This is a genomic window from Flammeovirga sp. SubArs3, from assembly GCF_947387565.1.
GTDB classification, from domain to species: domain Bacteria; phylum Bacteroidota; class Bacteroidia; order Cytophagales; family Flammeovirgaceae; genus Flammeovirga; species Flammeovirga agarivorans.
The window spans coordinates 288,358-346,028 of the sequence record NZ_CANDOA010000006.1 but is presented as its reverse complement, the minus strand read 5'-3'; the positions used below and the strand labels follow the sequence as shown (position 1 = coordinate 346,028).

The 57,671-nt window shown below is 33.0% G+C and carries 41 protein-coding genes (2 of these 41 only partly in view); 17 read left to right on the top strand and 24 right to left on the bottom strand.

Translation table 11 applies throughout. The features are described 5' to 3' along the window. The 4 genes in view from QL232_RS18450 to QL232_RS18435 are tightly spaced (each overlapping or abutting the next) and all read right to left on the bottom strand, a layout consistent with a single transcriptional unit that may run on beyond the window. On the bottom strand, window positions 1–330 hold the 5' portion of the coding sequence (locus QL232_RS18450) for a glycosyltransferase (protein WP_281615287.1). The gene continues 855 nt to the left of window position 1, outside the view; only the first 330 of its 1,185 coding nucleotides appear in the window; it begins with the start codon at window positions 328–330; the stop codon falls past the left edge of the window. Continuing rightward, window positions 327–1,223 (bottom strand): glycosyltransferase family A protein, encoded by an 897-nt coding sequence (locus QL232_RS18445; protein WP_281615286.1) that lies wholly within the window; start codon window positions 1,221–1,223, stop codon window positions 327–329. Before QL232_RS18445 ends, QL232_RS18450 begins: the two co-directional genes overlap by 4 nt. Continuing rightward, window positions 1,220–2,011 (bottom strand): class I SAM-dependent methyltransferase, encoded by a 792-nt coding sequence (locus tag QL232_RS18440; protein ID WP_281615285.1) that lies wholly within the window; start codon window positions 2,009–2,011, stop codon window positions 1,220–1,222. The genes QL232_RS18445 and QL232_RS18440 overlap by 4 nt, the downstream gene beginning before the upstream one ends. Continuing rightward, window positions 2,008–3,078, bottom strand: a complete 1,071-nt coding sequence (locus tag QL232_RS18435; RefSeq protein WP_281615284.1) for a glycosyltransferase family 1 protein — start codon at window positions 3,076–3,078, stop codon at window positions 2,008–2,010. Before QL232_RS18435 ends, QL232_RS18440 begins: the two co-directional genes overlap by 4 nt. 225 nt (window positions 3,079–3,303) lie before the next feature. Between QL232_RS18435 and QL232_RS18430 the strand changes: the two genes are divergently transcribed. From QL232_RS18430 to QL232_RS18380, 11 genes are all read left to right on the top strand, one after another. Next, complete coding sequence (locus QL232_RS18430) at window positions 3,304–3,960, top strand: TolC family protein (RefSeq protein ID WP_168885294.1); 657 nt, start codon at window positions 3,304–3,306, stop codon at window positions 3,958–3,960. A gap of 12 nt (window positions 3,961–3,972) precedes the next feature. Beyond that, window positions 3,973–6,135, top strand: coding sequence for a hypothetical protein (locus QL232_RS18425; RefSeq protein WP_281615283.1), 2,163 nt, complete (start codon window positions 3,973–3,975; stop codon window positions 6,133–6,135). A 10-nt stretch (window positions 6,136–6,145) separates the two neighbouring features. Next, window positions 6,146–7,354 (top strand): glycosyltransferase, encoded by a 1,209-nt coding sequence (locus QL232_RS18420; RefSeq protein WP_281615282.1) that lies wholly within the window; start codon window positions 6,146–6,148, stop codon window positions 7,352–7,354. Next, window positions 7,351–8,892, top strand: a complete 1,542-nt coding sequence (locus tag QL232_RS18415) for an O-antigen ligase family protein (RefSeq protein ID WP_168885291.1) — start codon at window positions 7,351–7,353, stop codon at window positions 8,890–8,892. Before QL232_RS18420 ends, QL232_RS18415 begins: the two co-directional genes overlap by 4 nt. After that, window positions 8,861–9,982: a glycosyltransferase family 1 protein gene (locus QL232_RS18410; protein WP_281615281.1), complete on the top strand. Its 1,122-nt coding sequence runs from the start codon at window positions 8,861–8,863 to the stop codon at window positions 9,980–9,982. Before QL232_RS18415 ends, QL232_RS18410 begins: the two co-directional genes overlap by 32 nt. A 70-nt stretch (window positions 9,983–10,052) precedes the next feature. Beyond that, window positions 10,053–11,204 (top strand): sugar transferase, encoded by a 1,152-nt coding sequence (locus QL232_RS18405; RefSeq protein WP_281615280.1) that lies wholly within the window; start codon window positions 10,053–10,055, stop codon window positions 11,202–11,204. Window positions 11,205–11,688: 484 nt separating this feature from the next. Continuing rightward, the gene (locus tag QL232_RS18400) at window positions 11,689–12,558 is read left to right on the top strand and encodes an endonuclease/exonuclease/phosphatase family protein (RefSeq protein WP_281615279.1); all 870 of its coding nucleotides are present in this window, start codon (window positions 11,689–11,691) and stop codon (window positions 12,556–12,558) included. Between the two features lie 12 nt (window positions 12,559–12,570). After that, window positions 12,571–13,617, top strand: coding sequence for an endonuclease/exonuclease/phosphatase family protein (locus QL232_RS18395; protein WP_281615278.1), 1,047 nt, complete (start codon window positions 12,571–12,573; stop codon window positions 13,615–13,617). A gap of 28 nt (window positions 13,618–13,645) precedes the next feature. Beyond that, the gene (locus tag QL232_RS18390; RefSeq protein WP_281615277.1) at window positions 13,646–16,366 is read left to right on the top strand and encodes a TonB-dependent receptor; all 2,721 of its coding nucleotides are present in this window, start codon (window positions 13,646–13,648) and stop codon (window positions 16,364–16,366) included. Window positions 16,367–16,413: 47 nt separating this feature from the next. Then, the gene (locus QL232_RS18385) at window positions 16,414–19,356 is read left to right on the top strand and encodes a DUF5689 domain-containing protein (protein WP_281615276.1); all 2,943 of its coding nucleotides are present in this window, start codon (window positions 16,414–16,416) and stop codon (window positions 19,354–19,356) included. 118 nt (window positions 19,357–19,474) lie between these two features. Then, window positions 19,475–21,676, top strand: coding sequence for an endonuclease (locus QL232_RS18380; RefSeq protein WP_281615275.1), 2,202 nt, complete (start codon window positions 19,475–19,477; stop codon window positions 21,674–21,676). Window positions 21,677–21,829: 153 nt separating this feature from the next. Here QL232_RS18380 and QL232_RS18375 read toward each other — a convergent pair whose 3' ends face one another. From QL232_RS18375 to QL232_RS18360, 4 genes are all read right to left on the bottom strand, one after another. Next, entirely contained in the window at window positions 21,830–22,105 is a 276-nt protein-coding gene (locus QL232_RS18375) for a hypothetical protein (RefSeq protein WP_281615274.1), read from the bottom strand. A 126-nt stretch (window positions 22,106–22,231) separates the two neighbouring features. Then, the gene (locus QL232_RS18370) at window positions 22,232–22,774 is read right to left on the bottom strand and encodes a sigma-70 family RNA polymerase sigma factor (protein ID WP_168885282.1); all 543 of its coding nucleotides are present in this window, start codon (window positions 22,772–22,774) and stop codon (window positions 22,232–22,234) included. 178 nt (window positions 22,775–22,952) lie between these two features. Continuing rightward, on the bottom strand, window positions 22,953–23,960 hold the full coding sequence (locus QL232_RS18365) for an alpha/beta hydrolase (RefSeq protein WP_281615273.1): 1,008 nt from the start codon (window positions 23,958–23,960) through the stop codon (window positions 22,953–22,955). A gap of 360 nt (window positions 23,961–24,320) precedes the next feature. Further along, window positions 24,321–25,640 (bottom strand): DEAD/DEAH box helicase, encoded by a 1,320-nt coding sequence (locus QL232_RS18360; protein WP_281615272.1) that lies wholly within the window; start codon window positions 25,638–25,640, stop codon window positions 24,321–24,323. Window positions 25,641–25,810: 170 nt separating this feature from the next. On the opposite strand from QL232_RS18360, the gene QL232_RS18355 reads away from it, so the two are divergent. Further along, window positions 25,811–26,353 (top strand): DUF3944 domain-containing protein, encoded by a 543-nt coding sequence (locus QL232_RS18355; protein WP_281615271.1) that lies wholly within the window; start codon window positions 25,811–25,813, stop codon window positions 26,351–26,353. Between the two features lie 289 nt (window positions 26,354–26,642). Here the strand turns inward: QL232_RS18355 and QL232_RS18350 are convergent, their stop codons facing one another. Further along, complete coding sequence (locus QL232_RS18350) at window positions 26,643–28,130, bottom strand: glycoside hydrolase family 30 protein (protein WP_281615270.1); 1,488 nt, start codon at window positions 28,128–28,130, stop codon at window positions 26,643–26,645. A gap of 242 nt (window positions 28,131–28,372) precedes the next feature. Continuing rightward, a complete protein-coding gene (locus QL232_RS18345; protein ID WP_281615269.1) occupies window positions 28,373–30,031 on the bottom strand; it encodes a DUF6377 domain-containing protein in 1,659 nt (552 codons plus the stop codon). A 219-nt stretch (window positions 30,032–30,250) separates the two neighbouring features. Between QL232_RS18345 and QL232_RS18340 the strand changes: the two genes are divergently transcribed. From QL232_RS18340 to QL232_RS18330, 3 genes are all read left to right on the top strand, one after another. Beyond that, window positions 30,251–31,630: a cytochrome ubiquinol oxidase subunit I gene (locus QL232_RS18340; protein WP_281615268.1), complete on the top strand. Its 1,380-nt coding sequence runs from the start codon at window positions 30,251–30,253 to the stop codon at window positions 31,628–31,630. Between the two features lie 2 nt (window positions 31,631–31,632). Continuing rightward, complete coding sequence (gene cydB, locus QL232_RS18335; protein WP_168885275.1) at window positions 31,633–32,670, top strand: cytochrome d ubiquinol oxidase subunit II; 1,038 nt, start codon at window positions 31,633–31,635, stop codon at window positions 32,668–32,670. Between the two features lie 106 nt (window positions 32,671–32,776). Next, window positions 32,777–33,250 (top strand): hypothetical protein, encoded by a 474-nt coding sequence (locus QL232_RS18330; protein ID WP_281615267.1) that lies wholly within the window; start codon window positions 32,777–32,779, stop codon window positions 33,248–33,250. Window positions 33,251–33,333: 83 nt separating this feature from the next. Here QL232_RS18330 and QL232_RS18325 read toward each other — a convergent pair whose 3' ends face one another. Then, window positions 33,334–34,758 carry a sulfatase-like hydrolase/transferase gene (locus tag QL232_RS18325; protein WP_281615266.1) on the bottom strand — a complete coding sequence of 475 codons (1,425 nt, stop codon included), beginning with the start codon at window positions 34,756–34,758 and terminating at the stop codon, window positions 33,334–33,336. A 487-nt stretch (window positions 34,759–35,245) separates the two neighbouring features. Between QL232_RS18325 and QL232_RS18320 the strand changes: the two genes are divergently transcribed. Next, a complete protein-coding gene (locus tag QL232_RS18320; protein ID WP_281615265.1) occupies window positions 35,246–36,781 on the top strand; it encodes a sulfatase-like hydrolase/transferase in 1,536 nt (511 codons plus the stop codon). Between the two features lie 269 nt (window positions 36,782–37,050). Here the strand turns inward: QL232_RS18320 and QL232_RS18315 are convergent, their stop codons facing one another. From QL232_RS18315 to QL232_RS18295, 5 genes are all read right to left on the bottom strand, one after another. Then, window positions 37,051–37,539 carry a hypothetical protein gene (locus QL232_RS18315; RefSeq protein WP_281615264.1) on the bottom strand — a complete coding sequence of 163 codons (489 nt, stop codon included), beginning with the start codon at window positions 37,537–37,539 and terminating at the stop codon, window positions 37,051–37,053. Between the two features lie 380 nt (window positions 37,540–37,919). Then, window positions 37,920–40,415 (bottom strand): FAD-binding protein, encoded by a 2,496-nt coding sequence (locus QL232_RS18310; RefSeq protein WP_281615263.1) that lies wholly within the window; start codon window positions 40,413–40,415, stop codon window positions 37,920–37,922. A gap of 28 nt (window positions 40,416–40,443) precedes the next feature. Beyond that, window positions 40,444–41,385, bottom strand: coding sequence for a class I SAM-dependent methyltransferase (locus tag QL232_RS18305; protein ID WP_281615262.1), 942 nt, complete (start codon window positions 41,383–41,385; stop codon window positions 40,444–40,446). Window positions 41,386–41,819: 434 nt separating this feature from the next. Further along, entirely contained in the window at window positions 41,820–42,671 is an 852-nt protein-coding gene (locus QL232_RS18300) for a patatin family protein (protein WP_281615261.1), read from the bottom strand. Window positions 42,672–42,837: 166 nt separating this feature from the next. After that, window positions 42,838–44,241 carry a sulfatase-like hydrolase/transferase gene (locus tag QL232_RS18295; RefSeq protein ID WP_281615260.1) on the bottom strand — a complete coding sequence of 468 codons (1,404 nt, stop codon included), beginning with the start codon at window positions 44,239–44,241 and terminating at the stop codon, window positions 42,838–42,840. A gap of 163 nt (window positions 44,242–44,404) precedes the next feature. Between QL232_RS18295 and QL232_RS18290 the strand changes: the two genes are divergently transcribed. Next, window positions 44,405–45,391, top strand: coding sequence for a helix-turn-helix domain-containing protein (locus tag QL232_RS18290; RefSeq protein ID WP_281615259.1), 987 nt, complete (start codon window positions 44,405–44,407; stop codon window positions 45,389–45,391). Window positions 45,392–45,458: 67 nt separating this feature from the next. Here the strand turns inward: QL232_RS18290 and thiD are convergent, their stop codons facing one another. The 8 genes from thiD to QL232_RS18250 all read right to left on the bottom strand — a co-directional run. Then, entirely contained in the window at window positions 45,459–46,265 is an 807-nt protein-coding gene (thiD, locus tag QL232_RS18285; RefSeq protein ID WP_281615258.1) for a bifunctional hydroxymethylpyrimidine kinase/phosphomethylpyrimidine kinase, read from the bottom strand. Continuing rightward, window positions 46,253–46,906 carry a thiaminase II gene (gene tenA / locus QL232_RS18280; protein WP_281615257.1) on the bottom strand — a complete coding sequence of 218 codons (654 nt, stop codon included), beginning with the start codon at window positions 46,904–46,906 and terminating at the stop codon, window positions 46,253–46,255. Before tenA ends, thiD begins: the two co-directional genes overlap by 13 nt. A gap of 340 nt (window positions 46,907–47,246) precedes the next feature. After that, window positions 47,247–48,170: an AraC family transcriptional regulator gene (locus tag QL232_RS18275; RefSeq protein ID WP_281615256.1), complete on the bottom strand. Its 924-nt coding sequence runs from the start codon at window positions 48,168–48,170 to the stop codon at window positions 47,247–47,249. A 1-nt stretch (window position 48,171) separates the two neighbouring features. Next, the gene (locus tag QL232_RS18270) at window positions 48,172–48,681 is read right to left on the bottom strand and encodes a hypothetical protein (RefSeq protein ID WP_281615255.1); all 510 of its coding nucleotides are present in this window, start codon (window positions 48,679–48,681) and stop codon (window positions 48,172–48,174) included. A gap of 32 nt (window positions 48,682–48,713) precedes the next feature. Then, entirely contained in the window at window positions 48,714–49,658 is a 945-nt protein-coding gene (locus tag QL232_RS18265; protein ID WP_281615254.1) for an SDR family oxidoreductase, read from the bottom strand. A gap of 300 nt (window positions 49,659–49,958) precedes the next feature. Beyond that, the gene (locus tag QL232_RS18260; RefSeq protein WP_281615253.1) at window positions 49,959–52,127 is read right to left on the bottom strand and encodes a YDG domain-containing protein; all 2,169 of its coding nucleotides are present in this window, start codon (window positions 52,125–52,127) and stop codon (window positions 49,959–49,961) included. 289 nt (window positions 52,128–52,416) lie between these two features. After that, window positions 52,417–52,770 carry a hypothetical protein gene (locus QL232_RS18255; RefSeq protein ID WP_281615252.1) on the bottom strand — a complete coding sequence of 118 codons (354 nt, stop codon included), beginning with the start codon at window positions 52,768–52,770 and terminating at the stop codon, window positions 52,417–52,419. A gap of 321 nt (window positions 52,771–53,091) precedes the next feature. Beyond that, window positions 53,092–57,671, bottom strand: partial view of a hypothetical protein gene (locus tag QL232_RS18250; protein WP_281615251.1) — the 3' portion only. The gene runs 2,524 nt beyond the window's last position; 4,580 of the gene's 7,104 nt are visible here — the last part of the coding sequence; its start codon lies off the right edge, out of view — the gene reads right to left on this strand; its stop codon occupies window positions 53,092–53,094.

The window sequence follows — 57,671 nt, the reverse complement described above, 5'->3', positions numbered from 1 at the left end:
CTGTTTTAGATTCTTCTGCTTTAAGAATTTATAAAGAGAACCATCAGAAAGAAAATTAATTGGGTATACAATGTTAGGAGTTATGTTGATAAACTGAGGTAAGTCAGTATAAGGTTGCAAAAACAAGTTCCTACCTTCAAGAATTGATGACCTAACTTTTAACGAGTGCTTTAGATGACTGGATAATTTATCTTTGTAGGTAAAAGGATGATCAATATAAAATACCATACGATCCTTAGCCCATTCTTTTGCTAAAAATAAGGAAGTTGCTCCGTATTTCTCGTCAAAACGGGTGAGGCCTTGCATCACTATGGGTGTTTTATTGCTCATGAAGAAAACTGCTTTTTATATTTTTGATCCATTCTTAAGAATGAAGGAAATAGTACGATTAAATTTACCCACCAAGAAACTACTAAAGAGAGTCCTTTACTTAGGGTTTTTGGTCGTCTGAAAAAACCTAAAACATGTTTTAGAAACATCAATTGGTGATAGAGAAACACTTCAATATAAATAGTTCTCCAAGGGTTGGTATTTCTATACTTTTTATACAGAAATGGGTTTTTATAATAAAGTGGAAATTCACTCTCTAATATTTTCATTCTCCCTTTTAGTTTTGATAGACTTTCCATTCGTGGAGGATGATAAATTTTCATGCTGTCTAAAAAGATCACCTTTCCTTTTTCTTTCAGTCGCCATGCAAAATCGGCATCTTCATTATGAGCATAAGGGAAAGATTCATCAAAGCCTTGTAACTCTTCAAACGTACTTTTTAAATAAGCTGCATTACAAGTAGGTAGTGCTGGATTGCCATTTAAATTCTCAATTTGATGTGTGAGAGGTGTTACATTTTTATTATCCGTAAATGTTAACCCTTCGATACCTATCAGGTTTTTATCACTATCAAAAGCTTCTGAAATAGCTTTTAACCAATTGGGGTCTGCAATACAATCATCATCAGTGAATGCTAATATTTTACCATTGGCTAATTGAGCACCTGTATTTCTAGCTTTTGCCGGACCAGATTGATTGATTGATAAAATGGTCCAATTATTAAGTTGACCGTAATTTTCATCTAATAAAGCTACAGTATTATCAATACAGCCATCACAGACAATGAAAACCTCATAATCCTCTTTAGGGTAATTTTGTTCAGCAAGTGATTTCGCTAAATATAAGACCAATTCTTCCCTATTATGTGTAGGAACAATGACACTGATTTTCATGATTTCACTTTTTGAGTGTTCAACCCTATACTATTGTCTAACTTTCTTAATCGTTGTCCTGTAATTATTTTCGAGAACATGGCTCTGGTGAGATGCATAAATGCATTAAAGAAAACAGATAGTTCTTGTTTTAATGTCCTTTTTGGGAACTGATTAAGAATTTGTTCTTTGGTCCAAGCACCATGGAAATAATCTCTTACCTTTTCATCGGTTGGATTCATTTCTATAGCAAGAGAATCTTCCCATTCGTATCTAACAGTTAAGATATTTGGGTAAGTCTCAATTAATAATTTAAAAGCAATCGACTCTCTTTGGAGATAGTAAAGGAAGAAATCTCCAAAATCTAAATCTTCTCCAATTGGCCCAACAGAATTCTTTTTTAGACCGACAACAGTATCATCAATATCCATAAATACCCATTCATGTGATCCTTTTGGCACTAGGTATTCTCCCATTAAAGATGGCATTTCTAGGTAGCCTCTTTTTCCAACTCTCGTCATTTCCTTTACAAATTGAGTGGGATTCTCAACATGTTCGATGACATGACAGCAAATGACATAATCGAACTCGTCATCTTCAAATGGTAGATTTTCACCATCTGCTAAAATAAACTCTTGTCCTTTACGAACAACAATATCTCCTGCTCTATGCCCATTATTTGTGTTATCATATTTATCAACAACAACGTTAGCTCTTGGGTGAGGATTATGCCCTCCTCCTATTTCTAATACCCTCCAAGATGGATCGATGGATAAAGAAAATCTGTCTTTAGGTGTATTTATTTTCATAATATAGAATCGTAGTTCTCTCTAAGTGTTTTGACTGAATTTTCCCAAGTAAAATGAGATGCTCTTTCTATTCCTTTTTCGACTAATTCTTTTTGTAAATCTTTCGATTCTATTAGTCTGATTATATTATTGGCTAAATCTACTGGTGAGGCAGAAGTAAGCAAGGCGGCATCATGTAATACTTCATTAAGTGATGCTGCATTTGAAGAAACAACAGGTGTACCACAAGCCATAGCTTCTAAAGGTGGAAATCCGAACCCTTCGTATAAAGAAGTAAATAGAAAACAATCGGCCTGTCCTAAGAAGCTAGCTTTGTCCTCATCCTTCACATAGCCAACAAACTCAATATTCTTTAAGTTATATTTTTCCACTAATGAAGGTAATGGTGTTAAAGCCGCATTTCCACTTCCAATTTGCATGAGAAAGTCAATATTTTTCTCTTCTAAAATTTTAGCAACTTCTATTAGAGCTGTTGCATTTTTATGTACAGCACCTAAGCCTCCAATATACCTTATGGTGAACCGTTCATTTTCTTTTTTATTCTTTACCGGTTTTAATTGATCGTGATTAATTCCGTTGTAAATCACTTTTACTTTTTTCTCATTTACACCTGTTTTAGCTATTAGATCATTTTTGGAATAATGAGAAACGGTAAATATTTGGTCACTATGCAGGATGCTATTTTTTAACTGATAATTATAATATCTCCGTTGCCATTGATTTTTCTGAGGATAAATTAATGGGATAACATCGTGTATAGTTACACATTTTATCTTGGTTTTCTTCTGAGACCAATGTATCGCAGTAAAAGCGTCAATATTATCTGCATGTAATATGGTGTCCTCACTATCAATTTTTTTTAGTTGTTTATATAAATAATAAGGTGCGATATAATCTTTTAATCCTCTCAGGGATCGATGAGGGTAATCAATAGCATACGTACTTGGAGTACCTTTACGGTACAAGGTAGACGTCTGGTTTTGATGTAGTAGTTCAACGACCATTTGATCGGAATACTCTCCTATTCCGCATCCTTTTTCTACGCAAGATAGCCACTTAATATTCATCTTATCATTAGGTTTATATTGAAATTAACCATAGATTTTTTAAAATAATAGTGTCTTTTAGAATAGTCCAATAGATAATTGAAATGATCACAAACGGCATTGTACGTCTTAGAATAGTCCATTTTGTACTATTAGAATATTCTTATATAAATATTTATCTAAATGAAACTTTAGGCGTAAGACTCTTCAAAAGATTATCTATCTTAAGATAAACTATTGTTTCGTATGAATCTAAAAACAATTTCATTCACATTAGTATTACTTTATTTATCAAATTTTTACGCGCAAGCACAAAATTCACCACTATATGTAGAAAGCCAGATTGATTCATTATCAGCAATTGGCCTAGAAAATAATTACTTAATAAAAGCTAAGGATATAGAAGTTCAGATCTCGAAAGAGCAATTAGCAGCCGAAAGAAAAAGTTGGTTGTCTTCTTTTAGTTTTCAAGTGAACACATTTAGGTATACAAATTCCGCAAGTATTGCTCAAATCAGTGCATTTAGTGATATCGGAGTGGGTTTATCTATTGATCTATTTACTATTACTTCACTAAATAACCGAGTGAGAAAATCTCAGTTAGAAGTCGTTAAAAATGAGATGTTGTACAAAAATCAAATCAAGCTTGTTCAAAGAGAATACATTCAAATCTATACCAATTATTTAAGGGCTACTGAACAGCTTAAAATCCTTACAGAGCAAGAAATAAGTCAGAAAGAACTTCTACAGTTAGTAAAGGATAAATTGCTGAGAGGCGAAGCAAAAATTGATGAATATATAAGATTAGAACAAAGATTACACGAAACCCAAGTTGCTAAAGTAGAAGCTGAAGTTGGAGCTGCGTTGGCTCAACACGAGATGGAATTACTGATTAGCGAGTAAGAAAGATTATCAATGCAAAACCTAATTTACATTTTAAAAAGTATTGTAAAGAAGATATACCTCTGGTTAGGTATACCTATAGTTTTGTGTGTCGTTTTGTATACTCAACTTTCAGACTTCAAAACCTATCAATCAAAAGCAAAACTTCAATTTGAACTAAATACTGACGGTAGCCTATCTGTAACTTCTAAGTCCTTACAGCTTTTCGAAATTGGTTTGATGTTTACAGACCTTTTAGAAATAGCAAGGATCAAAAGAGTAATACAACATGTTCAATTAATGATTCTCATTGAGAGTCTACAAACCGATAACTTATATGATATTAAAATTAAGACAGATTTATATTCGGAGAAGGAAATCATAAAAAGAGCACAGTTTTTATTAGACAACTTTATTGAATTTGATTTACAACGACCTGTTGATGTAATTATTAATAACATCTTAGTTTTTAATGGTCTTAGTGTAGAAGACCTGAACAAAAGGATAAAAATTAATAGAATTGGTAGTAGTAAATACATTGAAGTAAGTGTTGAGGATAAGAGCCCTTACAACGCAAAATTTATAGTAGATGCCTTAACAGATGCTTGGATTCGAGAATACCGTTTTGAGCTTCAAAGTCGATACCATGAAAAATCTGAAAGTATCAATAAATCTTGTATCAATGCTAAACAAGATTTAGTAGAATTGATGGATTCCCTTAAGCGATACAAGAGAAGAAATAATGTCATTGATATTAAGGCGACTAAAAAATTTATTATTGAGCGTTCTGCTGAAATAAAGAAAGAGATTTCTTTAGTGAAAAAAGACATGCGTTCTGTTGAAAACACAATTGATTACTTAGAAAGAACATTACAAAATAAAAGTGATTTTGGTTTTCAAGGAAACTCACAAGAGTTGAATACCGAGATCATGATGCTAAAAGATTCTCTAAGAAAACTTCAAAGAGACAAAGAATATAATGCATACAATCTTGAGAAATTACCTAGTGATTACCCTTATAAAATCAATGAGAAAATCAACCTACTTGAAACTAAAATCAATAAGAAATTAAGCAATTCGGTGACAAACACTACTTATGATCCGAGTTTAGCCAAGCAGGCAATGGTGAGTGACTACTTAAAGAAACAAATTGAATACGTAAAATTAGATGCACAGCTAAAATCCCTTCAAACGGAAATGGGTAAGCTTAATTCTACATCTAGAAAGTTTATCGATATCATTTCTGATATCACTAAACTTGAACATCAGATTGAAACGGATAACCAACACTATTTGATACTTCTTGAGAAAAAATATTTTGCAGAATTATTAGAAAGAGACGCTGGGCACAACTTCTTTATTATTGAAAAGGCGAGCTTCCCTATTAAAGCGATTAGTTCCAAGAAAGGGTTAATCATAGTAGGTGCTTTTGTGGGTGCAACTATTTTACTATTAGTTACTGTTGCTTTACTAATCATATTTGATCCGAATCATCACCTTCCGGCTCAAATAGAAAAACATGCAAAAATCCCAATTATTACCAGTCTATATATCATTCCAATACGGGAATTCACCTCGAGATTTACACCTAAATTCTATAAGTATATTCAGACTAAACGGGATAATATCAAACGAAGAAATGTAGCAGATCAAAATGCTGATAGTAAGAAGTATATAAGGAGATTAATTGTAGACCTTCCCAAATCCAATAAGAATATTATTTCTTTTATGGGGGCAAGAACCAATTCGATCACTTTTGATACGGCTATAGAAATTCAGCAAATGTTAGCGAAATCTTCTTTGAAATCAATCATTATTTATAATGATTGGTTTTCGCCTTTATCAGAGAAAGAGGTAAAGGTCCCTATTGTAAGTATAGATACTTTTGAGGCAAGTAGAGAAAATTGTATTCTAAATCTATCGGAACAAAGTTGTTCTCCTTATGATTTTAAACTACCACAAGAGTGGTTTTATACCTTATCCCATTTGCGTACTGTCTTCGATTATGTAATCATTATTCCACCTCCTACCCATAAAGCTACTATTTGGATGGAGTGGTTAAATTTATCTTCTGATATCTTTTATGTATATGAGTTACATAGAAGATTTGAAAGAGACGACATCAAGAATCAAACCTATATGTTAGAACAGCATGCCAATGTTATTGGAGGAATTTTAACATCAACAACATTATAACATTAACCCTATGAGTATTTTATTAATACTATATATTATTTTCGGAATCTATCTCATTTTCTATTGTTCTTATCTCTCTTTTACATTGATAGTGGGGACTTTCTATAAGAAAAAAGTCGACGATTCTTACAATACACCCAATGATGACCGATGGCTTATATTCATTCCAGCATATAAAGCCGATCATGTTCTTATCAAAAGCTTAGAAGCGATTAACACTTATGCTCCATTAGTTAAATTTAAAATAGTAGTTCTTTTCCAAGAGACATCTGAAGATATCATTAAGGAGGCCAATAATTATGAGATTACAATGCTCAATCAATCCTTCTCATCAGAAAAAGGAAATACTTATATACAAGCTCTAAAGTACTTTAATGAATGGCTAAAAAAAGATGAAATGATCAAAGAGTTTTCGCCTACTTATCTCGTTTTATTGGATAAAGATAATTGTGTAGGTGAACATTTTTTTAGTGAATTGCTAAAATTCAGAAATGTAGGTTATGAATATATTCAAGGAAGAAGATCAGCATTAAACCTTGGAGAATCAGTGGGGCATTATGATGAAATATCAGAACGGTTAAACGATGTTTCATTACGTAATTATAAATGTGCTTTGGGTTGGAATCCTGAGCTTACAGGAAGTGGCTTTATCATCTCAATGGACTTCTTTATTAATGGAATAGACCATTTATCGTTAAATAATCCAGGTATGGATAAAAACTTATTTCTAGAGTGGATTTTAGGAGATAAGAAACCGAAAGGTATCTATGCTAGAGAAGCTATATTATATGAAGAAAAGACGGCAGACATTGAAGTATTAAAACAACAAAGAAGTCGATGGTTTGCTGAACAATATATGACAGCATTCCAATTTCTTCCTAGATTACTAAAACAGATTTTCCTTAAGTTAGACATTGAAGCTTTAGATTATCTCATTAGTATTTTTAGACCTCCTAGAAGTATTTTAATGCTTATCACTCCCTTATTATCACTATTAGAACTGTTATTTTTTAGAACGTATTACCTATTAACAATTAGCTTTTTAGTACTATTAATTGGTGGTATTGTTTTTATTTTAGGGAATGGTCTTTCTCATTCATTTTCCAATCTTATAATTCGTTTACCTCATATAATAATGAGTAATTTATATTCATTGCTAAGTATATTTTCTGGAAAAGCAAAAGGTAATTTTATTCATACTGAACGAAACAAAGAATGATATCACCGGTCCCAAATAATAACTCAATAAACACGGTTGCAACGATTGTAATAGCCTCTTTATTAGCTGCAGGCGTTGCATATTTAGCCATTAAACACCATTGGGGTTTAGGGATAGGCATCGCTGTGATGAGTATTACGGTACCACTTCTACTATCATTATTCTTTTATATCAAGTTTTCAATATACCTGTATATCTTCCTTAGTATTTTTATTGGTATTCCTTTAAAGATGAATTTACCTGTCCCTATTGGTTTAGGGGTAGATTTTGCTATTCTTTTTACCATTCTCGGACATTTGTATAAATGCAGTGAGATGAAGGATTATAAGAGTACTTTCATCGTTCCCATGATGATTCCTATTGCCCTTTGGATTGGTTGGAACGTATTTCAGGTGGTCAATCCTATTGCCGGTTCTAGAGTCGCATGGTTTTTTGTGATGAGACCTTATGTACTCTATCCCATTTTATACTTTATAGCTTACTATTACTTTAGAAGTATTGAAGACATTAAACACCTCTTCTTTTTCCTTTTATTATGTAGTTATATTAGTTCTGTTTGGGGGGTGATTCAAAATATTAATGGCTACTTCCCTTTTGAAATGGACTGGGTATATGCTAACGATGCAAAACACCTAGTATATATATCTGGACGTTGGAGAATATTTGGCACACTAGCTTCTCCGGCCCATTTTGGTATGTTGATGGCAATTATTATTGTAGCAGGAGCTGTTGTAGCATACTTGTATAAATGGCCTTCTATAATAGTGATCGCATTTGGGACGATCATTTCATTGCCAGCTTTAGTTTGGTCAGGAACAAGGACAGGTATCGCATTAGTGGTCGTAATTACTGCAATTATTGTAGGTCTTTGGGGTAACTTTAAAATTTATATTGCTGGAGGAATCTTCGCTTTCTTCTTTATTATATTGATCATTACCCCTTCTAATAATTACCATATACAGAGAATTCAATCTACTTTTGCTGGTTCTGAAGATACTTCTTACAAAGAACGGGAGGAAAACAGAAACGCCATGTATCCCTGGATTATGAAACACCCCATGGGTGGAGGCTTGGGTAGTACAGGTGTTTGGGGCGTACGTTTCTCGCCGGGAACTATGCTGGCAAACTTTGCACCTGATTCAGGCCACATTAGAGTTATGGTAGAAACAGGGTGGATAGGTTATATTATATATATGGGTATTTATTTCACCTTTATATGGTATTCGCTCCGGCATACAAAAATTTGGAAAATTAAAGACACAAAACTTAAGGTCTTACTATTAGTATTATTTGCAGTCCTCTGTTCATTTATAATCGTTGAACAGGCACAGGATGTTAATGGTATTTTACCTTTCAGTATTATGTTATGGATTTTTATTGCACTATTGATGCGGGTAATAGACCATATACATGATCATTTTCAAGAAATGGAATTAGAAGAACATAACCTAAAACTTGAACATGAAGCTAAAATCAAAGAAATGAGAATTAGAAAAACCAAAGAATATGAAGCAAAATTTAATCAACCCAGACACTAAAATAACCCTTGTTTCCTGTCAGCACTTTAATTCAGGGATTGGCCGATATAGCTATCAATTAGGCGAAGGCTTAAGAAAGTTATCTTTTGATACAGAATTATATAAGGTATATAAAAGAGATCATACAGACCGAAAATACCATAGGTATAGTTGGATTAATAAAATACATTACAAATCTTTTCGATCATTACATCCTTATATCTTACCCTATTTTATTCATCGAAGAATAAAGAATACACCTTCAACTAACTTAATACATGGACACTGGTTTATTTCCGGTTATGCTTGCTCATTATTAAAAAATCCATCCGTTGTTACTATGCATGATGTATCGTTACTTCATGTCACTGAAGCAAGTAAATGGTTTACAGGTTACTATAAATGGGTCATTCAACAACTGAAGAAAAAGAATACACCTATTCTAGTTGTTTCTGATACTGCAAAATTAGATTGCATGAAATATGCGGATTACCCAGAAGACCTTATTTATGTTAGTAAAAATTTCATCAATTTCAATCAATTTTTCCCTATTGAAAATATTGCTCAAATAGAAAGAAAAGATACATTCAATATTATTTATACAGGTGGTTTGGGGCAAAGAAAAAATGTAGGGATGCTTCTCAAAGCAATGAAAATTATTGAGAAAAAATTCCCTTATGCTAAGCTGAAGATTGCAGGGGCATTTCCAGAATATACACCATATCCCAAAATGGCAGAGGAGTTTCAATTGCGTAATGTGGAATTTGTTGGTTATATCCCTGATAATAAATTGAATGAATTTTATAACAAAGCAGACCTTTTTGTGTTTACTTCTTTATACGAAGGGTTTGGATATACTCCCCTAGAGGCCATGTCTACCAAAACACCAGTAATTAGTACTAAAGGAGGAGCCCTTCATGAAATTGTAGGCAAAGGAGGCGATTTAGTTGAATATAATGTAGATGAATTAGTAGAAAAAATATCATTTTATTTATTACGTCCCAGTAAATTAGAAGCACTTGGTAATCAAGGTTTTGAGTGGGTAAAAAGATATACAGAAGATGCATCTATAAAAAATACACTAAAAGCTTATAAAAAAGCACTCGCATAATGAACGATTATTATGTGATGTATGTTTAAAGGTTATAAAATATTAATCAAAATCATCCCATACTTCAATCATGTCGAAAAACATAGTTATTTTAGATGATGATCAATTTATGCTAGATTTTGTCAGTAATCTACTTACTGAGGACTATATTATTCATAAGTGCTCTACTATAGATGCGGCAAAAGAGCATCTCTCTCATCAAAAAGTTCATCTTCTAATCATGGATTTAAACCTAAAGGATGAACATGGAATATCTCTTATCAAATTTTTGAAGTCTGAAAAAGAATTCCAAAATCTACCAATCATTACTTTAAGTAGTGAAGATTGCTCTACGACCAAAATTGAAACCTTAGAACAAGGTGTCAATGATTTTATTGTTAAACCATTTTTACCAAAAGAATTAACCTTAAAAGTAAAGAATTTACTAGTTGATAAGTACCCTGATCAAAATCAAAACAATAAAGGTAAATTATTAAAGATCAATAAGGTATCCTTACCAACCAAGAAGCAATTTTATTTTGCAGCCAAAAGAGGTTTCGATATTGTTGCTTCCTCCACTCTGCTTATTTTACTTAGCCCAATTTTCTTATTGACTGCGATTGCTATCCGTTTAGAATCTCCTGGACCCATTTTCTACACATCTAAAAGAATCGGAAAAAATTATTCTGAAATTCCTTTTTTCAAGTTTAGATCCATGTTAGTAAATGCTGATCATTTAGTTGAGAAACTTAAAGATCAGAATGCTTATGGAGAAACAAAAGAAGAAGTAAATAAGAATGAAATTCCGAAAGGAAGCGATTTAATTGGTGACAATGGTTACAAAATTGGAGAAAACCATTTAAAGATCGAAAAGCAAGGTGCTACTTTCTTTAAATTAGAAAATGACCCAAGGGTAACTAAAGTTGGAGCAATTATCAGAAGAACAAGTATCGATGAATTGCCACAATTGTTTAATGTCTTCTTAGGACATATGTCTTTGGTAGGGAACAGACCTTTACCAGTATATGAAGCAGAACAGTTAACGCAAGATTTTGCAGTTGGCCGTTTTTCAAACTCCGCAGGAATTACTGGATTATGGCAAGTGAAAAAAGCTTCGGATCCTTTTATGACAACAGAAAAAAGAATAGAGTTAGATGTAAATTATGCGAATAAGTATAGTTTAAGAAGAGATTTAAGGCTACTTTATCAGACACCATTTGCAATGCTTCAAAAAGAAGAGTAAATATAAAATGTAGGTCAACTCAAATTGGGTTGGCCTTTTTTATTGTTTAAAAATATTACTTCCAATTTTTTATATCGAAAATAAAGATATTCGCATCATCTTAACATTCATTAAATCAAGCATATAAGATAAGTTGTATGCTTTTTTTATGATAAATTTGATTAGTGAATTAATATTCAGTTAATATTAACATTCATTGACGTTTTTAACACAACGAAAAAAATGTATAGTTTTTCTCTATATCATAGATTATTCTTTCAAGAATATGGACAATAGATAAATATAACAATAAATGTATATTGTGTTATAAAATTATATTTGGGTTGTACATTGTTATCGAAAAATGAAGAAAAGAAAATTTGTTAGAATTTCTGAAATCTAGTTTGTTCATTTGCACCCGTACTCTTTCAATTTATAAACTTTCAATCTTTTCTATTTTATCATTAAATTAACAACATATCATCTTCTTGCTATAATAGCTTGTGTGTCTACTATTGGGTGTTCTTCCGATGTTGACAATCCTAGTGTTTCACTTCCAGAAACAGATAATGCTTTAGTTCCTTGTCTTTCTTATTCAGAAAACGAGAACACTCTTGAGGTGTTAACATGGAATATTGAACATTTTCCAAAGCATACAGAAACTACTGAATTCGTTAATGCCACGATTACTGAAAGTGGTTATGATGTTTGGGGATTACAGGAAATTGAACAAACAGGAAAGCTGGATCAGATAAAACAGTTAGATGAACGATATGATGTAATTGTTGATGAAGATATTGCTTTTGGCGTTAATGACGATTACCATTTGGCCTTCGTTTATAGAGCAGATCATCTAGAAGTTTTATCAAAAGAGATTCTAGCATCAGGTGATTTTGAAAGCTATTTTTTTCCTAGGAAACCTTTATTAGTGACTTTTAAAGATAAGACCTCTGGTCAGGAATTTACAGTGATCAACCTACATATGAAATGTTGTAGTGGAGAAACAAATAATTATCGAAGATCAGAAGGGGCAAAAAGGTTAAAAGATTATTTGGATTCCAATTATGCCAACGAAAAGGTGATCGTTTTAGGAGATTTCAATCATACTATCATTCCTTCAAATACCTCAGACTATAAAGTCTTTATTGATGATCGTACAAATTATCAGTTTTCTGATGAAGCGTTAGCAAGATCTGATGATCCTTTGAATTGGTCATACCCTGGTTGGCCAAGCCATATTGATCACATATTAATGACTGATGAATTTTTTGATGGGTTTGTTGATGCTTATACATTGACACTAGATGAGTGTTCTGGTTACTATGATCCAAAAGTAAGTGATCATCGACCTGTTTTGAGTGTATTCTCAAACTAATTACTGATTTTTATGAAAAAACTACTTTACTTTTTCTTCATTCTATGTTACTCTTTAACCTCAAAAGCTCAAGAAGCAGAGTATAAAGTGTATACAGTTGGTTTTTATAACCTCGAGAACTTATTTGATACTCTTCATACAGAAGACAAAAACGACTACGAATTTCTTCCTAATGGTAAAAACAAATGGACTGGTAAGCGTTACTTAGAAAAGCAGGAACGTATGTCTAAGATCATTGCCAAACTTGGTTCAGATATTTCAAAAGATGTTCCTACTATTGTTGGCGTTTCAGAAATAGAAACTAAAGGTGTAGTTGAGGATTTGGTGAATCAACCTGCCCTATTGAAATATAATTATGGTGTTGCACAAATTGAAGGCCCAGATAAAAGAGGTGTTGATGTTGCCTTAATCTATAGAAAGGATATTTTTCATGTTACAAAAGTTTCAGCAAGAGATTTAAGAATAAAAGAAACGTATGCTGGTGATAACTGGGAATTCAAATCAAGAAACCAACTTATCGTCGAAGGTCAATTAGGTGGAGAAAATTTAGCTGTTATTGTAAACCACTGGCCTTCAAGAAGAGCAGAATCTAGATACAGAGAAGAAGCAGGGAAACTTAATCGACAAATTATCGATTCTTTAAGAACTGTTCATCCTAACATGAATTGTATAACCATGGGTGACTTGAATGATGATCCTACAAATAAAAGCGTATACAAATCGTTAGGAGCAATTGGAGACGCTAAAAAACTTAATGAAAAGAACTTTTTATACAACCCTTATTACAAGATGTATAAGAACGGATTAGGTTCTCTAGCCTATAGAGATCGATGGAATCTTTTTGATCAAATTATCATCACAAAAGAATTAAAAGAGGATAAAGATGGCTTATTTTTTTACAAAGCTAGCATCTGTAATTATGATGAATTAAAGAACTCATCAGGCAAATACAAAGGATATCCTTATAGAACATATGCAGGAGGAAATTATGCTGGAGGTTACTCAGATCACTTTCCTGTTGTTATATATCTTTTAAAGAAAGTAGATACAACTAAATAATAGCAACCTTTTCAATTTCGTTTTTATAATGAAAAGATTATTTACAATTTTAATTACCCTTATACATCTCTCAGTATTTGGGCAGGAAGCTGACATCCAAGGTAAAGTTATTATCACAGGAACTGAAGCTCCAATGATTGCTGTACAAGTTATAGTAAACGGGAATACATACCTTACAAATGAGGACGGTGTGTTTAAAGTACCGAGTGTGGGATTACCTGAAAATGCAATGGTTCATATTTCATTGGATGACTTTAATCCGGTAGACCTTCCCCTATCCAACGGAATGATTATTAAGATGATTCCTGAGTTAGATGAAGCAAGTACAATTGCACTTTCATTAACAGACTTAGATGCTGGTGATGGTGATACTCAATCAACTCCAGGTTTACTTTTCTCATCAGGAGATGCCTATAGCTCTATTGCTGGATATGCATGGGGACCTTATTGGTTTAGACAAAGAGGTTATCAATCTAATTACTTAAATGTATTTATTGATGGTGTGAATATGGCCAATCCTGAAAGAGGTTATGCTTCTTGGTCTTTATGGGGAGGTTTAAATGATGTGACTAGAAATAAAGAAACAACATACAATATGTCACCTGTTGATTTCTCTTTTTCTAATATCGGTGGATCAACTAATATCCTTACTGATCCAGCACAGCTACGACCAGGTTTTAAGGGTAGTTATTCATTCAGTAATTCAAGTTATCAAAATAGAGTAATGCTAACTTATTCAACAGGATTGTTAGATAATGGTTGGGCATTTACAGTTTCAGGTTCAAGAAGATGGGCACAAGAAGGTTATGTAGAAGGAACTACTTATGATGCTTGGGCGGGTTTCTTTGCGGTTGAAAAGCAATTCAGCAAAAAACACAAACTTGTATTTACTTCTTTTGTTGCGCCTTCTACTAGAGGTCAACAAGGAGCAACAGTTCAGGAAGTTTATGATTTAAAAGGAACTAACTTTTACAACCCTTATTGGGGTTATCAGGAAGGTGAGAAAAGAAATTCAAGAGAAAAAACAACGATCTCACCATCGTTTATCCTAAAGGATGATTGGAAAATCAATGATAAATTAAGATTAAATACTAGTGTTGGATATACTTTAGGTAAAGGAAAGAAAACGGCAATGAACTGGTATGATGCTCCTGACCCTAGACCTGATTATTACCGTAATTTACCTTCTTATCAATATGATCAAGGCAATGATGTTGCTGGTGATATGCTTACTGAGCTTTGGAAATCAGATGAGTTTGGTCAAGTAGATTGGAAGTTTATGTACGATATGAACCGTAGTAACTTCCAAACTGTTCCAACAGACTGGTTAGATCCTGACAGTGAAACGGTTTCAGGAAATAGATCTCATTATATTATCGAAGAACGTCACTTAGATTCTCATAAGTTAGACATCAACCCTACGCTTACTTGGGACATTAACCCTACTTGGAAAGTACACACAGGTTTACAATATCAACTGTACCAAAGTAATAACTACAATACTATTGGCGATCTTCTTGGTGGTGACTATTGGGTGGATATTGATAATTTTGCTGATAGAGATTTTATCGATCCAGTGGCTGCAGTTAATGACCTCAATGATGACAATATTGTAAAAGGAGAAGGTGATAGAATTGGTCATGATTATGATGCCAATATCCAAACTGCAAATTGGTGGGGTCAAGTAAAAAAATCATTCGCTAAAGGTTCGGTATACTTGGGAGGTAACGTTACAAATACTTCGATGTACCGTTTTGGTAACCGATTAAAAGGATTATTCCCAGAAGATTCTTATGGTAAATCCGATGTATTAAGTTTCTTAGACTATGGTGTAAAAGCAGGTGGTGAATATTTTATCAACGGTAGAAATGTTATTACGGCCAATGCTGCTTTCTTTACTAAAGCTCCTTATTTCCAAGATAGTTTCACATCATTAAGAACTAGAAATGAAACAGTTGAAGATCTAGTGTCTTCAAAAGTAACTTCATATGATTTAAACTATTACTACAGAGGTCAACGCTTAAAGTTTAGAGCATCTGCTTTCTATACGCAAATTGCTGACTTAACAGATGTAATTTCATATTATGATGATGCATATCAAAACTTTGTCAACTATGTATTAACGGGTGTTGGTCAAGAAAATGTAGGTGTTGAGGTTGGTTTACAATACAATATCACAGAAGCTTTAAGACTTAAAGGAGCCTATACAAAAGCAACATATACTTATAATGCGAATCCGTATGCTACAACTACTGTAGACAACAGTTCTGAGAAATTAAGTGATAATGAGACAGTCTTTTATAATGGTAGACATGTAGGAGGATCTCCTGAAGAAGCAGGTTCACTTGGTTTAGAATATTGGTCTAAAAAATATTGGTTTATTGGTGTTCAAGTCAATTATTTAGGTGACCGTTTTGTTACATTAAACCCTGCTAGATATACAGATAGAGCCATCAACGAACCAGGTATTGAATATGGTTCTGATGAGTACTACGCAATCTTACACCAAGAGAAAATGAATAATACTTTTACAGTAGATGTTTCCGCGGGAAAAAGTTGGAAGATTAAAGATTACTTATTCAGAGTAAACCTTAATGTCAATAATATTCTCAACAATAGTGATATACAAACTACTGGATTCCAACAATACAGATTCGATTTTGTAGATGGTAATCCTAATAAGTTCGCTAACAAATATTTCTACGCACAAGGCATCAGAGCTTTTGTTAATCTGAGCCTAAGTTTCTAATAAAAATAAATCAATTCTAATTTTTTCTGTTCACTAAATCTGTAATGATGAAAAAGAACAATATACTACAACTCTTTCGAAGCTTATTGGTAAGCTTTTTAGTAGCATCTTTATTCATTGGATGTGCTAAAGATGAAAAAGAACTAGACGGCCCAGGCCAACCCGAAGATGAAACAGGCACTGTCGACATTGAAATTTCTCATTCTATTGAAGAAGTTATCGATTTATACGATGAGTCTGACATGATGGAAATTATTGATGATGTCGTTTTTAAAGGAACAGTCATTTCGTCAGACTCTGCGGGTAATGTATACAAGTACATTACTTTACAAGGAGAAAACGGATACGGTATTCAAGTGAAATTGAATAAATCAGGCTTATATGCTGATTATGCTTTAGGACAAACTGTATTTGTTAAAGGTAAAGGATTATACTTAGGTAACTATGGTGGTACTTTACAAATTGGTGGTGTTTACGAAGGTAGCCTTGGTAACATCGAAGAAGATGTAATAGATGACTATATCGTTGCTGGTGAGCAAGGAACTGTACCAACAGCTACAGTATTGGACATCGATAATCTACCTGAGGATATTGAAAAATTATACAATACTTGGGTATCTGTTGCAAATGTTCAGTTTGATAACTCTGAAATGGGAAATACATATGCTGAAGATGAGTTTAGTGCTTATAACAGAACATTAACAACTGCAGAAGGAAATACAATTATCGTTCGTACATCTCAATATGCAGATTTTGCAAATGAGGAATTACCAGAACAAAGTGGTACAATCAGTGCAATTTTAACGGTATATAATGGTACGCTTCAACTGACTTTAAATACATCTGATGATGTGGTTTTTGAAAGTGATCGTTTTGAGGAAGTTCCTGATGCTGGTGATCTTGAAACAACGCATTCAATTCAAGAAGTATTAGATATGTATGATGGTTCTGATTTGATGGAAATGACAGCAGATGTTGTTTTCAAAGGAACAGTGATTTCATCAGATTCAACAGGTAATGTATACAAATACATTACAATTCAAGATAACGGTTACGGTATCCAAATCAAGTTAAATAAAACAAGCTTATATACTGATTACGCTTTAGGACAAACAGTATTTATCAAAGCAAAAGGCTTGTATATGGGTAACTATGGAGGTTCTATTCAAATGGGTGGAATCTACGAAGAGAAATTTGGTAACATTGAGGAAAGCGAGATCAATAACCACTTATTTGCTGGTGTTGAAGGTAATGTTCCTAGTGCAGTAGCTTTAGATCTGTCAGCATTACCTGATAACATCGAAGATTTATCAAATACTTGGGTAAGCTTAAGTAATGTTCAGTTTGCAGATTCTGAATTAGGTAAAAAATATGCTGACGATGAATTCAGTGCTTACAACAGAACTTTAGTAGATGCAAATGGTAATACAATTGTAGTTCGTACTTCTAAATATTCTGATTTTGCTGGTGAAACTTTACCAGAGAAAAACGGTACAATTCAAGCTATTCTTACCATTTTCAATGGTACTCCTCAGTTAACATTAAATGCTCCAGATGATATTGATTTCACAAATGAGCGTTTCACTACTACCCCTCCAGTAGATGCAGAAGGTACAGGTATCTTAACGGATGCTTATAATATTGCTGCTGCGGTACAAAATGTTGATGCAACAGGTGTTTGGGTTAAAGGATACATCATTGGTTCAGTTAATGGTAGTTCTTTAGCTAGTAACTTTGAAGCAGGAGCAACTGATAATTCGTCTTACTCTAATATTGTTATCGCTGCATCAGCAGATGAAACGGATGCAACGAAGGGTATGCCAATTCAATTATTATCAGGTTCATTTATCAGATCGAGCTTAAACTTGAAAGATAATCCTGAAATGGCCGGAAAAGAAGTATGGGTTAAAGGTGATATTTTAACATATTTCGGAGTTCCTGGTATCAAGAGTGCATCAGACTTTTCATTTGATGGAGCTACTGTTGAAGAAGAAGAAGTATTACCTCCTTCAGGTACAATTGGTGCTGGAGATGATATTTTAGGTAGCAGCCTAACAAATACATCTATCGATTTTATGACATATAATGTGCTGCAAAACGAAGAAATTTGGGCAGCAGCAAACGGTGAGGCTTCTATCAATGGCTATAATAATGGCGAGGTAGAATCATGGATGATTTCTAAATCAACTGTAGATTTCTCATCATTCACAAAACCAGGTTTATTAGTTACTGAGAACTTAAACTACTTCAAAGGTTTTGAAAAAGTACAAGTAATGGTTTCTTCTGATTATGCAGGAAGTGGTGATCCATCACAAGCTTCTTGGACAGTATTATCTACAGAAACTGATAGAGCACAGTTCGGTGAATCTTTATCGCAATTTGTGGTAACAAGTGGTTCTTATTATATCGCTTTTAAATATTTAGCTTCTTCTAATACGGATGCCTCATCTTGGACTATCAAAACTGTTGTAGCAGGTGAAATTGAGGAAGAAGATGATGAGACTCCTGTCGATCCAGCACCAGCTCCTGGTGAGAACTTAATCTTAAATGGTGGTTTCGAAAATTGGACAGATGATAAACCTGATAGCTGGACAAAAGCTGAAAATGTTTCTCAGGAATCAACAGTTGTAAACGAAGGGTCATCAGCTGTTAAACATACAGCAGGTGGTACTAAAGATATATCTCAGACTATTTCTATTCAAGCAGGTAAAACTTATATCGTAAGCTTCGACTACAATGTTGAGTCTGGTGACGGTACTGACGGTAGATTATGGTCATTCTTTAAAAACGCTGCTAACTCATCAATTGGTGATATCAAGGATCCAAACGACTATTTAGAAAATAGTGCTGGTAATGGTTCTTGGAATACATACACTGCTGAGTATACTGCTCCAGCAGATGCAGTTTCTATCTACTTTGAGATTAGAACTTATGGTAGTGCAGTGGTTGTTTACGACAATGTATCTATAAAAGAAAAGGTTGTTGAATAAGACCTTAACACTCCTCCCCACAAAAGCTCGCAACTTTTGTGGGGAACTAATTAGGGTTCAATATCAAGCGTAAAAACGATAAAGACTCTTAACCGCTTATAATTTAATACTTTGATAAATGAAACAGGTTTTTACAAATAGACTAATTGTTTTCCTTTTGGGATTGTTTCTAGTAAGCTGTGTAGATACAGAATATGACAACCCCGAAACGGCTACGAATGCAGCTCTTCCTGATGATACAGCAACAATGACTATTGCTGATTTAAAGAGTTTGCACACTACAGCTGGTCATGGTGATAATGATACCACTGCAATTCCTGAAAACACTACAATTGTAGGGCAAGTTATCTCTTCAGATGAAGAAGGAAATGTTTATAAAGAGCTCTACATCCAAGATACAACGGGTGGTATTTTGATCAGAATTGACAGCTCTCCCCTATACACTCAATTTAAATTAGGTCAAGAAGTAGCTGTTATTTGCGACGAGCTAGTCTTAGGTTCTTATGGAAGTAATATCCAATTAGGTGTACCTAGTTTATATGAAGGGTCGCCTGCAGCAGGAAGAATTCCTAGCCCGATTATGAAACGCTATTTCTTTACGGGTGCTGAAGAAGAATTGGTAACCTATACTGCAACAGTTAATGAAATTCAAGAAGACTTAGACTACTATGTAGGTAGAAGAGTGATGATTGAAAATATTACTGTAGCGAATAGTGATAAGGGTAAAACTTTCGCAGATGCTGAAAATGAGTCAACACAAAATAGATATTTAAACGATGGTTCTACTGATAACGATATTATTTTAAGAACTAGTGGGTATTCTGATTTTGCTGGTGATACACTACCAGAAGGTACGGGTACTTTATACGGTTTAGTTTCTCGATTTAGAGATGATGCTCAAATTTATATCAATACTCCTTCTGCAGATTTAGTAGATTTCACATTATCAAGTAATAATGACGAGGATGATGAAGACGAAGACAATGATAACGATGAAGAAGAACCTACTCCTTCTGAGACTGTTCGTCAAATAAAAGAAGCATTCGAGGGAACAAAATATGATGATATTGCTATCGAAGGTTGGAATAATATCGTAGAAGAGGGAACACAAGGCTGGTTCTATAATGAATACCAAAGCAATGGTTACGCAAATATGACAGTTTTTGAACAATCAGAAAAGAGAAAGGTTTGGTTAATCTCCCCTATTCTGGATGTTACAAACGCAGAATTCAAAATAGTATCATTTGATACAAGAAGAGAATTTGTTGATGGGGCTACATTAAAAGTTATGGTTTCAAGTGATTTTAATGGAACAGATGCTCCCTCAAATGCTAGTTGGACTGAATTAAATGTTCCATTTTCTAGTGATGGAACTGATTTCTACGGTACATGGACAAATAGTGGTAATATTGATTTATCTTCTTATGGAAATGTTGTTGTAGCATTCTTATATGAAGGTGAAGATGGTGTAAATGATGGTGGTTATTCTATTGATAACTTTAAGTTTAACGCTGAAGAGATTATCTCGGTAGACCCTAGTAGTTATTATGCATTAGCTGATGGATTATCAGGTTACAACTTAAAATCTACCTTACATAATATCATTTCAGAAAATTATGTCAATTTAGGTTATAGTGCACTTTGGGATGCCTATACGACCACAGATGATAAATATGGTGAAGGTAAGATCGTATGGGATATGTATACTGATATTCCTAATCCATCAAACCCAAGTGTTCCTGATGGTGACCAACCTGGCGAGCATGAGTTTACTCAAATTACGGACAAAGATTCTGGTTCTGGAGGTACTGAGGAAGGACAATATTATAACAGAGAGCACTCTATGCCTCAAAGTTGGTTCAATTCTGATGAACCAATGAAAAGTGATATCTTTCATGTTATCCCTGCTGATAAAAAAGTAAATAACACAAGAAGTAACAACCCTTATGGTGAAGTAACTTCAGGGGGAACTGAAACAGTAAACGGTTCTATCTTAGGTTACAATGCAGACGGACAAAAAGTATTTGAACCGATCGATGAATACAAAGGAGATATTGCAAGAATCTATTTCTACATGGCTACGCGTTATGAGGATGAAATAAGTTCTTGGGATCAAAATTCTTCAGAGGCAGACTATGTATTTAATGGCACTACAGGACAAGTTTTCGAAAGTGGTTATTTACAAATGCTTTTAGAATGGCATGAAGCTGACCCTGTTTCACAAAAGGAAATTGATAGAAATGAAGCTATTTTCTTATTACAAGGAAATAGAAATCCTTATGTTGATCATCCTGAATTTATCGATTCTATTTGGAAATAGTGAATTGATCTATATGAATTAATAAAGCGACCATTTTATAATTACTTATAGAATGGTCGCTTTTTAATTTACGAAATGATTATGGCATTATACCTTAGCAACAATCAGGAGGACAACATCCTGAGATATCTGAAGGGTTAATATCCTTTTTATCTAGAGCTGTTGAAGATGTTGTACAGCAATTTTCACTTTTACAATCTTCTTCATTACAATTACAGTCGCAATCACATTCTCCATCTTTGCAAGTACAAGTACATTCGCTACCGTCTTTACATTTACAAGTGCATGTACATGAACCATCTTCATTACACTTGCATTCGCAAGTACAGTTTTCACACTCACATTTACCGTCTTTGCAAATACATGTACATGTTGTACCATCCTCACAAGTACAAGTACAAACACAGTTACCTTGCTCGTCTCTTTCACATTTGCAAGTACAGTTTTTATTATCGCAACAGTTTTTTATTTCTTTTTCCATGATTCAATAAGGTTTAATTTGATTGTCTTTTCACCTATGGAGACGGAGGTTTTCAAAAAGGACTCAAAAAAATATTAATTATTACAACCATTTTTACAGTTATAGCTGATATTACCCTGGATATCTTCTACTGCATCACAACAAGTCTCAAAAGAATGTTTTAATTGCTCTCTCCCCCTTTGAACTCTTGTTTTTACAGTTGAATATGTAAGATCATTCATTATGGCATATTCCTTTTGTGAAACATTACCATAAGTGACATTATATAGAACATCCTTATATTTCTCGGGTAATTCTAGTATAAATGGTTTTACACACTCTGTGCAAGCTTTAATATTCTCTTCAACATCATCAACTTCTTCAGGAAGCTCCAAATGCTCTAATAAAGAGTCTGTAGAAAGCTTTTTCTTTCTATAAAAATCAATGATTGAATTTCTTGTAATCTGATAAATCCAGCTATGTAGTTTACTATCATCAGAGAGTGATTTTCTCTTCTGATGAATCTTAATAAAAACATCTTGTAAAATATCTTCTGCTAACATTTTATCACTTACCTTATAAGTGATAAAGTTTAAAAGCTCAGCCTTAAATTGATTCCAAATTATTGTTGTCTCCATAGATTAAAATAAGTATTCACCTCATAGACGTAACAAAGATAAAAAGACTCAGAATGAGCTCATTTATCTATCAATAAACATTCTATAGTATTGATATTCAATAACAAAAAAAGTAGACATCATGTGATATCTACTTTTAAGAGTACTTTAAAAATACAATATTATCAAATTACATTACCTAATCATTCTTATTATTACCTTCTAATTGTTGGTTCAACCAATGTTGAATCATTGTCATAAACTCTTCCGATTGATCTTGATAAGAGAAATGACCACAATTCTTAAAAATTTTGATCTCGCTCTTAGTAATTCTGTTTTGAAGTCTAATTCCATTATCCTTTGGTAGAATCTCATCATTTTCACCCCAAAATATTAATGTTGGTACATTGACCTTTTCCAATAATGGATCTAAAGTAGTTAAGCTTTCAGGATACTTCTTAAACCACTCTATTGGATTAGAAAGCCTTCCTTTATAAGATTTTTTATAGTCAGATAGCTCAAATGAATTGGGTGTATAGTTGACATATCCTAAACGATTACCAACTTCAACAAAGGCACCCGCATCAACGAAGTTTCCAATTAGAAATTGCCAAAATTTTGAGAAACCAAGCTTTTCAATAATAGATCCATTATTTGACGGATTAATAGCTGGTCCATCTCCTATTATCAAAGAGGATACATTCTTTTTATGTTGAGCGGTATAGTAGATAGCTGTTGGCATTCCGACATCAGGAGCAACAATATGTGGCTTTTCAATATTGAAATGTTCAATAAATTGATGTAGAAATTGCCCTTGTGCTTCGAAGGTCATAAACTCTAAACCACCTTCACTTCTACCAAACCCAGGAAGATCGTATGCATAGACATTATAGTCTTTTATCAAATCGTCCCAAATTGGTGCATAAGCTATAATACTTTGGGGTAATGGGGAGAGTAATAGGATAGTTTCTTTTCCTGGGTTACTATAGTGAGCATACCTAATTTTAATAGTATTAATAACAGTATATTCTGTCTTAATATCCGATGGGTTATTTAATGTGGGATTTTCTGAATATTTATTTAATGCTCTTTGTTTCTTAAGACCATTGTACTCTTTCGTACAAAACATAAGAAATGAAGCGTAAAATTTATCTAAAATATTGATGCTATTTATAGGTTCATTAAGGTAGGATGATAAGGCATTCATAGTTCTAAAATTTATGGTTCAAATTCTGAAAACAGATCTTTTGTTTTGATCTGTTACAAAGGTAGATGGGTATCCCTTCGATATAGTTGAACAAAAATGCCTAAAAGTTGAATCAATGATTTTTTAGTAAATTGAAAATTTGGGCAAAAAAAAACTCATTAAAAAATGAGATTAGAGATCTAATATAAATAGATTAAAGAGAGAGCGGATTTGAGTATTCACATCTCTAAGTTTCGCAGCAAGTTAGAGACTGTTCGCATTTCGTATATAAAAGTACAAAAATGCGAACATATCTTCTAAATAAATGTAAAAGATTATTTATCTTTTTTTATAAATATCATGTTTTCAGTGAATTATTTTTTATCGAGCAATATCCACTTTTAATCTAATTTTCTTTACTCTCTCCTTGTTGACTTTGTTACAAAGTTCAGAAGCTATTTTTCTATCCACCGCCGCAAATGAAATAAAGTCTTTTACTTCTATTAATCCCAACTGATCTTTCTCTAATTTTCCTTTCTTCATCAGTAGACCAACGATATCAATTTTATTTATCTTATTCTTCTTTCCACCAGATAAATATAATGTCACCCACTTCGGTAATTGTGGTTCTTTTAGTCCTGAAGGTACTTTTAATTCATTGGGATTATCTTCAATATATTCAGGTAAGTTATCCTCATCGGATAAAACCAAATATGCATCACCGTCTTTTTCCATCCTTGCAGTTCTGCCATTTCTGTGGATAAATGCATCTTCTTTTGGAGGTAATTGATAATGAACCACATGTTTGATGGTTGGAATATCAAGACCCCTAGCTGCTAAATCTGTAGTGATAAAAACATTGGCGGAGCCGTTTCTAAATTTCACTAACGCTCTTTCTCTTTCTTCTTGATCCAGACCGCCATGGAAAGCTTCATGTGCCACACCTTTTTCTTTCAGCAATTCACTAATACGATTCACTGCCTCTCTATGGTTACAGAAAATAAGCATCGGTTCTGCTTTTAAGAAATAGATGAGCTTTAATAGTTCGTAAAGTTTATCTTTACCGGGAGCTTTAACTACATGTAATGAGAGTCTTTTAGGTACTTGTCCTTCTAGATAGTCAATTACTTCAGGGTTCTTAATTTTAGTAAACTCTGGTAATTCATCGCTTTTTGTTGCAGAAGTCAGAATTTTAAAATCTATACTTCTCAGTTCCTCAATGATAAATGACATATCATTATGGAAACCAAACTCTAATGCTTTATCAAATTCATCCAACACTAGGTTTTCTACATAAGAATAGTCAAAGTTATTCTGATCGATATGGTCTGCTAATCTACCTGGTGTTCCAACTAATATATGTGGAGGATTAGACAAATTGTTTTTTTCTATTTTAACGGAATGTCCTCCATAGCAACAATTCACTTTCAATCCTGTGCCCAAACTTTTACAAACCTGTTCAATTTGTAAAGAAAGTTCCCTTGATGGAGCAACAATAATACATTGTACACCTTCTGTATTAGGATCAATTCTAGTGACTATAGGTAAGAGAAATGCAATTGTTTTTCCAGACCCTGTGGGAGCAAGAACTACAATTTCGTTACTTTTCTGAGCAGCTGATAATGTATCTTTCTGCATTGCATTAAAGTCTTCAAACCCTAAGTGCTTTTTAATATGTTCGATGTTTGGCTTTTTGATCATGTATTAAAATTTTGATCGAAAGTAGAAGTGAAATGCATAAAAACACATCTTATTCTGTGATTATACGTTAACCTGAATGAACAAACGTAAACAAAATAATCTTTTAAGATTGTTTAAAGTATAATTAAGTGTGTTTCAACTGCAAAAATAACAAAAAAGATTCTATGAATATGCGTACTGATTCAGATCTGTGGTTTTTAGATCAATGTTCCAATAAACAACTAGAGTTCTTATATAATATTCTAACATTAGAAATAGATGGAAGCTACAGAAAGAGAGAAAGGCTGAGCAATTCATTAGAATCAGAAATCTACGGTACAGATTATTATAAGTACAGTGACCGTATTGCGTTGGAATTACAATACCAATCAAATGATGTTATTGGGGACCTGTTAAGACAAAACCTAAGAGAGTATAGAGATATTCTTGTCGATATTATGATTGTACAGAATATTGAAATAATGGGTTTTGAAACGGCAGAACAATTAGAAGAAGAGTTAATTCTTACATTAAACGATAGAGCTTTAGGTATACAAGATGCAGGGATTTATTCTATGCCTTTTGATGTATTATTAGCTGAAGCAATGAATGAAGAAGTAATGACATCTCCTATTTATAGAGCCATAGTTCCAGCAGTAATATATATCAGTATTTTACGATTAGAACAGACCAATAATCAGAATAATACTGATGTAGTAAAAGTGAATAAATAAAAGATATTACAATAAATAATTTGAGCTTATTGAAAAATAAGCTCTTTTTTTATGCTTGATTTTCTGAAGATTATAAAATTAATATTGAATAAATGATTCAAAAAATTTGCTAAAATAATCTTGGAATCCCTATATTAGTTATGGGTAAAGAATCAATGATATGGAAACATATCATAAAAAACATACTCCCCTTACATTACTTTAATGTAAGGGGTTTTATTTTAATAAAGGTTTTCTTGGACTAATCTATTTGTTTATAGCAGTCTTATTTTGCCCTTATTATGGTAATCTATATAGTTTTCTGGTCATTTGAATACAAAAGTGTTTGAATTGCTCTAGCAGGAATCTCAACTTGAGTTTCTTGGCCGCCTACATATACTGCATATGAGATAGGTTCATCAGTACTATTCATAACAACAGATACCATTCTTCCATCAGTGTTTAGGAAAGTAGTAGCTTCAAGAACACTTCTACTTACAGCAGTACTAATTCTTCTTGCTCCTGGTCTAATATATTTTGAGAAGTGACCGATATAATAATATGATGGTGTAAATATCAATTCATTTTTATCAGTATCTGCATGGATTGGTGAGAAACAGAAGTTACCTACATGGTTTGGTCCGCCATTTTGGTCTAATAAAATATTCCAATCTGTCCAACCTACGGTACCTTTATTAAAATCATTGATCATCGATTTACCATAGCGTTCTGCATTAGGCCAATACTGATATTTAGAAGCATCAAATCCTTCATTACATCCTTCAGTAAATAATAATTGCTTATCAGGAAAGTTTTCTTTCACAATGCCTAAATTTTCGAACATAGGTTCACCACCTGCCCAAGTTTCGTACCAGTGAAAGCCAATACCCCAAGCATATTTTGCAGCTTCTGGGTCACCAAAAATGGTATTTGCTCTGTTGACAATTAGGTCTCTATTATGATCCCATACAACAATCTTTTTATCAGCAAACCCAGCTTTTTCAAATGCGGGTCCTAAATGATTTTTTAAGAAATCACGCTCTTGTTCTGCACTGTAGATACAAGACTCCCAAGTCTGAACAGCCATTGGTTCGTTTTGAATTGTTACGCCCCAAACATCTATACCTTCTTTTTCATATTCTTGTATAAATTTGATATAATAGTTCGCCCAAGAATCAAAATATTCAGGAAGTAAAGATCCTCCTTGTAACATATCTTTTTTCCCTTTCATAAAGGCCGGAGGTGACCATGGAGAGGCATAAAAAGTAAGGTTCTCATCAGCTTTTTTAATGGCACTCTTAATCATTGGTAATCTATACTTTCTGTCATGCTCAATGTCGAAAGTTTTTAATTCTTTGTCACCTTCTTCTACATATGTATGACTTCCAGAACTAAAATCACAACTATGAATTGAAGTTCTAATTATCGTATAATCGATGCCGTCCTCTCCATAATATGCATTCAATAATTCCTCTTGCTTGTCTTTAGAAAGCTTAGAAAATACTTCCGCAGAGGCATCAGTTATTGCACCACCAATTCCCAAAAACTCTTGATACTGCTTTGCCGGGTTGATAAAGATGGAGACTTCGTTTTCTTTAGCTTGATCAGCTTTTTTAAAATCACTTTGTCCAGTATTAGACATTTTTAGCTCTGTATCTTTTGCAGTAGTAAATACAGAAACTTTACTAGGTGTAGAAGAACTTAAATCGGTTATTTCTTTTTTCTTTGGAAGTTGATTTTCTTTAGCACATCCGATAAGTAATGCTGCGGCTAAAGCTGTTGTTAAAATCCTTTTCATACTTTATTCCTTGTCAAAATTGTAAATACTTTCTTGCCATAAGTAGTAATAGTTATTGAACTATCTGATGACAAGACAAAACAACAAGGAATTTAAAGCGAAGTAAAGCTTGAGTAGTGTTTTAGTAGCAGTTATAATAAATTAATAGATTGATATACAAAACTATATGTAATTTACAATACATGAATTTAGTAGTAGTTTTTATATTTAAAATAACTACTAAAATCTAATTTTATAGTCTTCTAGTCTTCACTATTACCAATTTCCATCACTTGTTCTTCAAAAAGATCTCTTTCTCCTATAGCTTTATTTCTGAGCTTAACTCTATAATTATATATCGTTGTAACGGATGTTCCCAATAACTTAGCTATCTTATGTGAATCAGAAATTCCCAATCTGATAAAAGCAAAAACTCTTAATTCAGTATTTAAAAGACTTTTTTGTTTTACAACTACAGGAGCACTTTCATCGATAAGATCATTTATCTGCTCAATAAAATTGGGGTATATAGACAGAAATGTCTGATCAAAGTTCTGATAAAAATCTTTCATTTCGGTTTTACGAACATCTTGATTTTTTAACTCTTCAAGAAATTTAGAATACTTTCTTCCGACTAACATTTTTTGAGCGTATATATTCTGATGTTCAAGTTTGTCGATATAATCAGAACATATTTTTAGGAATTCACCGAGATAGACTTCTTTTATATGTGATGTGTTTTTCAAATCTATACTCAGTTGTCTAAGTTGTGAATTTGCTTTTGAGAGGTTTTCAACGGCATCGCCCAATTCATGATTAGTGGATTCTAATTCTTTTGCTGCTACTCTAGACTTTTTCAATTGTTGTAGACTAAAGAAAACAGCTGCAAGAGCTATGATGATTAAACCACTAATTAAGATCGTATACAATTGCAGTATATTATTTTTTTCTTGCAATTGGGCTTCATATGATTTTGAAATTAATGGCATAACGTTACCCAATTGGATGGCTCTTAATTTCGAACCAAAAAACAATGCATCTTCATTAGCAACATGTATATATTTATAGGCAAGTTCTATCTCATTTTCGTTGTATAATTTTAGTGCTAGAGAAGCTATAGAGGCATTGTCTTTAATATTCCCCTTAATATCAGAAATGGCAGATAGTATTAAGTATTTTTTTTGGTTTATATCATCATGTTCTAATTCATAGGTGAGCGACCGCATGTAGGCAGCTTTAGAGTAAACCCTCTCTCCTATACTAGTTCTCGATAAACGGAGTGAACTTATTTTTCTAGCATCTAATAGATTTCTTTTATCTAAAGCAAAAGTCTCTTTAATATCTAAATAGCTATCTGAATTCTCAGAGACAAGGTTCAATAAGGTATCACAATAACTAAGGTACTTTTTCAAGTAGACCTCTTTTAATTCTATGGTTGGAGTGTAAGCAAATAATTGATTGTATAATGTTTTTTGCGTCTCATAATACTGTTTCCATCGATCGTCATTAAGCGATTTTCGATCGATTTTTTGCATTATTGTGGCAGGTTCTTCATAGCTTCCTGAATTGATAAGTAGGATTGATAGATTAAGATTACTTCTATTTATTAAATCTTGATCATTTAATTCTCTTGCCAATTTTCTTTGAAGGAAAGCATAGTGAATCGCCTCTTTAAATTTATAAAACTCATAAGCCAAAAAGAGTTCTTCTGCTAGAAAGTACTTTTCTTTCAATGAATTCTCGTTAAGTGCTAATGCCTCTTTTAAGCTCTTAATTTTTTCTTCCTTTTTCTGATCTAAACAAGGGATCTGCTGAATAATGTCATCTAATTGAAGAAATAGATCCTCTAATTCATCATTAGACCAACATAGTATAGGAATACTGAAAAAAACTAAAGTGATTATGTATTTAAATCGATCCATATGTTCTAGGTTAATGCTGCAAGATAACTAATCTTAGTTCATGATATTAATGTTGTAATACATTTCAAAAAATCGCTTATATAAACAGCATTTATTCATCAAAGAATAATGATTAAACAAGAAACAATAACAATCTACAAATAGTCTTTTGTATGTTAGATTTTTGAATTTAACTTTATAAAATAATCTATTTAACTATAACTACGCTCCAAACCAATTATGGATGTAGAAATATTATCTCGTATTCAATTCGCCTTTACAGTATCCTTTCATTATATCTATCCCCCATTGAGTATAGGTATCGGTTTGATGCTGGTAATCTCAGAAGGCATGTTCCTAAAAACAGGAATCAAAAATTATGAAATTCTTACTAGATTTTGGACCAAAATATTTGCACTTACTTTTGGTATTGGTGTAGCTACCGGTATCGTTATGGAGTTTGAATTTGGGACAAACTGGGCCACCTATTCCAGATATGTTGGTGATATTTTCGGTTCTGCACTTGCTGCCGAAGGTATTTTCGCCTTTGCGTTAGAAAGTAGTTTCCTTGGAATATTACTTTTTGGTTGGAATAAAGTAAAACCTATCACTCACTTTTTTGCCACAGTGGGTGTTTTTCTTGGATCTATGTTCTCTGCCATATGGATTGTGGTCGCAAATAGCTGGCAGCAAACACCCGCTGGTTACCATATAGTTGGAGAAGGTATGGAAGCTAGAGCAGAAATCACTGACTTCTGGGCTATGGTATTTAACCCTTCTAGTGTTGAACGTATTCTTCATGTATGGGTCGGAGCTTTTTTAGCTGGAGCATTCTTATTTATAAGTGTACATGCCTATTACTTGGTAAGAGATAGACACGAAGAGATTTCTAAACTAGGGATAAAAATTGGCCTTGCAGCTGCTACTGTTTTCTCCTTAGTTCAATTATTCTTGGGGCACCTTTCTGCTGATGGAGTTGCCGAAAATCAACCCCAAAAATTAGCGGCATTCGAAGGACATTTTCATTCTGAGGACCCCGCTGATTTGTATTTATTTGGTTGGGTAGATCAAGAAAGTAAAGAAGTTTATGGTATTAAAGTGCCTGGAGGGTTGTCTTTCCTATTGTATCAAAACTTTGATACCCGAGTGAAAGGTCTTGATGCTTTTGATGAAAATGATCAACCGACACAGATAAATGCCATATTTCAATTTTATCATCTGATGGTAGGTATTGGAATGATGCTCATTGGATTGTCCTTAATAGGCTCCTTTTTACTATGGAAGAATCAATTATACAATCATAAATGGCTCTTATGGATCTTTGTTTTTGCAGTGATCTTACCTCAATTGGCGAATCAATTTGGTTGGTTTGCAGCCGAAATGGGGCGTCAACCATGGGTGGTTTATGGTTTATTGAGAACTTCAGATGCCCTATCAAGGTCTGTTAGAGCAGAACAAGTATTGTTTTCGTTGATCATGTTTACCTTCATCTATACATTATTGTTTGCCTTATTTATTTACCTATTGAATAAGAAAATTAAGCATGGCCCAGATGATAGTGAGTTGATCGATCATAGAATACATCAAAAAGACATTAATAACTTCTACTCAAAAGATTAATTATGGAGACATTTTTAGGATTAGATTACCCTACGCTCTGGTATCTTGTAGTAGGGGCATTATTTTCAGGATATGGAATCTTAGATGGTTTCGATTTAGGAGCAGGTGCTATGCACTTATTTATCAATAATGATAAAAGTAGACGAATAGCATTAAATGCTGTTGGCCCTGTATGGGATGGTAATGAAGTATGGCTTGTGATTGGAGGAGGGACTCTATTTGCTGGTTTCCCTGTTTTCTATGCGACATTATTCTCAGCCATGTACATACCATTTATGTTATTTATTTGGTTTATAATTCTTAGAGCTATTTCAATAGAATTTAGAAGTAAAGAACCTATGAAATGGTGGAGAAGTATGTGGGATGTGTCCTACTCTATTTCAAGTGCAATGATCGCTTTTCTGTTAGGGGTGGTATTAGGTAATGTCTTACAAGGTTTTCCTTTGGATGAGAATTTTGATGCCATTGAACCAAACTTATGGATGTTTTTAAACCCCTATTCTATTATTGTAGGGCTAACAACTTTAGCCATGATGATGATGCATGGAGCAATCTACCTTTCTTTAAAAACAGAAGGTAAATTATTTGATCATGTCGTTCAGATGTTAGAAAAGTGTATGATTGGTTTTATCATCATGTACATTATCATGAGTTTGTATACTTTAATCTTCTTACCTCATTTGGCAGAAAGATTTAAAGAATATCCTGAGTTATTTATACTACCTGTATTGGCTGTTTTAAGTATTGCCAATATTCCAAGGTTAGCTAAAAAACAGAAATATTTATCGGCCTTTGTATTTTCATCGCTCACCTTTAGTCTGTTATTAATAATGGTAGCTATCCAATTATATCCTTCTCTATTAATTGCGACAAATGATCCAGCAAATAGTCTGACTATCTACAATGCTGCTGCTTCAGAAAAAGGTCTAGAATTGATGTTAACTATTGCGGCAATAGGTACGCCTTTAGTATTGACTTACACATTTATTGTATATAGAGTATTCTGGGGTAAAGTGAAACTGGATGAACACTCTTATTAATTTTAGTGTAAATAACTGTTTTTTGATAGTTTTGAATTGAAATTTGAAAGGTTTGCTGATAAATACAATTTAATTTTGTGATATAAATTATTAGTGATCAGCAAATATGAAACACCCCTTTAAAAAACTATTCTTTCTGGGGGTATTATTCTGTTTTACCTTAGTACTTTTTTCTTACTTGGTAAAACAAAATATCAACCAAAAGAAGCAGATTAAAATAGTTAGTCTTACCGAAAAAGTTGAACGAATAAAGTTATCAGGATCAATAGAAACAAAAGAACCTACTCTTTTTCATATAGAAGTATTAAAGCCAAACAACGATAAGCTGGAATTGCTTACTTGTGGATATTCCAATTTACAAGGAACATTTTCAATTCAACTCGAAAAGGCTCTATTAGATAGTGAAATTCTAGTGCTTGAAGTCCTTTCGTCATTAAGTGAAAAACTTATTTATACTTCAGTAATTAATATAGATGATGTATCAAAATCTGTTTACATCAATAAAGAATCAACTTTAAAATCGGAATCTATTATTAATAGATATAAGAGAAATGGTAGTATTCAATACCATAAAAATTAACATAATTGAATAAATATACAAAGAGACCTACCCTTATTAAGAGTAGGTCTTTTTATTAGGTGAATTGATATAACGTTGGATCTTTAATACGCAAGAACATTAAATCGGTCGGGATTTAACTCTGAGTATTTATTATCTTGTAAAAGTCCTAGATACTTCGGTACAACCATCTGCTCTACCCACTGATCGTATTCCTTTTGCAACTCTTTTTTCTGCTCTTTGGGTAATGTTAAATTGTCTGATTCTGAAATATCTTTAGAAAGGTCATAAAATTCTTGTCTCGTCTTATTTGTCTTTCTGTTGTAAAGACGGATATATTTCATATCACCCATACGTACCGTGTAGGTTTTCTTATCAAAACTTCTCCAACGTAGAGACTGATGCGGATCTCCTTGCTTTTCCTTTGTGATATAAGGGACAATGTTTACCCCATCCAATTGTTTTTTTGGTTTAGCATTCGCATATTCTACTGCAGTTGCCATAATATCTAAAGAAATAACTGGGCGCTCATAAACGGAATTCTTGGCAATCATATTTGGCCATCGCATAGCAAATGGAACACGAATACCACCTTCGAATAAATTACCTTTATGACCTCTTAGAGGAGCATTATCTGCTGTAATCTTTGGAGTCCCTCCGTTGTCTGATAAGAAAATAACGATCGTATTGTCAGCTATTCCTTTTTCATCCAATTTATCTAAAAGTAAACCTACACCATCATCTACAGCAGAAACCATAGCACAATAAGTTTTTCTCTTTTTGTTCTCAATATGCGAAAAACGTTTAAGGTATTTTGGCGTAGCTTGTAAAGGAGCATGGGGAGCATTGTATGCTAAATACATAAAAAATGGTTCATCTGAATTTTCATCTACAAAGCGAACAGCTTCTCTAGATAGTGCATCCGTTAAGTATTCTTTCTCATCTACCCTAGTATTATTATGCAACAACTTTGTTTTGTAAGCATCACTATGTTGTTTGATTTCAGAGATATCATTTAAGATCCATTCTTCAGGGAAATATTTATGACCACCCGTCAGGAAACCATAAAACTCATCAAATCCTCTTTTCAAAGGTCTCAGTTTCTCATGTGCTCCCAAGTGCCATTTACCTAATGCCATACTTTTGTAGCCTTCTCTTCCTAAAACGTCTGCAATAGTTTCTTCGTCGACACTTAACCCTTGATCAATATCATTTGGAGCCCAAAGAGGATTTCTTCCGGAACCAAAGCGGTCTTGGTATCTTCCTGTAATCAACCCTGCTCTTGAAGGACCACAAACTGCATACGATACATATCCATTCGTAAACTTCACCCCTTCATGAGCAATTCTGTCAATATTAGGTGTAGGGATTTCTTTACTACCATTAAAACCAACATCCTTATATCCTAGGTCATCGACTAAGACTACGATTACATTCGGCTTTTTGGGTTTCTTCTTCTCTATGGAAGTATAAGAAAAGAAAGTCATCACTGATAACAGTGAGGCTGCAAGAAGAATATTTTTTTTCATTTCAAGTAATAATTCATTTATGTTTCCACATCATTGTAATACAATATCAATAGAGCTTCTCACATTTTTGATAAAAAAGAAATTTCTAACTAACAATTTCATTATCGCTTATTTTGTGCTATTGAATTGATAAGGATGTGTTATAAAATGACGATATTTGATTTATATGTAATGACATAAAGAGATTTTTCCTCCGAAGGGTAGTTTTTTACACCAACTTTAAATCAGTATTTCTCTAATAAGCTATGCTACTTCCTGATTCTTCAGACAAAAAGGAAAACACATGATGATAGGTTTTGAGGTATACTTTTATTGTAAAAGAGTAGTAAAATCTCTTCATTGCTCAAATATTAAATCAGTTTGATACAACATTAAACCCATTCCATGACTACGGTTCTTAATTTTGTTCCATAACTACTTTTAGGAGAGTTTAGAAATGAAATTATTATCTACTACCCTTTTTATTTAAAAGGTAAATTTTTTACAGATGAAAGAGAGATTACTTATTGCATTTTTAGTTGGCTTACTAGCCATGAATGCTTTTGGACAAGAGAAACCTAATGTATTATTTATTCAGACGGATCAACATGTTTGGTACGGTCTTGAGTTTGTAGATAAAGGTTTTGATACACCCAACCTGAATGCACTGGCAGATAATGGAGCATATTTCAGTAATGCTATCGTGACAACTCCTTCATGTTCTCCTGCAAGAGGAACATTTGTTACTGGAATGTACCCACACAGTAATACGATTATTAATAATTTAATGACTAAACCCAATGCCAAATACAAACAGCATGGTGTGGAGGAAATTGAATACCTTTTAACCGAAAATATATTATACGATGAAGGGTACTTTACAGGTCATTATGGTAAGTGGCATATCGGTAAGAAAAAGGAATTGAAATGTTATAAAGGTAGTTTACTTAAAGGTCAATCACATTCTTATGAAGCGAGCAAAAACTACAAGCAAAAATTAGCTGACGGAATGGAGAAGATCAACCCGAAACCATCTGACAAAGAACTTTGGGGATATCCGCTATATCAAAGTAAAGTATATAAAGAAGCAGCAGAAGCGACAGAAGCAACAAAATGGAAACATAAAGGGATTTTAGCTACTGGAGAAACTTCTATTCCGGTAGAATTATTACCGCATACATCGATTACGAATGAGGCTATTCGAACGGTAAAAGCTAAAAAAGGAGAACCTTGGATGATCACTGTCAGCTACCATCCTCCACATATTCCATGGGCCATGCCAGAACCTTATTTCAGCATGTATGATAGAGATAAGATGAAGGTAGACATGAGCGAAGTGGACAAAGTACACCCGAACGCAAACAATATGGATGCCCAAAGATTGGGTAAATTGGTAGGCGAAGAAGGTATTAAAGAGTATCTGGCTATCTACAGGTCTCAGGTGAAATACATGGATGAGGAAGTAGGCCGTATTATAGCATCGCTAAAAGAGACAGGTCAATATGAAAATACGTTGATTATTTTCACTTCTGACCATGGTGATATTCAAGGTAGATTTGGAGCGATGGGTAAAAGTTTAGATGGCTTCTACGATGAGTTAGTGCGTGTTCCATTAATTATTAAGGCTCCACAATCGCAAAACAAGAAGATGGTGAAAGATACTCATCAAGTAAGTATTATCGATATTATGCCTACCATTCTTGATTATTGTGGCATTGAACTTCCAAAACAAGTACAAGGTGCATCTCTAAGACCTTTGGTAAATGAAAAGAAGACTTCATGGCGTAAATACAATGTTTGTGAAAGAACATATCCACATAAAAATGATTATGTATGCCGAATGATCACTGACGGTCACTATAAATATGTTTTCTACAGCCAAGGACCTGATGCATTGTATGATCTAAAAAAGGATCCCAAGGAATTGGAAAATGTGATTGACAATAAGAAATACAAGGCAAAAGTTGAGGAACTAAAAGGAGCTTTAGTAGATTGGATGAAAGAATCTAATGATACTTACCTTGCCAAGTATTTTGAGATGTAATTCTCTCTGCCTTAAATAAAAAGATCACCTCAATTGTTCTGTAATAGGATTAGAGCAATTGGGGTGATTTTTTGTATCTATCTTTTTGTGAATACTCTCTATTCGTATTGTTAAATGATAGTGTTACTAGTAATTTATTTATGTCATAAGTCTAAGACTTAATCAATTCGGAAGTTCGGAGTGACACTGCGTTTAACACTCCGAACAGTGGGTTAAATATATTCTTCATTAACTTTATTGTTCAACACTAAATATTAATGGATTAAATTTTATTTAAATTTACCCTTATATAAATTAATACTTTCATTAAATTCTTCTAACATCATGTAATCATCATCCTTTGCTTGATTAATAATTTCAAACCATATAAGTTGATTATGTTTATTGATTCCATGATTAGTAATAGAATCATATAAAAAGTTATAATCCAATAAATTTGATTCAATCTTGTCTACATAATAAAGCCAATTATTATCATTAATCTTTATTTGCTTTTCAAATCTTAAATAGTTGAATTCATTTTCAATTATTCGAGCAATTATTCCACCTAAGTCAAAATGTAATTGTTCATGCTTAAGTAATTCTTCAGATTGTGAATCTAAATATGATTCCTCTTGAAGAAAATAACAATCGATTGAAAGAGCTGATTCCTTAAAACTGTGTGTAATTGCCACAGAAGTCAGCCCTTCAAATTCTGAATTAAGTGGACGTTTTCCTTTAAAATCAGAAAATTTAAGTTTACAATTCTTATCCCACAATATAGGTTAATCATTAATGAGAATAATATAATGTATAGTAATTTATTCATTATTCGAAATCAATTGTTAAATTCTGCTCTATTCGTAGTGTTAAACGCAGTGTCACTACGAATTTGTTTATGTCATAAGTTTGTAACTTATGACTATTAATTAAAATAAAGGTATCTAGTTTATTGAACTCTTTGATCCTTTTCGCCCACGATTTAAAATCAAGGGTTTTATATACACCTGGTAACAGACTTCTCTTTAGTATAGGATGAATGAATAGAAAAATTTCTTCTCGTTAGTTGGAGTTATAACACTAAAAAAGGTCTGAACATCAATAAATGATAAAAAAAGGTTTGCAAGCATTCCCTCTCACAAACCTTTTTCGGTGTTTATTAATAATCAAAGATATGTTCCACTTCCATAGCGTTATCTTGGGCTACATTGATAAAAGGAATTAGATCTTTTACCGGTAGTAAACATACCAATCTCTTTATACTTTCATCTGTAACTACCTGCGATTCATAAAGTAGTTTCATATTCGAATAAGGTATCTCTTTTGTTTTTTCAGCGAGGACTGAAACTACAATTTCATCGTTACCACCTATATCTTGAATAGAGATATCTTCACCACTGATTTCTAAAATGGACTTTGTAAATGCCCCCCACCTAGTAATACTTAAAAGCTTCTTGTCATCTTGAGTATACAACACTTTAATGTCCTTATTTTGTTTGATGTCTTGATCACTAGAAACCAACAAATAGATTTGTTCTATAGGCTCTTCGTAGTTCGCTTTGGCACCCAATTCGATCAACTGAGCATATCCAGCTTTGAACGTAAATTCGAGCGTAAAGAAAATCGTTCTTTCCCATTTTCTAAACCAATTGGCATCGTTAGCATTGGAAGCACTCCACACTTTACTAATCCAAGGCATAAACTCAAATTCGTACCAAGCAGTATGGTATATGAAATCTGAATAAGCTTTATGTGCGGCTACTATTGTATTTTCCTTGTCAGATGTGTTGCCATTGTCCAACCAGCTAAATGCTCTACCAATACTATTTTCATAAAGCATCTTTACAGCATATTCCATCGTAATACTCACCCCAATTACTTGAAGCATCGTATTGTATTCTTCATTTTCACTATATGCTTCTTCCACAAGAACCTGAGAGCGATCATACAGTTTCCAATACTCATCTATGGACTTGTAATATGGAAAATCCGATGGATTTTTATGTGCACTTAAGTAATCTGCATATTCTTTAGGATTAAAAACCAAATACCATTCAGGTACTGTTAATACTGTCTGTTCTTCTTCTCTGTAATACCCTTTGATATCTTCTCGTTTACTTTCAATTTGACTGAGTAAATAAGGATTATACTTATCAAGAAGTTTGTTATTGAAACGGTTCAATGAATCCAATCGATGTTTTACAGCAAAGTATTGATCAGAATGCTGGAAGGCTTTCGTAAACTGTTCATAACTTGCATGAGGCTGATAAGGAAGATACCACTTACCATTTTCACTAATAATAGCATCGGTCATTTCAACCGTCCATGCTTTTACATTTTGCTTGGATAGTTCGTCGGTACCTTGTTTGTAATAGATCACTAATGCAAAAACTTCTTCGTCTGCCCAAGACAAGTAAGACTCTTTATCTGGGTAAGCATGACGTAAGGAAACGTTCAATACATTCACATTGTACTTTTCATACACAGCCTTCATCTTAGGAATAAATGATGTTAGGTTATTGACTGGAATAAAGTATTCTTGAAGTACATAAGTATTTTTCTCTCTCGATTTGGGTTCAATTTCAGCCACATCATAACTCGCCTCTTTGTTTCTCCAAACTACCTTTTCATTTCTATAGAAGTAAGGATCGAAAAATGTTTTTCTTGCCCATTTCCCCCAGTTTCCCCAAGAAGCTACTTCTACCAATTTTGGCTCAAGCCAGTAATTAATACCTTCGGGAGTTACCCTAGTTGTATCTGTCAGCTCCTTATTAGATACTTTCCAACAGACGTTATTTACAACATCAAAGTTAGGTGGGTACAAGTCTCCGTTTTGGAAAATAACAGTTGTATCGTTCTTAATTTCTTTCTCAAAAAATGCATTGTAATCGGTAACATCGATAAGGTTGGTTTTTCTTTCTACCTTCACATTGTCCACCAACTGTAAGGTTGCCTCTACAATCACACCGATACCACCATAACCACCAATTGCTGCATTAAATACTTCTTGATTTTGCTCTCTGTTTGCTAAAATCTCCTCACCAGAAGTAGAAATAACTTTGATCTCTTTTACAGATGAAATAATAGGACCATGACCAATATAACGTCCATGACAGTTGACAGAAATAGAACCACCTACTGTAAAATTCGCGTAGGTTTGCATGATTTTGATAGAAAGATTCTCCTTATCAATAATTTTTTGAAGATCTCTCCAAGTGATGCCTGTCTGAACCGTCACTTGTTTCTTTTCTTTATCTAAACGCAATACCTTATTGAATTGACGCATATCAAAATGCAGACTGTTTTGAAAGCCAATTTGTCCACCCATACTGTATCGACCTCCACCAATAGAAATGGGGCCAGTGGTCGTTAAGATAGCTTGTGATATTTCTTCGTTGGTATGCGGTTGTACAACACTTCCCACTTGAATTGGGTTGATCTGAGTGATATCATTGACCCGCTTATTTTCCAATTTTTGGTTGAAATCCACATCACCTGAAATGACAATTAGAAAGACGACAAAAAGTGCATAACCAAGAATTATATATGTAGGGATATACAACCATTTTTTGGTGTGGATATCATGTATTGATTTCTTAAAAAGAGAAAATATGCCAGTAATTAGTTTCTTGAAAAATGAAAAAATTGTTTTCATAAAGCTGTTTTTCGTAGAAGTAAGTTGTTTAGATCTTAGTAAATAGCATTAATGCATTTTTTGTAGGATCACCTTCCTGATATAATGTTCGTTTATCAAAATGAAACCCGATCTCTTCGATAAAATCACAAATAAACGCCAAAGAGTAGAAATTGCGAACTTCTTTATTATTGTAATCCCAAGATTCGTTTGTTCCCATATTGAATACATCATGAGCAAGTGCGACCATTGCTTTCTGATCGGTGGTATCACAATCATGATCTCTTAATACTAATTTTCCACCGTCCCTTAAGGTGTCTCTGATCGAAGATATAAATTGTGTTCTCAGATCAATTGGACAATGATGAAATCCTATATATACGGTAACTAAATCAAGACTTTCGTTGGGGATCACCTTCGCATATTCTGTATTGTAATCAGCCAAAGGGATATAATCTGCACCGATAAAAATTTGGCCTCGATCGATCATTTCTGTTATTGCATACCCTGGTTCTTTACCATCTGCATAATACCTTTTGCCTTTGATGGTGACTTTCTCTTCCAAATAATCCAAGTATCTACCAGAAGAACCAATTTCCAAATATCCATCATAAGTCGTTCCCTCTCCCAAAAGCGTAAGGGTCTGTTTTGCCATTTCATCTTTCTGTTTTAGCAAAGCAGGAAGTTTATAATTAAATATGGACAGAGAAGGGGTAATTACATCCAATTGTGTTTGTGCATCATTATAGATCTCTTTGTCAGACGCATTTTTAGCCGTTGAGTTAGAGATTAATTGATGCATTTTCTGCTCAGGATATAAATGGAAGACGTTCTTTAAGAATTTAGAAAAATCGTTCTTAAGACGTTGATTTGAATAGATGTGCTTAAAGTTACTGATACCATAGGATACAGAATTCAATAGATCTTCAGCATAAACCTGAGATGCTGTGAATATCAACCCCACAGAAGCTAAGAATTTTTTCCTGTTCATTGTTTAGCGTGTTGTCAGTTTTTGATTTTCTTTTTCCAGCGTTTAAAAAAATTTCATCGTCAGTATTATAGCATGTACTGAGTATGTAATTTTTTGTTAGATTGAATTTACTTAAATAGTTTGCTAAGGTAATTCAATAGATTAAAAGCAATATACACAAATCAAGCTATAAACAAGATATATGTAATACGAGTTTTATAATACAAGATATATAAAGTTACTTTAATAATTGATAGAACGAGCGTAGGTTTTTTCATGCAAAACCTTCAATATAAAAAGTAATAACAAGAAGAGATTGTATCTCATTTTTCTATTTTTCTTTATATTATCTTGTTTTAAGTCATAGTTATTAATCAATAATTGAATTCGTAGTGACACTGCGTTTAACACTCGAACAGTGATCTATTCTAAAAGTAATTCAGATAACTAAACTCCTACTCTTCCATCCATAGTTTCATCTTGGGAATAAAGCTATTACTGAATTTAATGGCTTCATTATAGATGGCTTCTGTTTTATACACCTGACGCTCTACTCTACCAACATTCAGCTCTTTTTGAGGATAAATCAAAAACGCTTTTCCTTGTTGTTCAAGTACTTTAAGTTGTTGGATGGATTCATTGTATTGCTGTGCTCGTTGAGTCAAGTTCTCATGTACCTTAGGATGTTTTCTGTAAAACCATTTTGAAACAGCTTTAAATTTCATATTAGATTTTACATATCCTTCAGGTCTTGTGAGTACCACTACAATTTTATCTGCTCCATTTTCAAAAGCAACATCATATGGAATAGAATTCGTTAATCCTCCATCTAGATATTCTTCCCCTTTGTATTTTACAATTGGAGAGATGAATGGTAATGAACCACTTGCAGTAAGAATGCTGACAATATCTGGTTTATCTAATTTATTGACGACAAAGAATTCTGATTTCCCTGTATTACAATTACTTACCCCTACATGAAAATCGGCAGAAGTACGGAGTGTATCATAATCATAAGGTAAAAGACGATGGGCAATATCGCCCATAATAAAATCCCATGAAAGGTAAGATCCTTTAAGTAGTAAATGCTTGAAACCTCCATATCGCTTATCATCATTATAAGCGTTTAATTTTTTATTACGCTCTAGCTGTTTGGAAGCAAATGAAGCCCCATACAATGCACCTGCTGAGATGCCAAAAATAGAATCAAAATTTATATTTTTCATCAGAAATGATTCAAGAATACCTGCTGTAAACATTCCTCTTGAACCACCTCCCTCCAACACTAATGCGACTTTGTTTTTCATGGTTTAGTCTCAAAATAAAAATGAGTGTCATTTAGATCACTTAAAATTAATAATCCTATTGAATATTTATTCTTTTTAATATAAAAGTCTCACATTCATTAAAATTGCTAATGAATGTGAGACTTAAAAAAATAAATATAATTGACTGCTTTTTAAGAAATACAAATTATTTATCTCTTTCCATTTTTGAGTAATCTAAATTTGGAAATTCTTTCATACTTTCAAAATATGGCAACATAGCCTCTTGGAACTTGAAGAATAGTGGAATTCCACCACTTCGACCATAAAGATTAAATAGTTCTTTTGGATCAGTATTAAGGTTATAGAACTCAGGGATTTGCCCTAGCTTGATAGGCGGTGCTGTACAACTTTGAAATCTAGCATATTTTACAAAGTGAGCTTTGTATTGTGCCCAGCGAACCACTGTCAAATCACCATAATAATATACTAAACGATGATCTCGATTGGAATGCTCTTGTTTTCCTAATAAAAAATCTGTCTGATCAAAACCATCAATTGGACGATCGTCAGGCATTTCAGCTCCTACAATATTGGCAAGTGTTGGCATAAAATCCATGGCATGAAACATTTCTTCTGATTTCCAATTTGATCGGATCTTATTGGGCCAAGACATCATACCAACCGTACGTAGTCCACCTTCCCATCCGGAACCTAATTCACCAGCCCATTGTCCAGGATCTCCATTATGGTCTGCTTCTGGGGAATAACGTGTAGGACCATTGTCTGAGAAGAAAATAATGATTGTATTATCACGGATACCTGAATCATCAATAGCTCCTACAATCTGACTTACGTTATAATCAATTTCCATTAGGACATCTGTATACGCACCACCTTTTGATTTGCCAGCGAAATTGGGGTGTGGAACAACTGGATGGTGAGGATTTATAAAAGTAGTAAGCAAGAAGAAAGGCTCATTTTTGTTTGCATGTTTCTTAATGTAATCAACACTTTTTGCTGTAAGTTCACTATCAATTAATCCTCTTTTTTCAAGTGTCATATCAGCAACTATTTTAGCTTCCTCACCCGCTTTTGCATTTAAGATACTTTGAGGTGGGATTAAATCTTCTTGATATCCAGGGAAAGAACTATCAACTGGAAAACTTGAATTAGAAACCCCATACCATTCATCAAACCCTTGGTTTTGAGGTTGTCTGTCAGCCGTTTCTCCAAGGTGCCACTTTCCGTAATTTGCCGTTGAATAACCTACTGATTTTAACATTTCTGCTATAGTCACTTCCATAGGATGAAGTCCACCGGGTTCACCAGGAATAACATACCCAGATGTACCCGAACGGATAGGCATTCGAGCAGTCATAAAGGATGCTCTTGAGGCAGTACAACTTGCATCAATCTGGAAATCTAAAAACTGAATTCCAGATTCGGCTAATTTATCCATATTTGGTGTTGGAGCGCGTAACCCTCCGTAACATCCCATATCGCCATATCCTTGATTATCAGTCATCATAATAACGATGTTGGGTTTATCTTGCCCTAGACTTACAATTGTTGTAAAACATATTAGAACAATAAAAATTAAATGTTTCATATTTTTAATTAGGATTTTTGAAATTGATAATCACACTTCATAATGATGAGTACAAAAGTCGTTATTGTAATCGGGTTTAATAATTCATATTATTGTCAATAGCATTCAAATAAATATCATAATACTCCTGTTTAAACTAAGAGTATCAAAAGAGGTAGCATTAATGGATAAACCAACATTAGTACTCAGGATTGAAGATGAAATAAATCCACAAGCATTCTACAGCGAGTTTAGCAAAAAATATGGTGGAACCTGGGATGGATCAAAATATTCATTTGATAATGAGATGGGGCATGGAAACTTTTATGCACATACTTATCAAAGTGGTATTGTTATAGTTATGGCCGACTTCAATGTAAAAGTCCCAATTGAAATAATAAATTCACCGAAAAATAAAGAGCGAATTGTGGCTATTCGTATTGGTTTTTATGGAGATATGTTAGGTCACTCACCAAATACGGGTAATACCGAAGGAATCTCTATTTATGATGCTAACCGCCCTTATAATTTAACTTTCCCAAGCAATAAAACGATCCGATGGATGTCTATTAGAGTTCCATTAGAATTGATTGATGATTGGAAAACGTCTGAAAAACAAAATGATAAATTTTTCAGGAGGCTAAAAGAGGAAAAAGATTGGTTTTTTTACCACAGACTTTCACCGGAAATTGAATCGCTTGTCCGAAATTCTTTTGTAGAAAGGACAGATGTGAGGTTAAATAGATCAATCTTTTATGCAAGAGCCTATGAGATTATCGCTAGATTGATAGTACTAATTGAGAATGATTCTAGCATTCTAACTAATAATAAAATCCATCCAGATGATTTTTCATTAATGCTCAATATCAAAGAACAGATTTTATCTGATTACTCCTTTTTACCCAATCTTGAAACGATCAGTGAAAATAATAATATCAGTAAATCTAAACTCCAAAGAGCATTTAAATCCGTCTTTGGAATGCCTATCATTAAGTTCTTTAATCAACACCGTTTGGAAGAGGCCAACCGGTTATTTAAATACACAACAAAATCCGTTTTTGAAGTAAGTAATGAATTGGGTTTTCATAGTGCATCACATCTTAGTCGCACTTTCAAAAAACAGTTTGGTTATAGCCCGAATGATTTGAGAAGTAATAGTTCTAGTTTATGATAAAATACATTAAAAAAATAGTGCACCATAGTTGAACCTATGATGCACAAGAATTTTATCTCATCCCTTAGATTCCAAAATGGTTAATCGGACCATTTCCTTTCCCTAATACCTTATCTTTTCCTTCTGTAATAGCATTATTGACATAACTACAGCCTTTCTTCACAGCGCTTTCTAAACCTTCACCTTTTCCAAGGAAAGTTGCAATACTTGATGATAAGCTACAGCCAGTGCCGTGAGTATTGTTTGTATCTACTCTGGGGTTTTTAATGACTGTTGTTTTGTCTGTCGGAAATTCAAAAAGCACATCGTGCATTTCATCAGTTTCAAAGTGCCCACCTTTCAGCAAGACGGAAGTTTTAAATTGTAATCCAATTTCTTTGGCAGTGGCTTCAACGTTATGTTGATCAATAGCATGACCAATCAACAATTCAGCTTCTTTGTGATTGGGAGTGATCACTGTAACTTTGGGGAACAGTTGTTTTAAACATTCTATAGCATCTTCTGTAATTAAAATATCTCCAGAAGTCGCCACCATAACAGGATCTAAAACAATGTTTCGAATATTATATTCCCTAAGTTTTGTAGCAATTGTTTCAATTACTTCACAAGAATGAAGCATACCAATTTTGATAGCACTAAAATCAATATCACTTAATACCGCTTCTAGTTGCTTTTCTAGATGAGCAACAGGAAGAGCAAAAATATCGGTAACTCCTTGTGTATTTTGAGCTGTTGTCGCTGTAATCACACTAGCAGCATAGGCTCCACAAGCCGAAATACTTTTGATGTCGGCTTGGATTCCTGCACAACCACCAGAATCACTTCCTGCAATAGTCAATACACTTTTATAAGTTGTTTTTATACTTTCCATGCTTCTTGTTTGTATGCACTATCCCAAAACATCCATTCCAATTTTGAGGCTTTTTCAAACGCTTCATTCATTTTTTCAATTCTTTCTGGAGAAGCTTTACTTGCTAATTTATTGGTAATATCAATTGCTTTCTTTACTGAGTTGGCAAACTCTTCCCCACCATAAGTATTGATCCAATCTTGATATGGATTTTCTCCTTTATTACTTTGATTGGCAAGAATATAATCCCCCACTTCTTTGTAAATTGTAAAACAAGGAAGTACTGCAGCCAGACCTTCTTCTAATGATTTTGTATGTACAATTCTCGAAAGGTAACTGATATATAATTCACAAGTAGGAGAAGCTTGAGTCGTTCTTTGTTCACCTGTTAAGAAGTTCTCATGCAAAGCATCTTCTACATGAATGATCCCTGTTGCAGCACCTAAGAAAAACTGTGTATCCTGATCATCCTCACATCTGATTCCTGTTTCAGCAAGTATCTTTTTATATTCAGCCAAATAGATAGAATCTTGATTGATATAAAAATTAAAGACTTCTTTCGATAGCTTACCTCCCATTAGATCTTTGATGAAAGGGTGTTGATATATTTCTTGTAAAATGTAATCAGTTTTTTCACTGATTGCTTCATACCAGTTTGACATAAGATGTTTTTAAGTTTTGGTTGTTTGTTAGGTAAGCCATAAAAGACTTACGAAAAACAAATCTAAACAATTATTCAATATTCATTTATTTACAATAGAGAATGATAAAGTGTTTTAAATAGGATAAAGATTTTAGAATTTATAAAGAATGAGTAAAGATAAAAAAACTCTACCCATTTTGAATTAGTGAGTAGAGTTGTCCTTGTTTAATATTTTTGCTCAATATAACTTTTGAGCTTTCCCTTTTTATCCTGCTTTAAGAGTTTTTCCATATCAGGATTTATTCCAAGCTATGCTTTATTTTTTTTAAGATCTTAATAATTTTCTTAAGAAGAAAATACTAATTCATAGTAGCAGATTCAATATATTCTTTAGGACTTAATCCTGTTTTTTTCTTAAATAATCGGGAAAAATACTGAGGATATTCAAACCCTAATTTATAGGCAATTTCAGAAATAGAAGCATTCGTTCCGAGGAGTAAATTTTTAGCTTCTTCCACTAAATATAAATTGATTTGATCTACAGCTGTTTTTCCTGTCTCTGTTTTAATGGTATCTCGCATATAACGATGACTGACACCTAATTTGTTGGCCATCCATTCTGCAGTTGGAATCCCATTTTCTTCTAACAAGTTGGATTCGAAATAGTCATCTAAGATGTCTTTAAAACGAGTAAATAAGGCTTTATTGATCTCTTTTCGGTTTAAGAACTGACGTTTATAAAAACGATCGGCATACTTTAATAAAGCCTCTAAATGTGTCAAAATAATATCCTTACTAAACTCATCCTGATTATTTTGATACTCTGTTTCTATGGTCTTAAAAATGGTTTTAATTATATTTTCCTCCTTCGGAGAAAGATGCAATGCCTCATTTACATTATAATTAAAGAAGTTATAATTCTTGATTAGTTTTCTAACATTTGTACCTGATATAAAATCCTCATGAAAGGCTATAAACCAAGACTCAGAACTCACAATAATGTCTTTTATGGTATAGGTTTGATTCGGTGAGGAGAAGAACATTGTTCCTGTTTCGCTATCATATTTTGTTCTTCCATAAATTAACTCTCCTGATACTATATTTTTAAGACTGATAATATAGAATTGGTTAGTATAACTTACTTCTGTTTGAGAAGAAACGCAATTCTGGATTTCATCCTCACTTAACACCTTACAACCAACAGTAAAAAGTGGGTTTTCAGGTGCAGGTAAGTCTTGAGCCTTATTGAATTCTGTGATGTTATTGAAAACGATATTTTCCATCTTATTTTTGATTAGCAACAAAAGAGTCTAACTCTATTTTATAATTTTCCAACCTTGATTTTGCGTTACTATCAATAACAGTAAATACAATCATTGTTGCCATAACAGCCACACCAGTCGCTTGCCATACTGGTTTCTGCATAAACATCACCATCAATGCCCCTAATATTGCAATGGCTGGAAATACTTTAAAAGCAGCTGTCTGGTAAGTAGCGATTGTTTTATCTACTCGCTCTATCTCTGAAGCTACAAAAGAAGAAGCATCTTGTTGATAAGCAGTTTCAAATTCACCAACTCTCGCTTTATTAGAGAAAAACAACCCAAATCCAGATGCTAGAAGAAATATCCCAGCTATCGACACAGGGTAAATAAATGCTCTGGCAAATTCAGTTTTTCCCAACTGCCAAAAACCAAGTCCTGTAATGATAAATAAGATACCGAAAAGAATGAAAAATGAAATCGAAAATGCTTCTGCTCTTCCCCAATCCGTTGCTGCTTTTAATATATCCATTGTATTACTATTTTAATTTGTATAGAATATGTTTAGAAGTTCCACTTACAATTTGTCTCTTTTTCTGATAAAGTCCATAATTTTGTCATCACTTCTTTATCTAATGCATGAGGTTCCAATTTACATTCTCCCACCGGGCCTGTCCAGTAGTTCATACCTGTAGGACCATAAAAAGCTTTTTGTTTTAAGTTTTCTTCGGTAGCACACATCAATTCCGGATAAGCACCTTTTTCTGCCGATTGTACCAAAGGAGAGGCTGCTAATATTGCCCATGAAATTCTTGTAATCAGCGGAGCATCTTTTTTAATTAGAGAGGTTTTTGATGCACCAGGGTGACAAACATAAACACCAACATTTTTATTTGCTCTTTTTATATGATCTTGTAACTCATAAGCGAACATCATCTGAGCCAATTTACTTTGAGAATATACTGCGTTGGCCTCATAATTCTTGTCCCAATTCATGTCGTCAAATTGAATGGTTTTGATTCCCATTTTATACCCCTCACTAGCCACTACTACAATCCTACCATTTGATGCTTCAATCTTATCAAAAAGTAAGTTATTTAATAAAAAGTGTCCATAATGATTGGTCCCTAACTGACTTTCAAAACCATCTACTGTAATTTCTTGTTTGGCAACTTGAGCCACAGCTGCATTACACATTAAGGCATCAATTTTAGGTATTGTTTTATTGACCGCTTCTGCTGCTTTTCGAACAGAATCTAAGTTTGCCAAATCCATTACGATAAAAGAAACCTTTGCAGCTTTACCAAATAGTATTTTCAGGTCATCAATAGCTTTTTCAGATTTGGCTGCACTACGGTTAAGCATCACTACCTCTGCTCCTTTGCTCAGAAGAATTTTTGTTGCTTCAAAACCAGCACCTCCGTTTCCTCCGGTGATTACAAAAGTTTTACCTTCTAAGTTGTTGATTCGTTCTGGAGTCCATCCTTTTTTACCAAATTGATTAGCCATGATTATTTCTATTTAGTTTTTATAAATTTTACCTTACAAAGGTCGCTAGTATTGGGTGTTTTACGCTTAAACATTTTGGCATCTGATGTGCACATTTTGGCAAGCAACTAGTTTTTGGGTAATGCAATATAAAAATTGTTCGCAAAAGATTGATTTAAAATACTTTATGTTCATCAACGTTAATTCAATAGTTTATCACAATTTCTAATGAACTATTATTTAAAGTAAAAAAGCCATCTTTTATTAAGTATAATAAAAGATGGCTTCGTTAATTATTTAATAAGGTTTTCAACCTCTAAATTATCTTTTAACAATTTTGAAATTAGCTTTATTTTCTTCTCTATCAATTAGTTCTATAAAGTACATTCCAGAAGATCCTATTAGTTCAAATTGATAAAAGCTACTTAAAATAGTTTCACTTTTAATTTGTTGTCCAGAAGAATTAAATACTCTTAGAGAAAGTGCATCATTCAAATCATATTTGATAGATACCGTTCCTGTTGTTGGATTTGGATAAATTAAAATATGATCAACTAAAGAGCTCTCATCAGCCGATAATACCGTTGTGATGTTTGCAATAAATGTTGGTTGAATTAAATTATAATTATCAGCATCATCACCTGAGATAGAATAACCTTTGGTTGTGATTTCAATATCTGCACCTACATCAGCACTTGCAAATGTATATTCAGGAGTTCCACCAAGAGTAACATCATCTCCTGAGATAGCCCCTTCTAAAACAGGAGTACCTGATACTGTTGCTTCAGTATTGTCATCGAATTCTTTGTTCTCTGCAGTTAGACCTGAAATCGTTAATTCCTTAGCAGAAATATCTGCTGAAAGTACAGGTTGTGATAAACTGTAGTTACTTGCATCGTTCCCTGAAATTGAATATCCTGAAGTGTTTACTGTAATGTCTGAACCAACTCCTGTACTTGCAAAAGTAAATGATGGAGTTCCACCAAGTGTCACTTCATCATTTGACATCAATCCTTCTAAAGCAGCTGTTCCAGTTGTTGAAGCTGTGGCAATACCATCGTAGACTTTATTCTCAGCCGATAAATCAACAACCGTCAATTCTTTAGTGGTAATATCCGCTGAGAGTGTTGGTTGAGTTAAGCTATAGTTACTGGCATCATTACCAGAGATTGAATATCCTGAAGTACTAATTGATATGCTTGAAGCTACATCCGCACTAGCGAAAGTGAATGTAGGTGTACCACCTAACGTTACCTGATCATTTTCAACCACACCACTTAAAGCTGCTGTACCAGTTGTAGAAGCAGTAGTACTCCCATCATAAACTTTGTTTTCGGCCGTGATATCAGCAACTGTCAACTCCTTAGTCGTAATATCTGCTGAAAATGTGGGTTGTAAAAGGACATACTTACTTGCATCAGTTCCTGAAAGAGAATATCCAACAGTACTTATAGTTTTATCTATACCTATAACAGAGTTTGTAAAATTATATGATGGTGTTCCTCCTAATGTTACAGTATGACCCGAAATGACACCTGATAAACTAGGAGTACCACTAATAATAGCAGTTGTATTACCATCATAAATCTTGTTTCCTGCTGATAAACCAGTGATTGTTAAAGCTTTTTTGGCAGTCATATCATTTGCAGATAGACCGGTACTTTCATATGTGTTTGTACCATGACAATCATTGTAAGCATACACTTTAAAATAATAAGTAGTACCAGGTTCCAACGCTGAAACTGTTACATTAGGACTTGTAGATGCACCATAATAAACAGCTTGCTGACCTCCACTATATTGAGTATTAGATGTTGGAGTTAAACCTTCTGAAGGTGCTTCAAAACTGTTTGATGTATTGATAAAAACTACATAACCATCAGCTCCACCGCTAGGTGCTGTAAAGCTCGTTAATGTTAATGAATTAATAGTTGAAGTACCGAAAACACTATTTGTTGCTTCTGATGAAGGCTCTAGACAGATATCATCTACAACAAATTCAAAATTATCATAATAAATAAGGCCTCCTGAAGGTATATAATATCGTATTTCGTCAAATGCGCCTGTTGATATAAATCTAAGATAGGTATTGTAATCATGGTTTACAGAAGATCCAACCCGTTTACCGTTTTTGAATAAGAAAAAAATTGCTGGGTTTGAATTTTCTGAATGTGCATAATAAAAGTCACCTTCAAAACTAGTGAAAAGTTTACTTTCAGGAGCTTTTATAATTATTGTATCACCCGAACTATTTGCAGATCCAATCAAAACCGAGGTATTAAATATATGACCTCCTATAGTAGAGGCACCATGGGTATAGCCAAAATAACAAGTTTCTGGTATAAAGAGTCTTAAACCTGTACTAGTTATGTGATTTTTTGTAAAGTTTGGTCCTACTTCATCATCAAAGTCTTCTAAGATTTGAGCGTAAGCATGAGTACTACAAAATAGAACCGAATGTAGTAGTAAAAGAGTAAAAAGTTTTTTCATTGTAAAGCAATTGAGAAAATTTAATGATTTAAGTAAAAAAGTTACATTTATCGATAGTCCAATAAAATATGGCATTGGGTGTTTGTTTGTTCCGAAAAATTATTGGCTCGATTGAAATTTGCCCCGAATATAGGACAACCGTTACTCAGAACAAACCAATTCATAATTATTTAATTTTTAAGTAAATCTATTCCTATGTTAGTTAGTTGATTAGAATATTTATTAACTAAAATCGTTTTTAAGTTTATGTAGTATTTTCAGGTGAACACCTGTAGAAGAACATCTTAATTTAATGTAACTCGATTTTATTGTATTGATCATCTAATATAAAGACAATACCCTCTTCAGAAACGATAGAACAAAAGCCATCTCCTTTATTTAATATTTTACTCGTTCGTAAAGAAAAATCATCAATGCATAAGATCGAAATACAGTTTAATTCAGCATCATATTTTTTGAAGAAAACCTTATTGCTTTTATCAATACTAAAATCAGAAAAATCACTAATGAGTAACTCTAAAGGTAAATTATACTTAATTGGATGACTTTTCTTCAAAAGGTCATAATAAGTCAGCTCTTTATTCTCAAATGAAATTTTAACTACATAACTATCATTATAAATCAAACTTTCTTCGTCTTTCATATTAAAATGATAATATGCTTCTGTCTCTTTTTTTATGATGACTTCATGATTTTTAAAATGATTGCTAGTAGAGCTACTGCCGGAATATATCGACTCAATTTTTACAGTATTGTTTACATTAATACAACTTCTTTTTTCTTGAAGAAAAAATACCAATAGAATTAAGAATAGGAATATCATTTGTGAAGTGAGTTGGGGTTTATTAGTTATATAAGTAAAATTACAAATTTATAAACGCTAATATCTAATTGTAGGAATAAAGAAAAAGGATAAGCCAAATTATGTATTGACTTATCCTTTTTTATCCTTTGAATTTTAATTTCAATCCTTTAATAATTTTACTGATTCAATAGAATTACCATCAGTATATTTCATAATGATTATTCCTGTTACCTGAGATTTTAATCTTATCTCAATAGTTCCTGGATTTGTTTTAGTATTGATATCATAGTTAATTCGTCTACCAGAAACATCATAGAGTGAGGCATCTAATAGGTTGTAATTCTTAATATAAATTGAATTCCCATTAAGATAAATAATTGCATCTGATGACGGTGGAGTAATAATGGAGGTTACATTTTCCTCAACTATTATTTTCACCTTCTCACTTGTATATTCATAATCACCAAATTGAGATTTACAAAAAACAAAATACTCCCCAGCTTTATCAAATAATGGCATTAACGTTTTATTTGAGTGAATAAATTGTTCACTCTGGATATTCTTACTTGTAGTGTAGTACCATCCTCTTAACTTTGGATCCGAAGTTTCATAAATTTCAATTACAGACCCCTCTTCTCCTACCTTAATCACTTGTTCTTCTGCTGATAGTATTTCATTTGCCTCTACATTATATACAACAATTTCTGATTCAAATTCTCTCTGATGATCCATTGAAATACACTTTAATTCATATGAACCATATTGATCAAATAGTGGAATAAATTCTTTTGATGAAACTCCTGTTGAAACCCATACATCGGAACCGAACAACTTAGTATACCACATCCTTGATACCATTTCTTTAGATTCTGAAACTGAAATTTGTTTTCCTTCCTGACCAACTACTAAAGTATTTTCAACTTTATCCTTAATATGAATACCATCTACAATTATTAAAACCGAGTTACTTACAGTCCAATACTCTCCGAACTTTGTCTTAGCAAAAACATAAAATTCACCAGTTTTTTCAAAGTGTGGTCGATATGAATCCCCTACAGTTAAAAAGACTTCTTTTTGGTCTGTAGTTGAAGTATAGAACCATTCAGTATTAGATGAGGAATGACTTAACTCAACAGAAAGAGTCTTACCTTCTTCGTCTTTTTCGATATTTTGAGTTTCTTCAGGAAATACAGCATTGCTTGCTACTACATATGAAATAATATTAGATTCAACAAGGTCATTATTAATTATTGAATGACAGATTATTTCATATTGGCCTTTATCATAAAATATTGGATAATAGGTTTCTGCTGTTTCTTTTAAATCAAAAGAGTTCCATTGGATTGTTCCAACCTCTCTATATTTCCATTCTCTTGATGTCGCCTTCGGATACTCATTGACTGAAATCATTTTACCTTTCTGATTAACAACAAGTGTATCTTCTAATTGATCATCAATACTAAGACCAATTACTGTAACATTTACTTTATTACTTGTAATATTATAATTACCAAATGAAGAAATGCAGTAAATTTCATAAATCCCTGGACTTGAAAATGAAGGTATAATGTTTGTCTCATTTGAAAGATATACCTCTTCCTCACTATCAACCGTCGTATAATACCAAGCCCTTTCACTAGCAATATTTGTTTCATTAACTGAAAGCATTTCGCCAGCTTCACCTTTTATTATTTGTTGATCATGTGATGGTGTTATTTCATTTTCATTAACTGTATAAGTTACTACATTTGATACTAACTCTGTTCCGTTTATTAAAGAATGGCAAGTAATTTCATAATCTCCAGATTTAGAAAAAATTGGATTTAATTTATTCTCAAAAATCGGGTTTTCAAAAGAGTTCCAATCTAAATCACCTACCACTCTATATTTCCATTCTCTAGAGTTCGCTATTGGAAATTCAGTTATAGATATTGCTTTACCTTCTTGATTGATGACTAGAGTATCTTCTATTTGATCATCAATACTAAGACCAATTACTGTAACATTTACTGTATTACTCTTTGTTGTGTAAGCACCAAAAGTTGAATTACAATATACCTCGTATGTTCCTGGTTGTGAAAAATCAGGTATATAACTTTCAGCATTAGAAATTAATACTATTTCATCTGACTCTTTTACCGTATAATACCATTCTCTTTTATTAGTATGGTTAGTCTCATTAACAGTTAATTTATTCCCTACTTCACCTTGCTCATATTGTTGGTCTTCTGTTGGAGAAATATAATTCTCATTTACTGAGTATTGAACAGGATCTGATATAAATACTTCTTCCTGAATAATTGAATGGCAAGTAATTTCATAATCACCCACAGTATTAAAAATAGGAGTTAACTCAAAATCAGTCTGTATATCAATGAAAGATAACCATGTCTCACTACCTTTTAACCTATATTTCCATTCTCTTGTACTTGCTGTAGGGTATTCTGTAATAGATATTACTTTACCTTCTTGATGAACTACTAATGTATCTTCCAATTGATCATCAATACTAAGTCCTATTACAGTTATTTTTACTGAATTACTCTTTGTTGTATAATTACCAAAAGTTGAATTACAATATACCTCGTATTTTCCTGGTTGTGAAAACTCTGGTGTATAGCCTAATTCATCTGTTATATAAATAATTTCTTCATTGTCATTTATATAATACCAACCTCTTTCATCTGGAGAATTTGTTTCATTAACTAATAGCAATTTACCTTGCTCTCCAGACATATAGTGTTGATCTTCTCTTGGTGTTATCTCATTTTCATTTACTGAATAACTAAGAATATTTGAAACAATCTCAACAGAGTTAATAACTGAGTGACAGGCTACTTCATAATTACCTGCTTTTTCAAAATATGGTATATACTCTTCATTTAATTCCAGATCACTAAAAGATAACCATTGACTATCACCTTTCAATCTATATTTCCATTCTCTAGAAGTTGCTACAGGTACTTCATTAGCAAATACTGCTAGACCACTTTGTTTGGTTACTAATTTATATTCTTCTTGTTGAACATCTACTCCAATCACATTGATAACCACCTTATTTGAAGTATGTTCTTGTCCATCAAAAACAGAAGAACAAAATATTTCAAATTCACCAGTCCTATCAAACAATGGGAGATAATTAAGTTCACTACCTAAATAAACATTTTCACCAGTGGATACATCATTATAGTACCAATACCTCGTTTCTGTCGTTTTACTTGATAATAACTCTATTAACTCACCTGTTTTATTTAGTTCTAAAGTTTGTTTGGTATTAGGTACGATAGAATAATCAATCACATCAATATCAATTTCATTAGATTGATATTCAATATTATTAATTGATGAAAAACATGTAACAACATAATTACCTTTCTCTTTAAATGTAGGAGTGTAAAATTCTGTATACTCCGGAACTTCAAATGAAATCCAGTCTAAATCACCTTTTTTCTTATATTTCCACTCTCTACGTTCGGCTATTGGATATTCCGTCACCTTTAATTCTTTACCTTCTTGTTCTCTTAATAATGTTTGCGGTACAAACCTTTTAATAGTATTACCTATTATAGAAATTTTTATTCGTCCTGCAGGTATATAATAATATTCTCTATTTCCATCTACATCTGGATTATAAAATTTTGAAAACCCTTCTACATAATAAATTCCTGAGGCATTAATTTGAGGGGTATATTTAGATGAGGTAGAGACTATATCAAAAACGTTTTCTTCTCCTTCTTTGTATAAGCGCCATTCATATGTGTAAGAAGACCCTTGATTAATAATTTCTAGCTCATTACCTTTTTCGTTGATATTTAAATTCTGATCAATATTTGGATAAATTTCAGAATTTACAGAATACACATATTCATAATCAGATATAAATTCCTGACTATTAATAGTAGAAAAACAAGCAATTTTATATCTTCCTGTCTGATCGAAATAAGGTGTTAAAGTTATTGATGTCTCTGGAGTGTCAAATGAATTCCATGGGTTTTTACTATTTGAGGAGTCTTGCCATTTCCATTCTCTACTTTCTGCAATTGGGTATTCAGTTACACCGATACTACCTGTTAAGCTATCTTTATAAGAATAAATAGAATAAGAATGTGTTAAACCTACCCCATTCACCCTAACTTGAACCGTATCCGAATTTAATTCTAAATCACCATATTTAACTTTACAAAGTATAAAGAAATTACCTGCTTGATAAAAATAAGGTGCATATGTTGGTGAACCAGATACATAATCTGTATAAGGTCCTTCAATTCTATCTGAATAATACCATTTTTTTGATGATGAGGGATAAGATTCTAAAATACTTAACTCATTCCCTCTTTCTCTAACCTCAATATTTTGTAATTCATTAGGTGTTATTTTGGGTTGATCTACTACTATAACTTTTACAGTATCTGAGATATACAATTTATTACCTAAAGTTGAGAAACATGCTATTTGATAAGTTCCGGAGTTCGCAAATTCAGGATATATTATTTGATTACTGTTTTCAAATGATGACCATAGGTTTGTATTTTCTAATTGATACTTCCAAACTCTACTCTCATAAATACCCTTTTCTTGGACAGCAATGCCTTCTGTAGTTGGTACATTAATAATCGTATATTGAACTTCTTCATTTACAATATCATTTCCTAAAACTTTAACCAATACTCGATTACTTTCAAAAGTAGAGTTTTCGTAATAAGATTTGACATAAATTTCATATTCACCAATTTCTGAAA

Bases quoted from the DNA above. Each gene is read 5' to 3' on its own strand.
- QL232_RS18445 (WP_281615286.1), bottom strand. From the start codon at position 1,223: ATGAAAATCAGTGTCATTGTTCCTACACATAATAGGGAAGAATTGGTC.
- QL232_RS18440 (WP_281615285.1), bottom strand. From the start codon at position 2,011: ATGAAAATAAATACACCTAAAGACAGATTTTCTTTATCCATCGATCCA.
- QL232_RS18435 (WP_281615284.1), bottom strand. From the start codon at position 3,078: ATGAATATTAAGTGGCTATCTTGCGTAGAAAAAGGATGCGGAATAGGA.
- QL232_RS18430 (WP_168885294.1), top strand. From the start codon at position 3,304: ATGAATCTAAAAACAATTTCATTCACATTAGTATTACTTTATTTATCA.
- QL232_RS18425 (WP_281615283.1), top strand. From the start codon at position 3,973: ATGCAAAACCTAATTTACATTTTAAAAAGTATTGTAAAGAAGATATAC.
- QL232_RS18420 (WP_281615282.1), top strand. From the start codon at position 6,146: ATGAGTATTTTATTAATACTATATATTATTTTCGGAATCTATCTCATT.
- QL232_RS18415 (WP_168885291.1), top strand. From the start codon at position 7,351: ATGATATCACCGGTCCCAAATAATAACTCAATAAACACGGTTGCAACG.
- QL232_RS18410 (WP_281615281.1), top strand. From the start codon at position 8,861: ATGAAGCAAAATTTAATCAACCCAGACACTAAAATAACCCTTGTTTCC.
- QL232_RS18405 (WP_281615280.1), top strand. From the start codon at position 10,053: ATGTCGAAAAACATAGTTATTTTAGATGATGATCAATTTATGCTAGAT.
- QL232_RS18395 (WP_281615278.1), top strand. From the start codon at position 12,571: ATGAAAAAACTACTTTACTTTTTCTTCATTCTATGTTACTCTTTAACC.
- QL232_RS18390 (WP_281615277.1), top strand. From the start codon at position 13,646: ATGAAAAGATTATTTACAATTTTAATTACCCTTATACATCTCTCAGTA.
- QL232_RS18385 (WP_281615276.1), top strand. From the start codon at position 16,414: ATGAAAAAGAACAATATACTACAACTCTTTCGAAGCTTATTGGTAAGC.
- QL232_RS18380 (WP_281615275.1), top strand. From the start codon at position 19,475: ATGAAACAGGTTTTTACAAATAGACTAATTGTTTTCCTTTTGGGATTG.
- QL232_RS18370 (WP_168885282.1), bottom strand. From the start codon at position 22,774: ATGGAGACAACAATAATTTGGAATCAATTTAAGGCTGAGCTTTTAAAC.
- QL232_RS18365 (WP_281615273.1), bottom strand. From the start codon at position 23,960: ATGAATGCCTTATCATCCTACCTTAATGAACCTATAAATAGCATCAAT.
- QL232_RS18360 (WP_281615272.1), bottom strand. From the start codon at position 25,640: ATGATCAAAAAGCCAAACATCGAACATATTAAAAAGCACTTAGGGTTT.
- QL232_RS18355 (WP_281615271.1), top strand. From the start codon at position 25,811: ATGCGTACTGATTCAGATCTGTGGTTTTTAGATCAATGTTCCAATAAA.
- QL232_RS18350 (WP_281615270.1), bottom strand. From the start codon at position 28,130: ATGAAAAGGATTTTAACAACAGCTTTAGCCGCAGCATTACTTATCGGA.
- QL232_RS18345 (WP_281615269.1), bottom strand. From the start codon at position 30,031: ATGGATCGATTTAAATACATAATCACTTTAGTTTTTTTCAGTATTCCT.
- QL232_RS18340 (WP_281615268.1), top strand. From the start codon at position 30,251: ATGGATGTAGAAATATTATCTCGTATTCAATTCGCCTTTACAGTATCC.
- cydB (WP_168885275.1), top strand. From the start codon at position 31,633: ATGGAGACATTTTTAGGATTAGATTACCCTACGCTCTGGTATCTTGTA.
- QL232_RS18330 (WP_281615267.1), top strand. From the start codon at position 32,777: ATGAAACACCCCTTTAAAAAACTATTCTTTCTGGGGGTATTATTCTGT.
- QL232_RS18325 (WP_281615266.1), bottom strand. From the start codon at position 34,758: ATGAAAAAAAATATTCTTCTTGCAGCCTCACTGTTATCAGTGATGACT.
- QL232_RS18320 (WP_281615265.1), top strand. From the start codon at position 35,246: ATGAAAGAGAGATTACTTATTGCATTTTTAGTTGGCTTACTAGCCATG.
- QL232_RS18310 (WP_281615263.1), bottom strand. From the start codon at position 40,415: ATGAAAACAATTTTTTCATTTTTCAAGAAACTAATTACTGGCATATTT.
- QL232_RS18305 (WP_281615262.1), bottom strand. From the start codon at position 41,385: ATGAACAGGAAAAAATTCTTAGCTTCTGTGGGGTTGATATTCACAGCA.
- QL232_RS18300 (WP_281615261.1), bottom strand. From the start codon at position 42,671: ATGAAAAACAAAGTCGCATTAGTGTTGGAGGGAGGTGGTTCAAGAGGA.
- QL232_RS18295 (WP_281615260.1), bottom strand. From the start codon at position 44,241: ATGAAACATTTAATTTTTATTGTTCTAATATGTTTTACAACAATTGTA.
- QL232_RS18290 (WP_281615259.1), top strand. From the start codon at position 44,405: ATGGATAAACCAACATTAGTACTCAGGATTGAAGATGAAATAAATCCA.
- thiD (WP_281615258.1), bottom strand. From the start codon at position 46,265: ATGGAAAGTATAAAAACAACTTATAAAAGTGTATTGACTATTGCAGGA.
- tenA (WP_281615257.1), bottom strand. From the start codon at position 46,906: ATGTCAAACTGGTATGAAGCAATCAGTGAAAAAACTGATTACATTTTA.
- QL232_RS18275 (WP_281615256.1), bottom strand. From the start codon at position 48,170: ATGGAAAATATCGTTTTCAATAACATCACAGAATTCAATAAGGCTCAA.
- QL232_RS18270 (WP_281615255.1), bottom strand. From the start codon at position 48,681: ATGGATATATTAAAAGCAGCAACGGATTGGGGAAGAGCAGAAGCATTT.
- QL232_RS18265 (WP_281615254.1), bottom strand. From the start codon at position 49,658: ATGGCTAATCAATTTGGTAAAAAAGGATGGACTCCAGAACGAATCAAC.
- QL232_RS18260 (WP_281615253.1), bottom strand. From the start codon at position 52,127: ATGAAAAAACTTTTTACTCTTTTACTACTACATTCGGTTCTATTTTGT.
- QL232_RS18255 (WP_281615252.1), bottom strand. From the start codon at position 52,770: ATGAAAGACGAAGAAAGTTTGATTTATAATGATAGTTATGTAGTTAAA.